This window comes from Cupriavidus sp. 01L415 (assembly GCF_056400065.1).
In genome coordinates this window covers 1-57,671 of record NZ_JBFTSP010000027.1, presented here as the reverse complement: position 1 = coordinate 57,671, position 57,671 = coordinate 1, and the positions used below count along the sequence as shown (strand labels likewise).

Here is a 57,671-nt window from a genome sequence, read left to right as displayed (position 1 = left end):
GGGCCAAGGCGTGTTCCCCAGCAAGCCAGTGACATTCATCGTCCCGCAGGCCGCAGGGGGCGGCGCTGACCTTCTTTGCAGAACCGTGCAAGGAAAAGCGCAGGAGGTGCTGGAGCAGTCACTGATCATCGACAATCGGCCGGGGGCAGCAGGCAATATCGGCACGGTGCTCGGCGCCCGAGCAGCCCCGGATGGCTACACGATCACGTTCGTGAACCTGTCGACGATGGCGTTGAATCCGCACCTCTACACGCGGCCCGGCTATGCCGTGAGCGACTTCGAACCGCTGGTGTGGATGGCGTCCGTGGCGAACATCCTGGTGGTCAATCCCAACGTGCCGGCGAAGTCGTTGCGCGAGTTTGTCGCGCTGGCCAAGTCCAAACCGGGCAAGCTGACCTACAGCACCGCTGGCAATGGGAGCGGCAACCATCTGGGCGGGGAAATGTTGAAATCCATGGCCGGTATCGATCTCGTCCACGTTCCCTATAAAGGCGGCGGCCCGGCGGTGGTGGCGGTCTTGGGCGGCGAGGTGGACGCCTCCATCGCCGATCCGCTAGCGGCATTGCCGCATATCCGCAGTGGCAAGCTGCGCGCGCTGGCTGTTACCAGCGCGAAGCGCAGTCCCGGGTTGCCGGACGTCCCGGCGATGGCCGAGGTGGTGCCAGGCTATGAGGCGACGTCGTGGGCAGGCGCGATGGTGCCGAAAGGCACACCTGTGGCGGTTCGGCAGAAGCTCAGTGAGGCGTTGCTGGCCGGGCTCAAAGAGCCGGCCAACGCAGAGAAGCTGCGCAGCCAACTTTACGAGCCGGTTGCCGGCGACGCCAAAGCCTTTGCCGCGCTAATCCAGCGGGAAAACGACAAATGGTCCAAGCTGATCAAGCAACTGGGGATGCAAATTGATTGATATTGGCGTTACATCCAAAGGCGGTGCGCCAGCGGCAAGGTCGAGATGGGATAATCCGGACTTGCGGGTCACACCACCCGAAAATCCAGATGCTGCCATGGCCCTCTCTCAGCTCCAGTCCCGTGTCGTTCGTGAAATCGTTGCCCTGGCACGCGTTGATGGCTTGCGGGCCGGTGACCATCTTGCCGAGAGCGTGCTGGCCGAGCGGATCGGGGTGTCGCGCTCGCCCGTCAACGTTGCGCTGCGCCACCTGGTGGAGATCGGCGCGGTCGTTCACGATCACAACCGCGGCTATTTCCTGCGTGACGATGCGGCCTCACTGTCGGGGATCGCGGAACAGTTCTCACAGGAACCGGATGATCCGCTCTACCTGAAGATTGCAGAAGAGCGACTGGGCGGCACCCTGCCCGACCTGGTCAACGAAGCGGACCTGATGCGCCAGTACAAGGTCGCCCGCAGTGCCTTGCGAAACGTGCTGTCGCGCATCCAGGAGGAGGGCTGGGTGGAGCGCCGGATCGGTCATGGCTGGTGTTTCCTGCCGATGATCGACTCAGCCCAAGCCTATGAAGAAAGCTATCTCTACCGCAGCGCGCTAGAGCCGACCGGTCTGCTAAGCCCGTGGTTCAAGGCAGATCCGGTGGAACTGGCTGCCCTGCGTCGGCAGCAGCGGGCGATTGCTGATACTGGCTACGAGTCGATGACGCCGATCGAACTGTTCGAGTCGAATAGTCGCTTCCATGAAACCTTGGCCAAATGGTCGGGCAACCGCTTCCTGGCCCAGTCGGTCAGGCGTATGGATTCCCTGCGCCGCCTCGTTGAATACAGCCAGGCGAAAGACCGGAAGCCGCGTCAGGCACAAGCCCAGGAGCACCTCGCCATTCTCGACGCGATTAGTGAGCTGGACATGCTCAAGGCAGCGTCGCTGATGCGGGAGCATCTCGAGGGTGCCCGACGCGCGAAGGTTCACGGCAACACGATCTTCAAGAGCGCCGCCTGAATCGGTGAACCCGTCGCGATGCGGCGGATTTTTTTGCACATAAATGCACTAATAGATCACAAAACGCAATCGTAGGTTTTTTAGTCACGGTGAGGGTGAGAGCGATTTGGCTCGTGGTCTCGCTACACCGGTTTGGCTTCACGCCTGTCGATTGCCGCCACCGGCCGCGACGCCGGGGCTACTCCCCTGGAGAACATCCCCATGATGCTGACGCTGCTTGGCTTCGGCATGATCCTGACCTTCATGGTCCTGATCATGACCAAGCGTCTTTCCCCGTTGATCGCGTTGATCCTCGTCCCGATCCTCTTTGCCATCGCCGCGGGTTTTGCTCCGGCGTTGGGGCCAATGATGCTAGGCGGAATCAAGTCCATCGCCCCGACCGGCGTGTTGCTGATGTTTGCCATCCTGTACTTCGGCATCATGATCGACGCCGGTTTGTTCGATCCGCTGATTCGGGTGTTGCTCAAGGTCATGAAGGGTGACCCATTGCGCGTGGTCATGGGTACGGCAGTCCTGGCCCTGATCGTTTCGCTGGACGGCGACGGGTCCACCACCTACATGATCACCGTATCGGCCTTGCTGCCGCTTTACCTGCGACTCGGCATGCGGCCCCTGGTGATGGTGTGCGTGATCTTCATCGGCAATGGCGTCATGAATATCACGCCATGGGGTGGGCCGACCTCGCGCGTCGCGGCATCCCTGCATCTCGACGCGGGCGCGATCTTTCTTCCGATGCTGCCCATTGTTGTCGCGGGAACGTGCACCGTACTGGGTATTGCCTGGCTGCTCGGCCGCAGTGAGCGGCGGCGGCTTGGGGCGAAGCTCAAACTTCCTGCGGACCGGCGCGAGTCGATTGCGCCAAGCCAGGATCAGGATGGTCATTTGCCGACGATCCAACCGCCGGCGGACACGAAGCGGCCGCGGCTGATCTGGATCAACGCCACGTTGACGATCGCGCTGATGGCGACGTTGGTGGCCGATGTTGTTCCGATTCCCGTGCTGTTCATGGTGGCCGCGGCGTTGGCTCTGATGATCAACTATCCCCAACTGTCCGACCAGCGCATGCGCATCGCCGCGCATGCCGAAAACATTCTCGCCGTGGTGTCTATCATTTTTGCCGCTGGAATCTTTACGGGCATTCTTTCCGGCACAGGAATGATTCAGGCGATGTCACACGCCGTGCTGGCCACGCTGCCACCGTCGTTTGGTCCCTATCTCGCGCCGATCACCGCGTTCCTCAGTTTGCCTTTCACGTTCTTCCTCTCCAATGATGCGTTCTACTATGGCGTGGTCCCCATCATTGCGCAGGTGGCAGGAAATTACGGAATCACTCCGCTCGAGATCGCGCGCGCCTCGCTGGTCGGCCAGCCGGTTCATCTGCTCAGTCCGCTGGTGCCATCCACCTACCTGCTCGTGGGGTTGGCCAGCGTGGATTTCGGCGACCACCAGCGATTTGCCTTCAAGTGGACGTTGCTGGTTTGCGCACTGATGTTTGCGGCCGGCCTGACGTTCGCCGTGTTTCCGTTCGCGAGATAGTGCGCTAGATGCGAATTTTCACGCCGCCGCTTCGTTCACTCTCAAACTAGGATGTTCAACCATGGAAGTCTCCAAAGCGATCCAGCGGGCCTTTGCCCCAACGGGCAGGCTGCGGGCATCGATTAATCTCGGTAATCCTCTCCTTGCTCATCGGGCCGAGAGCGGAGAAGCTGCAGGCGTATCCGTCGATCTCGCACACGCGCTTGCGCAACGCCTGTGCGTCGAGCTTGAGCTCGTCGTCGTCGACGCGGCCGGAAAGTCTGTCGATGTCATTGCCAATGAGGAGGCAGACATAGGCTTTTTTGCAATCGACCCAAAGCGTGGCGCGGCAACTACGTTCACGGAGCCGTACCTCTTGATCGAGGGCTACTACCTCGTGCGTGATGATTCCCCGGTGCACGCCAATGCAGATGTCGATCTTCCCGGCACCCGCGTGGTCGTCGGTAAGGGCAGTGCCTACGATCTTTATCTGACAAGGGAGCTGAAGCATGCCCAAATCATTCGATCACCAACATCGCCGACGGTAGTGAAGACATTCCTGGAAGAGGACCTAGATGTTGCCGCGGGCGTCAGGCAGCAACTTGAGATGGATATCCGTGGCATGGAGGGGCTTCGCCTTCTGGACGAGCGATTCATGGTCATTCGCCAGGCAATGGGTGTGCCGAAATCGCGCGGGGAGACCGCCGGAAATTTCCTTGCTGATTTTGTTGAAGAGATGAAACGCTCCGGCAAGGTCGCAGAGGCGTTGCGAGCGCACGGTGTCAATGGTGCGGAGGTCGCGCCCGCAATCCGCCGATGAAAGCGCATTGCCGGCCGGGCACCCACTGCTGATTCACTGAGCCAGACTGCGGATGCTGTTGAAAAAGCTGCTATCGAACGCCCCCCAGCGCCCTGCGCTGGCAGTCCGCTCAGTGTCTGACTACGGACATTCCGGACAACGAGTCCGAGCGGCCGGGATGGGTCCGTTCTGAGCCATCTGGTTTTGTGCCCTGGCGAAATGGCGTCTTCCGGCTCGCCGGGCGGCGCGCAAGACTCGCCGCGACCGTCATGCTGCAGCGCCCTGATCAGCCATGAGTCAAAGATTGAGGCGCTGGAAATACCCCGTCAGTTCGAGATAGCCCCGTCCCACCGTCTTGCCCCCCCGTAATGCGGTCACCGCGCCCTCCCAATAGACCGCGCCGGTGCTGGCGCGGCTATCGAGTTCCTGATCATCCATCAGCGGGATCAATTCGAGCGTGAATTCGCCTGCGCTCAGCCGCATGACAACCGGATAGCTGGTGCCTGTGCGCGGCGAGCGCCAACGGCGCACCGGCATGAAGTTGACCTCTTCGGGGGCGAGTACCCGCACATGACCGTCGCCGCCGCGCAGCGTGCCGCCTCCCCAGAAATTGCGCCCCGCCTTGTCCCGAATCTGGAAGGCCATCAACGCACCGCCATCATCCAGGTTGAGGCCGAGCCAGTCCCAGCCGACAGCCTCTTCGGCCAGCAAGGCCGAAGACCATTCGTGATCCAGCCAGGCAGTGCCGCGCACGGCTTCCTGCTGGCTGCCCCGCTTCAAAGTCCCGCTCACCTTAAGTCCCGGCTGGCTGTAGTAGTAGCTCGCCTGGGGCGCCAGAGGGCCCTTGCGGCTGTAACCCCGTTCGCCCTGTAGCAGCAACGGCTGGGTTGGCTCCATTGTCAGATCGAGCGTGAAATCCCGCGCGGGAATTCTAGCTCGGTAGCGCCCCGTCATCTCTCGGCGCAGCGACCAGTCGTCGATGTACACATCGGTGTCGGCAGTATCGGCAAGTGCAAGGCCGAAGCCACTGCGCACCGCGCGTTGGTCGTGTTGGAGCTTGCCGGCCACGGGATCACTCAGTGCGACATTGGCGGACAGCAATTGCTGCGGCGCGAAGCGGCTCGGGTTGGTCTGGTCGAACTGCGGGCGCGAGCGGAAGAACGTAACCTGGAAGCCGAGCGGCGCTCCTGCCTGCGTTTTCAGCCAGCCGGTCGCATACCACCATTCGGTACGATAGTCGGGGTGCGCGCCGTGGTCGCCCGGGAAGGCCAGGGTTCGGCCTGCGTCGACTGGCGGATAGGCGGGCGCCGCGCCGGACGCCGCACCCGCCACACCGAAGCCCGACAACAACAGCAGGAATGAGCGCCTCTTCACCAATCCTCCTGCACCGCGCGCACGGCGCTCCGCGACATCGCCCGCCGTCCGCTCGCCAGCGCCGCCAGCGAGGCCGCCACCACCACCGCGCTCGCCACCTGCGCCAGGAATGCCCAAGGCACATGCAAACTCATGGTCCAGTGGAACGACTGCGGGTTGACAACGTGAACCAGGATCAAGGCGATGAGCCATCCCAACGCAAGACCTGCTGCCACGCCAAGCAGAGACAATAACGCGCCCTCCAGCGCCAGCATCGCGCCGATCTGCCAACGCATGACGCCGAGATGCCGCAGCATGCCAAATTCGCGCGCGCGCGCCAAGGCCTGCGCACTGAAGCTGGCGCCGATTCCGAACAGGCCGATCACAATCGCGATGGCCTCCAGCAGGTAGGTCACCGCGAAACTGCGGTCGAAGATTTTCAGAGTGATGGTGCGAATCTCGCCGGGTTCGGCGAAGGTAATGTGTTCACCACCGGCGACGCGCTGTCGCAGCCTCTCCTTGACCTGCGCCGGGCCTGCGCCCGGTTCCAGCCACAGGGCAACGTCAGTGACACGCCGCTCGTCCGTGAGCTGCCGATAATCTTCCTGGTCGATCACCACCGTACCATGCTGGCGTGCGTAATCGCGCCACACGCCGGCTACCAGGAAGGCGACGGGCCGACCATGTAGCGGCAGCGTGATACGTTGTCCCGGGCGGAAGCCATAGAGGTCGACCATCGCTTCGCTGACCCATACCGCCGGTGGATCACCCGGCTGCACCGCGACAGGCGCGGCCGTCAGCGGCAACCGCGCGCCCGGATTGCGCGGATCGATCGGCCTGGCAATGACCGTTATGGGGGGGCGCTGCGGATCAAGCAGGATCTGGCTTGAACGTAGAAACTCGGCACGCGCAACGCCACGGAGGCTGGCGATGGCCGCCTGGTCGTCAAGCGAGAAATACGCGCTATCGCCGCTTGACGAAGCACGCAGATAGAGGTCGGCCGGCAGGACATTCTGTAGCCAATCGTCCACCGAGATGCGGAAGCTTGACACCATCATCGCCATCGAGGCCATCAGGCTAAAGCTGGCGACAATGCCGGCCAGGGCGATCGACGCGCGGCCCGGTGCTCCGGCGAGTTGGGTCAGGGCAAGCTGCGGCACGGCCTGTCGCGACGAAGGCAGCAGGCCGAACACAAGATGCGCCAGCCGTGGCATGAGGAGGATGGCGCCCACCAACAGCAAGGCGATCGCCGCATAACCGAAGACAGGCAGATCCGCCACCGGCCGCAGCGGCGTCAACACAAGCCCGGCTGCCATGGCAGCGAGCCCGGCCCACGGCGAGCGTAGCCGCTTCAGCGGTGCCTCCTCATCTCCCGCCTTGAGCGCCTGCGCCGGCGGCGCTCGGGCGGCCTCCCATGCCGGTGCGAGACTGCCGAGTACCGCCGCCGACAGGCCGAGCGCGAAGAAGATCATCGCTGCCTGCGCGTCAAAGCGGACCTTGGGCCGTACACCTTCAAAATAGCCACCGCCCAGATCGCCGCCCGCGTACGCGAGCATCGCGGCGGCGAGGACTAAGCCAAGTGCCAGGCCGAGCGCCGCGCCGAGCGCGCCTTGAGCCGCGCCTTCCGCCAGCAGCACTCGCAGCAGACCACTGCGCGTCACCCCCAAGGCGCGCAGCAGCGCAAACTGCGAGCGCCGCCGCAGCACTGATACAGCCTGCATCGTGAACACCAGGAAGGCGCCTGTGAACAACGCCACCAGGGCAAGTACATTCAGATTGACCCGGTAGGCGCGCGACAGGTTGGAAGTTCGGCGCACGTTGTCCTGGGGCGAACCCACCACCACACCTGGCGGCAGCAGCGCGGCCAGCGCTGGCGCAAAAATGTCGATGTCCACCCCTGGCCTGAGCTTGACGTCGATCCGCTGCAGCAGGCCAAGCCGGTCAAGCCGCCACTGCGCCGCACCGATATCCATCACGCCTAGGCGCATGCCCTCGCCCGCCGCCGGCAGCGTGCCGGCAATACGCAGCGTAAGCGCGGTGAGCCCGACTTGCACGGTGAGCGGATCCCCCGGCTTGAGGTCGAGCCAGCTCAGCGCCGCCGGCGAAAGGAAGACGGCGTCGGGATCGAGAACGTCGAGCTTGCCCGCGCGCTCTTCTGGAGGCCGCCCGATCAGATTGGGTGCCACCGGCGCTGCCCGGAACACATCGATGCCAAGCAGCTTTAGCACACCGGTGCGCCCTGGCACCCCCGCATCGACCTCCACCACCGGGCTGGCCGCCGCCACCTCCGGCAGGCGCGCAATGCGCGGATAGAGCGATTCGTCGAAGCCCGCGCGCGGCCCGCGGATCTCCAGATCAGCATTCCCCATCAAGGAGCGCACTGTCTGGGAAAACTCCGCCAGCGCAGCGTGGTTGACCAGATGCACGCCGTAGCCCATTGCCACACCGATGGCCACGGCGAGGATGCCTACGATGGCACGTCCGGGATGGGCGCGCAATTCGCCGAGGAGCAGTGCAAGCCCGAGTGAGCGCGGCGTCCGCATGGCTTAGGCGACCACGCTCGTCGGCGGCTGTGCCCCCAGCGACGTCAATCCGCCTGGCGTCAATTGCAGGACGCGATCCGCGGTCGCCGCAGCCAGTGCCGAGTGCGTGACGATAATCGCGGCCGTGCCGTTTGCGTTGACCAGTTCGCGCAGCAGGCTTAGCGCCCGCGCAGCCGTATCGTGATCAAGGTTGCCAGTCGGCTCATCGGCCAGTAGCAGCATCGGCCGGTGTACCAGGGCACGCGCAATCGCCACCCGCTGCAGTTCCCCACCGGAAAGCTCGCGCGGCAGACTGTCCTCGCGCCCCTCAAGCCCAACCGCCGCGAGCATCTCGGCAATGCGCGCCGACGCCTCTTCCCCTTTGATGCCATTCAATAGCAGCGGGAGGGCCACGTTCTGCGCCGCGCTCAAATTCGGCAGCACGTGGAAGGCCTGGAACACGAACCCCAACTTTTGCCGCCTCAGCAAGGTCGCAGCATCATCGTCAAGCTCGCCCAAATCATGTCCGTCGAACTGGATTCGGCCACTGTCGGGTCGATCCAGGGCGGCAATCAGGTGGAGGAGCGTTGACTTGCCCACGCCCGATTCACCCATGACAGCGACATATTCGCCGGCGTTCAGCGCAAGACTGACTCCGCGGAAAACCGCGCGTGGTCGGGCGCCGTTATATGTCTTGGAGACGTCTGTAAGGGTCAGCACAATGTCGTCAACCTCGCGAGGCGCGCATCCACGGCAATCCAGTGACGGGAGAGCGGATGCAAGCCAAAATGATGGTGCCGAAAGAACTTCCTTGCAATGCAACAACTTGGGTGAAGCGAAGCGAAATCACAGAGACATCCAGGCAGCAAACCAAGTCTACGTCCGCCGAGTGGCTACATCGAATATCAGTTTCGATGATTGGCCGGCAACTCGGCGGATCTGGGCAACCGGGCGGACAGCAGCGTCCGGCCGCTTCCCGGGCGACTCGCTGTTGACCGTTCCCGGCCCGACTGACCAAGAAGGGGCCGCAAAGGGCTAACCGGCGCTCTCCCCTCAGGCGACCCAAGTCGGCCATGAAGCGTCGTTGGTCCGCGCGATCACCCGGTCGTTCGAGCGTCGGCCCCGATAAATTAACGGACTCTCGAAGGCAGTCGCATCGTCAGTCCTTGTGGACGGTTGCGCTATCTAGCTTGGAACCTCAGCCGGCGTGCGATGGATATCGCTCTCGACTGCGCTCATAAGACTACCCGGCCACGTCGCCGGCGTCGGTACATTGGCATTTGGCTTGCACGATGTTACGGGTTATCTACACTTTCAGTCAGGCTGGCATTCAGCTTGCAGTGCCGGTCCTTCCGGCCCAGATGCTGAGCCTGGCGGAACGATGATTAATCGCTTGGAGGTACATCATGAAGAGGGTATTTCTACTTGTTGTATCGACGATGCTAATGACGATTTCCGCAACGTACGGCGTTTGCTCACAAAGACACGCCCGGGATCATGGGTGAACACGATATGACCGGGACCGTCAGCCAGCTTAATCACAAGAAGGGAACGTTTGCCCTGCAAACCAAGGGCGGGCCCACCCTTAATCTGCATTTCCCGGCCGATCAAATCAAGGACGTCGAGAACGGCGACACCATCACCGTTCATCTGGGATTCACCAAGGAAGGTGGCACCGAGAAGAAGTAAGCCTTCCTGGCTTTCAGCCGGCACCCTCTTGGGAAACTGGCATGCGCACTTCCGTAGTGCATGCCAAAGTTTTCTCCATATATTAGGCGTCACCTTTGCCGGCCGAAGCCAAATCAGCAGTGCAATAGAACGCCGGCCCGAGGTCATGGCTGGGCCATCTCTATCTGTGTCCTGAATCTGCCATCAGTCGAGATCAACCCGACATGAAGAACACCGCAAGCAATAACCTGTTCTGTGCACTGATGATTGCTGCAGGCATCCTGGGATTGTTCAGTTCGCCCGCTCACGCCCACGGCGTTATCGGCAAGCGCTTTCTGCCAGCCACCGTCACGATTGACGACCCGTTTGTGGCGGACGAAGCGAGCTTCGTGGTCGGTCATCGCAAGCTCCCGCAAGAGGCAGAGGCAGGCAGTACGGGCGGCAGTGACGAAGCGGGGCCACCCACTGGCACGCCAGGTGCCCATACGACGACGTTTTCCACCGAACTCAGCAAGCGCATCACGCCCGACCTCGGCCTCTCGCTGGGCGCCACCTACCAGCGCGTGAGGCCAGACGATACAACCGTCCCCCAGTACGGATTCGACAACCTGTCGTTGGGGGTCAAGTATCAGGTGATCAAGAATGCCGAGCATGAAACGATCGTGTCGCTGGGGTTGGATGCCGACCTAGGCGGAACCGGTAGCCACCGTGTCGGTGCAGAGTCCTTCTCCACCCTTTCGCCCGGCATTTTCTACGGCAAGGGCTTCGGTGACCTGCCCGAGGCAGTGAAGTACCTGCGTCCCTTGGCAATTACCGGTGTTCTCGCGCCCGAGCTGCCCACGCGCCGGTCGGAACCCGATCGGCTGAACTGGGGCTTCACCATCCAGTACAGCCTGCAGTACCTTCAAACTTATGTCAAAGATGTCGGCCTGGGCGCCCCGTTCAATCGCATGATCGCCCTGATCGAAGTGCCGGTGAAAACCTGCCTGAGCGGGGATTGCTCCGGCCAGACCACAGGGACCGTCAACCCTGGCTTGATGTGGTTTGGAAAGTACATGCAGGTCGCCCTGGAAGCTGCCATCCCGGTCAATCGTCGGTCCGGGCGTGACGTCGGGGTGTTCCTTCAATTTCACTTGTTCCTGGACGACATGTTTCCCAGGGGCATCGGGAAACCAATCTTCCACTGACCGGAATGAACCTTCGCCCATTGAGGATCTGCCTGGCGATCGCCGCGCTATGGGAACTGCTGGCGCCCCAAGCGACCTTGGCGCACGCATTTCCTGAACACATGGAGCCGCGTGTCGGTGCCATCATCGACAATTTTCCCGGCCAAGTTCGAATCTGGTTTGACGCGGATCTGGAACCCACCTTCAGCACCCTGCGCGTGCTGGATGCCCAGGGGCGGCAAGTCAATCAAGACTCGGGCCAAGTCAATACCGGGCAGGCCCGCCTGCTCGAGGCACGGCTGCCGCCGCTGGCGCCAGGTGTCTACCATGTCTTCTGGCGGGTGATTGCCCGCGATGGACATGCCACGGAAGGGGACTATTCATTCACGGTGGGGCGATAGGCAACCATGGCCCATGCAATGATGGCTGTAAGCCCGGGCAGCATGCTCGTTACCGCGGCTGATCTGCTGGCACTCGCTACTTGTATCGGCGTTCTCGGCTTCCGCATCTGGGTAGTCCGATTCAAGGACGAATGGCCGCAGCCATCCACCGCCGCCGTGGTGTCACTCTGGTGGTTGGTTGGCATCTGCCTCGCAGTGCTCACGCTTAGCAGCGTCGGCGAACTGATCCGGCGCACCACGGAGATGAGCGGACGTCCGCTGGCGGAGGTCCACGTGGTGCTGCCGCAGGTCCTCTCCCAGACTCATTTTGGGCGAGTCTGGCTGCTTCGTCCTGTGGCGCTACTGGTGCTATGGTCAGGCTGGAGTACCCGAGCTCGCCTCGGCTCGCCTATGATCACGGCGGCGATGCTGGCTGCGGCCTGCATGATTGCCGCAAGCAGAAGTTTGTCCGGCCATGCGGCCGACTGGGGCGATATCACGCTGCCCGAACTCATGGACTGGTCGCACTTGCTCGCCGCATCTCTCTGGGGAGGCAGCCTGATCGGGCTCACGCTTACCGGATTTCATAGCTTGACCGTGGCGGCGGATGAGCGGCGCCAATTCGTTGCTGCCATGGCCCGCCGCTGGTCGGCACTCGCGGGCGTAGCCCTCGCGGTGGTAGCCCTGACCGGCATCTACAATGCGTGGCTGGAGTTGCAGCACTTCGAGGCGCTTTGGCAGACCGCTTATGGCAGGATCCTGTTGCTCAAGTTGTCCTTGGTGCTCATCATTGTTGTGCTAGGCGCAAGCAACCGCTATCTCGGCATCCCTTCGCTGCAAGCCTGGGCAGGCGAGTCGGCCGGCAGCGCGGAGCCTTCAGGGCTATTGGCGACCACACTGTCCCTCCTCACGCTGGAGCCCCGCAGAGCGGGAAAGCATGGTCCTCTCGAGCGATTTGTACGGAGGGCAGAAGTGGAAGGTGTCCTGATGATAGGGGCGCTGCTCTGTGTCGCGATTCTGCTCGGCCAGATGCCCGCCCGCCATCAAAGCCACATGCCGCCCAGCCACCATACGCACGCTAATAACTTGGCTCGCTGAGCCCCAAACAGATTGAGGCCGCTGCAGTCCGTTTGCCGTTCGCTGCTGATGGCCGCGCCCGAATGGGGACTACTCCAAAATCCACTTAAATGACCATTTCCCGAACCCTTACCGGGATGGCTACTCGCCCATCGGGCCAAGCCCGTCGCCCCAGGGCGACCGGAAGTCGAAAGTCGGAAGGCGTTGGTCGGCGCCCTCTCCTCGCCGGACCCTCTCCGGCAAAGCTGACTGCCTCGGGCGAGCTTTTGATAACGGATGAGCCTGTGAAAAAGCCCGCAGGCTTTCGCTCTACGGGCTTCCCAGGGACTTACAAGGCTTCGATCTGACGTAAAGCCTGAACGCTATGGCCGGACAATGACTTGAGGGCTAACCACAACGGCGGGCGCAGGCTGATAGTAGACATCACCATATTGAGGGTATTCAATCCGCCGGTCCTTGCATTTCCGCTCTTCCTTGTATTCGCCGTTCTTCTTCCACTTCCGCTCGACCTTGCAGCGACCGTCCCAGTACTTCTCTTTGTACTCGTCACGCTTGTACTCTCTGCTGTAACCATCTTTGTCGTCGGCACGAGCATTGATGGCAGCCATCCCCAGCAGGAGCGATAGGGCAACAATGGAAATGACGATGCGCGGCTTCATTCTGACGCTCCGGATTGTTTGGTGGCGAGCCTATCGGAATGCTTCCGTGAGAGGTGTATCAAAATCTTTACCGTGGTAACTGGCAACAAGATTCAGGCATTGATCGCCACGGCTCAACGCGCCCCGGATGCTGGCGACTACGACCATTGCACTTTTTGAGTCGGGTGACGCTTTTTCAGCCAGAGCGGCCGCTGGCATCAAAGTGGTCGGATGTCTCAGAGGGGTCGGAAGCGGCCCGTCAATAATAAGCTCCCAGCTTCGGTCCGCTTCCGGAAAAGCTAGCCCGGCATCAGGGCCTACTTCCCAAGCCACTTCTCCCGAACTGCACCCAATTCGCCGCTGGCCTGGGTGAGATGCAACCATTGGTCGACGTAGCGCTTGAACACTTCATCGCCACTGGGCAGCAGGTAGGCCATTTCCGCATACTGCAGCGGTTTGTCAGGATTGACCGCGCATAGTTCGGGATGCGCCCGGCTTTGCACGATAGCCTCGGCAGCTTCTGTCACGAAGACATCGGCGCGACCCGCGATGATTTCGTCGAAGATTCCGAGATTGTCCTTGTGGATGCTCAGCCGAGCATGGGACAGCCGCGTTCTGGCGAACGTTTCGTTGCTGCCGCCGGGATTGGCAATCACGCGTACGCCGCCCTGGTCGATTGCCTCGATGGTCTGAAACCTGCCCACATTTTCGCAGCGCGTGATCGGTGTCTTACCGTTGACCATGTACGGCGTACTGAAATACGCGAGCATCTGCCGCCCCAACGTGACGGAGATACCACCGGCCGCGATATCGCATTTTCCGGCTCCGAAATCGGCCATTAGCGTGGCCCACGTGGTCTTTACCATCTTGAGTTCGACACCCAGCGATCGGGCCAGCGACGTCATGAGATCGACGTCAATCCCCTCGTACACGTCAGGGTTCTTCATGAAGCTGAAAGGTCTGTAGTCGCCAGGAGTGCAGACCCGGAGTTCGCGCGCTTCCAGGATGTTCTTCATGGTTGCCGACGCGGGCGGCCTGGGATAGCTTGCAGGCGGCTGCGGCGACAACGCAAAAGCATGAAATGCCACCAACATACCGGCAACCGCGAGCTTCGCTTTCATAGTGCGTCTCCTCTTGTGACGATCGGACGGCGAACGGGGGCAGCAACGAGGCCGCGCATCGCAGGGTGCCAGTACTGGCACCCGCGCATCAGAACGCAAAGTTCTGGGTCAGGCCCGTCGTGGTCACAGTGACCTGCTGGGTGATGACGGTGCCGGAGCTGCTGGTAGCCTGAATGCTGTACTTGCCTGCCACGGAACCATCCTGCGTCAGAGGGATTCCCCCTGACGGCAGCGGGGCCACGTATGTTCCAACCGCAGGCCCGGCCAGCGGCAGTGCCGGCTGCGCTGCGAACAGGCTATAGGCGCCAGTGTCGGACGCCGCCGCGGAGGCAATCTCGAAAGTGCCGCCACCGGTTTGCTGCAAGGCTCGGACCGTTGCTTCCGAACTGGCCGGCGTGACTGTCCCCGATACCTTGCCAAACGTCGAGGTCGGCAGGCTGAGCGGCGCCGCTGCGGTTGCGACAGCGGTACTGCCGCCCGCCACGACCGGCACGCCGCGTACGATGCCGGTGCCACGCCCGGTCGTCGACGTTGGCACTATCACCACATCCACCTTGTCGGTAGTACTGATTTGCTCGATGGGCGACAGCGTAAAGTTACCGTTGCCGTCTGCAACGGTCGCCTTGACCACGACGCCATTGCGTTCAGCAAAGACCCGAGCGCCCGGTGCCGAGGCGACCACACCCGTCACAGCTCCGCTTGCCACCATCGGCACTGCGGTCACCACCGGCTTGAGGCCAAAGGTGCCGTTGCCACGCGTGACGACCGACTTGCAGGCATCGAAGTCGAGCACCAGGTCGCTCTGCGTATTGGGCGCGACCGTGAAGGGACGGATGATCTTGATGCCGCTCTGCACGGCGCTCGGGGTATCAAGCGCTTGTTCGGTACCGCTGCTGGGCACCACCGAATTGGCTGGCGCGCCGGCTCCATTGGCCACGAGAACCAGGCGGACCTGCTGGTACGTGCCAGCCGGAAGCGCCGTTTGTCCGAGGTTAGTCAGCACGCCATTGGAGAGTGTCAGAAGGTCGATCCGTCGGGCCGGACTGACCGGGATATCGACCCATCCTCCGCCGCTGGGGTCTGCGCCTGCACTGGTGTGGACGCGCACCCTGTCAACGGTGACATAGACATGATCGAAGCCACAAGCCGGTGCATCGGTCATCGACACACTCAACGTGCCGGTATTGCTGCTACTCGACGATCCGTCGTCACCTCCGCCACAGGCGGCAAGAGCAAGCGCACTGCTCAGTGCGAGCAGCCGCAGTGGCGACGCCACGAAAGGTATGGCATTCATGAGATCTCCCCAGGGATATTTTCTGACCCAGCGAGCATATTTTGAGTGATGCGCCGTCATTGTAAGCATTTGTTATCACTCGGCCAGAGTGAGTGCGAATTGCAACGCAAGAAACAGTGGGTAGTAGCGCGTGGAGCAAAACAATGCTATCCGGCTGCAGCTTGGCACTCTTAGCCACTGCCTGTATGGCCTTCGTCGACTCGACATAAGCACTGACTCCACGAGATGCGGGCGGTAGCGTAGAAAAGCCGGCGGGTGCATGCCTGCACAAGGGAATTAGTCTGTGCACGAATCCCCGCTGTATCACGTTAAGCCTCCGGAAGCGGATTTGCTGGGGTCACCCGAGGATCCTTGGCCCGCTTGTACAGACCTACAACAACCGGACAAACGTGAAGAAATACCTCTCCACAGTCGCTGCGATGTCTGCCTTCGTCGCGGCCTGCGCCAGCATTGGTCACGCTGGTGCTACCTCTCCAAAAATTCGTTCAAAACCGTCAGGCACGCCGACTATCAGGAAGGAGCCGTCCTCTCCTTCGACCAGAGTCGCGGCTGCATCCACGTACACCAGAACCGACCCACGCCATGAATTCTTCAATTCTCTCAACTCCCTGCGCATCGCAATGGGTGTAGGCGCATTGCGGCAAGACGCCGCCCTGGACGCTGCGGCCGAAAACCACCTGGAGTACATGAAGCTCAACGCAGTGATGAGCCATACTGAGATCCCTGGGACGCCAGGTTTCACACGCTCCGATCCGTACCAGCAAGTGCTCGCTGTGGGCGGCTCACACAAGCAATGGGTTGGACAGAATGCCTATAGCGGCGAGCTTGCCGGCTGTCTTGCCGCAATGGCGGGCTCGGTCTACCACCTGCAAGGGATTACCAGCAACCAGGAGACCATCGGCCTCGCCATGCGTGACAATTACTGCGTGGCAAACTTTGGCGTGGTGAGCGCAGCCGGAACCGGTGGCTATGGCCTTGCCCAATGGGGCGGCCAACAATTGCCTCCCAACACTGGCGCCTACTACCCAGTAGACAATGCCAGCGTCCACGGCCTGTTCATCCCTGGTGGCGAGATCCCGAATCCAGCGCCCGATCTGGCTAGAGCCGGTCCCCCGATCATGTTCCGCGTCAACGTTGAAAAGCCATCCGACGTGTTGACAGTCTCAAACTTCATCCTGAGAGGACCTGGCGGCCATTCCGTGCCCGCTCGCATCCTGGTGCCTATCGAATCCAAGCCTGGCTCGGTTGCTTCGGCTATTGAGGATGCGAGCTTGTATCGGGGCGTGGCTTTCCTGCTCCCTACACAGCCCATCGCTGCAGGCACATACACAGCAACTTTCGCCGGTGCGCGAAATGGTGTGGCGATCAATAAGTCCTGGAGCTTTACCGCGTACTGATCAGCCACTACCGCATCCATGGATCGGTACAACGTGAGCCGCCACCGCAGGAGCCAAAGGCAAGCGCTCGGGCTCGCTGGCTGTCATCGACTGCGGTGGATAATTTTGCGCGACTCCAGTTGCCCCAAACCTATGGTCACAAGGTCTGGAGTTGACGTCGCGCTGCGTCCGATCCGGATCGAAAAGCCAGCAGCATGGCAGGGGGAGACCTGGCGACCAGGTCACCAGATCGACCGTGGCCTCTGCGTGCGCGACGACCTCAGAACCGCCAGAAAAGGAAGTGTCGTTGCTTTCGCGCATTGGCCGCACGAGGCCGGGTCTCCGGACTAAATCGCGCGTCCGGATCGATCGCTCTCGTGCGCAGGGCCATGTCGTAGAACGCGCCCACCACCGGCAAGGCGCTACGCGCGCCTTCGCCCCAGTAGCTGCCGAGCGTCACCCGTCCATCGTCGAATCCCACCCACGCGCCCGCGACCAGTTGCGGATGCATCAGGATGAACCAGCTATCCGTATTGTCCTGTGTCGTGCCTGTCTTGCCGGCCACGTCCGCGCGAATCCCGAAACGCGTCCGGATGCCCGCGCCGGTGCCACGGCTAACGACGTCGCGCATGACATCGACGAGCGTTTGCGCTGCGGCAGCCGGCAGCGCCTGTACCGGCGACGCGCTCGCAAATTCGGCGAGTACCTTGCCGTCGCGGTTCTCGATGCGTGTGACCATGCGCGGTTCGAGATAGGCGCCGCGGTTCGCGATCGTGCTGTACGCCGAGATCATTTCCTTGAGCGTGACCGGGCTCGTTCCGAGCGCTAGCGACGGCACCGCCTCAAGTGGACTCTCGCGCACGCCCATCGCGCGAGCGAGCCGTGCGACCTTCTCCGGGCGTTCCTTCTGCATGAGCTGAGCGGTGATGCGGTTGCGGGAATACACCAGCGCGTCGCGCAACGTCATCGGTCGGCCAGTAGGCGGTTCCGCATCAGTAGGCCGCCATTCCGCTTGCCCGCTCACCGGAATGGCGACGTTCCGGTCCATGATCGTATCGCCTGGCTGTGCGCCGTCCGCGAATGCTGCGCCGTAAACGAACGGCTTGAACGTCGACCCCGGCTGACGCCGGGCCTGCTGTACATGATCGAACGGTACCTCACCGAAATCGCGACTGCCGACCCACGCCTTGATATCTCCGTTGCGCGGATCGATCGCGACAAAACCCGCCTGGACTTGTGTCTTGGTCCGACAAAGCGCGCGGACGAACGTGGGGTTCATGCCGAGTTTACGGAGCGCGGCCTGGTCCGATTGACCTGCATCGCGTGCGGCGCGATAGTCAGGCGTTTGCCGGATGAATGTCTGGAACAGGTCATTGCCAGGCCAGCAGCCCGTTCGTTCGTTCCACGCGTCGTTCGCGACCCATTGCAACTGGTTCGTCTGCCAGGCCACCGCCTGCGTCGCCATCGCCTGGAGACGGTAATCGATGGTGGTGCGCACGACCAGTCCGTCGGCATAGATGTTGTAGCCATTGCGATCGGCCCATGCGATCAGCCACTTGCGCAATTGAGCGGAAAAATGTGGTGCGGCACCTAGCGGAGCGGTTTGCAATGCGAGATCGACCCTCATCGGTTGTCGCTTCAACCAGCCGTAGGTATCGGGCTTGAGCTTGCCGTACTTGTCCATCTGTCCGAGCACTGTGTTTCGCCGCTGCAACGCGCGCTCGGGATTGAGCACAGGATTGTAGGTGCTGTTGGCCTTCAGCATGCCGACGAGTGTCGCGCATTCGAGAATGTCGAGCTGATTTGCCGATTTACCGAAGTAGGTGCGTGCGGCCATTTCCACGCCGTAGGCGTTGTACAGGAACGGCACCGTGTTCAGGTACGTCTCGAGAATCTGGTCCTTGCTGTATACGGCCTCGATCTTGAGCGCCGTAATCGCTTCCCTGAGCTTGCGCGTGAGCGTTGGCGCGCGGCCGATTTCGTCGGGATACAGGTTGCGTGCGAGCTGCTGTGTGATCGTCGAGCCACCCTGTCGGTCGCCTGAAAACGTATGCAGCGCGGCCGATGCCGTACGCTTCCAGTCGATGCCGTGATGCTCGTAGAAGCGTCGGTCTTCGGTCGCGATCAATGCATCCACCATGTAGGGCGAGATCTGCCTGAGTGACACCCACTCCCGATTGACCGGTTTGAATTGCTCGAGCAGTTTGCCGTCGGCCGACACGATCAATGCTGGCTGATCGACGCGGGCTTTCCGGATGTTGCCAATGCTTGGCGTAAGCGGCACGAGCGCAAGGACGTACAGGAGAAATATTGCCGGCAATGCGACGAGCGTCAGCACGATGCCGCGTCGCGTGGGGCGGCGAAGGCGGCCCAGCGCCCTGTTAAATGCGAGTCTGACTATCGTGCTGCCGGCGGCAGTCAGCGGTTGGATGCGGCCGAGCCACTGTGCACAACGCTCACGAAACAACGAAACATATCGGCGATACACGGTGGGGGCGCTGACAGAAAGAGCCGGATCGTACCAAAACGGATAGACGTTTCCGTTGTCAGATCGGGGCCACGGCGCGCGTCATTAACAGATGATTACATTTGTTTCGTGTGAGCAACGTCCTCCGGTTTTGCGGCGGCAATGTGTGCGGTCAGATTCGATCGCCGGGCGCGAATGGCGGCTTATCAAGGCCGCTCCGACCACTAAGCTTTTAAGTCCGTGGATGACCGAGTTGGGTCGCTCCGAGAGGCTCCCTCCCCCACAAATCAGCAAAGCGCCGAAAAAAGCCTGCGCCGTGTGAAACGGCGCGGGCTTTCTCTTGCGTCTTGCCGGGCGACTCAGAAGATGTGCTTGACGCCCATCATCGCGCCGAACTGGTTGCCGCCCGGCGTGGTTGCGCCGCCGGCCGCGCCGGAGCTGACGGACAGGTTCAGGTTGCCGCGGTTGTCGATGAAGCCCGCCGTGCCGTAGACCGACGTCCGCTTGGAGAACGCGTACGTGGCGCGCGCCGCGTAGAGCCAGGCCTTGTTGTCGCTGTTGTGATAGCGCAGGAAGAACACTTCGCCGTCCACGCTCAGCGCCGGGGTGACCGCGTACGATGCGCCGCCGAAGAACAGGTCGCTGCGCGGCGCGATCGGGGTGGCGTCGTTGTCGCGACGAATCCAGCCGCCGCCGATCTTGCCCTTGCCGAGGTTGGTATAGGCGTTGACCGACAGGCGGTCGTCCTTCATGCCGCTGCTGGTCAGGCCGTTGAACGCCCCGGCGCCACCGCGCTGCGAGTCGTAGGCCACGCCGGCGCCCCAGATCGAGGTGTCGTACTTGACCAGCGCCGACCATTCGCGGCACGCGTTGCGGTCGTTCGGGTTCTCGCCGGCGCAACCGGTGGCCGACGGCCCCGGCGGTGTCGAGGCGCCGTCCCGGCCGAAGCTGTAGGTGCCACCCACGGTCAGGCCGCCGAACGTGCCCTTGTAGCCGATGGCATTGTCCGCGCGGGCATTGGGCAGGTAGCTGTCGAGCGATGACGAGCCGAACGTGTTGGGCCCGAGCATGTCCGCTTCCAGCGTGGACCAGAACAGCATCGTGTACTGCCGGCCCAGCGAGAGCTGGCCCCAGCCCCCGGCCAGGCCCACCCAGGCCTGGCGACCAAACAGCCGGCCGCCCTGATTGGACACGCCGGAATCGGGTGAGAAGCCGGACTCCAGCACGAAGTTCGCCTTCAGGCCGGCGCCGAGTTCCTCGGAGCCGCGCAGGCCCCAGCGGGACGGCACGGTGCCGGCCAGGTTGTCCATCCGCGTCACGCTGTTTTTCTGCGGGCCAACGTTGTTCAGGTACTCGATGCCGGTGTCGATCACACCGTACAGGGTGACCGACGACTGCGCCATTGCCATGGCGGGCCATGCCGCCGCACAGGCCAGGGCTAGCCTTGCTGGTCTCATGGGGTCTCCTCCCGTTTTTGATTGTTTTCTGGTACGTCTTTCGAGTGTCCGCCGCTGTCAAGCGGGCGTCATCGGTCTGCCGCATGGCCAGTGGCCAGCGCCAGCCACGCCAGGGCATCGGCATGGGCATTGCCACGCCAGGCGATGTGGTGATCCGGGCGAATCAGCACACGGTCGGCGCCGTACAGCGCATGGGCCGCCGTGTCATTCACGTGCAACAGGTCCAGAGTGATGCCAAATGTCGCGGCGGCGTCACGCCAACAGGCGCGTTCCGCCGTATCCAGGTCCTGACCGAAGGCCACGAGCGTGAAGTCGCGGCCAAACTGGTCGAACAACACCTTGCCATCCACCACCGCGTGCGGCGCCCGAGACCCCGGCACGGCCAGCGGCACGTAGCGGTTCGGGTCATCCTGGGGCACCGGTCCGGCCTCCGCGGCCACAATCGGGCTGTCCAGGTAACGCACGCCAAGCTGCAGGCCGGGAATGTTGAATTCGTTGGCGGCGTGTCCGGCCAACACCTCGCCCAGCGCGGCGCGGGCCCGCGCCCCGGTCTCGCCCGGAGCGTCGAGTTCCCTGCCGATGCAGATATTGCCGATGCTGTCCGCCATGCGGCGTGCAAACGCGGTGTTGCGCAGCGCAACGGGCCGGCGCTCGCGATCGTAGGAATCCAGCAGGGCCGCCGGGGCGGCGTCGCGGATCACTGCGGCCAGTTTCCAGCCCAGGTTGACCACATCGTCAATCGAGGTGTTATAGCCCATGCCGCCGGTCGGCGTGAACAAATGTGCCGCGTCGCCGGCCAGGAACATCCGCCCGGATGCCATCCGGTCCGCCACCAACGTGTAGCCGGCGATCCAGGGCATGCGGTCGATCAGCGCGAAATCGAAGTCCGCACCGACCGCCGCCCGCGTCACGGTGGCCACGTCGACATCGCTCGCCTGTTGCCCGGCTTCCAGCTGCACCGCGAGCAGGAACGTGGCGTCGCCGTCGATGGCGATCAGCAGTCCGCGCTGTTGCGCATTCACGGCCCAGTATTGCCACGCGGGGTCCTTGCCCAGCACGGCATAGAGCTGTCGGGAGCGGAAATAGATCGACAGCATCTGGCCGCCGAAGAAGTCGCGCTGCTCGCTGCCCTGCCCCGAGTAGCGAATGCCGAGCGACTTGCGCACGAGACTGCGCGGGCCGTCGCAGCCCACCACGTAGCGCGCGTTCAGGCGCCACGGACCGGTGGGATCGCTGGGGCCGCTGGCATCGGCGAGATCGGAACTATCGACGCTATCAACGCTATCGGCGCCATCCGGGGAACCCATGTCCCCGGTGGGCATCACCGACATCGTCACGCCATGCAGGGTCTGCGCGACGGACATCGCCCGATGCCCCAGCCGCAGCCGCACGCTCGGATAGCTGGCCGCCCGGGCCCGCAGCACCGGCTCGATGTACATCTGCTGCGCCCGGTGCGGCAGTTCCGGCGTGGGCCACGCGTCGTGGCCGTAGTCGCCGAAATCCCCGTCGGTGCCGGAATGGTCGGCATGCGCCGAGGCATGTTCTCCGGCCTCGGCGCGCGACGGAATCCGGAACCGCGCCAGTTCGTGGCTGGCCAGGTGCGTGCAGTACACCACGTCCTGCGGGTAGGTGGGCGGCAGGCCAAGTGCGCGGATCGCTTCGGCAAAGCCGCGTCGCCGGTAGTGCTCCATCGTCCGTGACGACGTGGCATTGGCCTTGGGGAATGCCGGGGGATCGGCGTCTTCCTCCAGCAATACGCACGGGATGCCCCGACAACCCAGTTCGATAGCCAGCATGAGGCCGGCCGGGCCGCCGCCGATGATGGCGACGTCCGTTTGCAGCGTCTTCACGGTGAGTCTTCCTTCAGTTGATGGTGGCGCCGGTGCGGCGGACCATGTCTGCGTAGCGCGAGGTGTCCTGGCGCATCCACGCCGTCACCGCTTCGCTCGCGCTGCCCGCCGGCACGAAGCCGAAGGTCGCCATCTTGGCCCGCACGTCGGGGGCATCGAGCGCCTCGCGCACGGCCTTGCCGATGGCGGATACGCGCTCCGGCGGTGTGCCGGCCGGCGCCAGCAACGCCACCCACGTGGAAGCGTCGATGCCGCTGGGTCCGCCCGCCTGTTCGATCGTCGGCACGTCCGGCAGCGCGATGGAACGCTTGCTGTCCGCCACGGCCAGCACGCGCAGCTTGCCGGCCTGGATCAGCGGACCGGCCGTGGCATACGACCCGAGTGCCCACGTCACCTCGCCATTCGCCACGGCCGTGTAGAGCTGGGCGGTGTCCTTGAACGGCGCGTGCAGCATTTGCGTGCCGGTGGCGGCCTCCAGTTGCGCCGCGCCGAGATGGCCGGGACTGCCGACCGCCCACGACCCGTAGGACACCGCGTTCGGGCCGGCCCTGGCGGCCGAGATCAGCGCCGGAATCGACTGGATCGGGCTGTGGCTGGCCACCACCACGAAGAAGGCCGTGCGGTACAGACCGGTCACCGGCACATAGTCCTTGACGGGGTCGTACGGCAGCTTGCGGAACAGGCTCGGGTTGATCGCCAGATGACCGACATCGGCGATACCCAGGTCATATCCCGTGGCCGGCGAGCGGCGCGTGGCCTCCATCGCGATAAAGCCGTTGCCGCCCGGGCGCGGATCGACGATCACGGGCTGCCCCCAGGCCCGGGACAAGCGCTCGCCAATCAGGCGCGACACCGCATCGGGACCGCTGCCTGCGGGAAACGGGCTCAGCAGGCGGACCGGTTTGGCGGGAAAGGTCTCCGCGTGCGCGGCGGTGGCGAGGAGTGGTTGCGCCAGCACGAGGGCGGCGGCCAGGGTGGCGGCGCGGTGTGCGGCGCTCCGGGGGCGAATGGCGGGGTCGGATTGCGGACCGGAATCCGGGCCGGATTGAGGGCGTTTCATCGGTTGTCTCCGTTGATATGGCTTTGTTATGGATCCGGAGTCTAGAGGCCCCTTCCGAACACAGAAAGATGGCAGAATCGCCCCATCGATGCCTGACTGTTATCGCCATGAAACTGCATCACCTGCGGGATTTCGTTGCCATCGCGGAGGCGCGCAGCGTGCGCGGTGCCGCGCGCGTGCTAGGGCTGGCCCAGCCGGCGCTGACGCGCAGCCTGCGCGAACTGGAGGGGGAGTTGGGCACCCCGCTGCTGGAGCGCCATGCGCGCGGCGTGGTGCTGACGCCGATCGGCGAAGCCTTCTACAGCCGCGCCCATGCGGCGATGGCGGAAATCCGCCGTGGCCAGGACGAAGTGGCGCAACTGCTTGGCAAGCCGTCGGGATCGGTCTCGGTTGGGCTGTCCAGTGCGGTGTGGCTGGCGATGGCACCCGAGGTCCATCAGGCGTTCCGCAAGCGCTATCCGGGCGTCAGGCTGCGGATGGTCGAGGGATTTTTCTCGATGCTGGAGGCCCGCCTGCAAGATGGCACGCTCGATTTCTTTATCGGTCCGCGGCCGGCGCGGCCGGTCAGCGACAGCTACAAGGTGGACCTGCTGTTCCAGAACGAGCGCGTGGTGGTCGGCCGCAGGGGCCATCCCCGCGGCGGCGCGCGGCGGCTGGCGGAGCTCGTCGACGAGGAATGGATTCTCACCGGCGTGCGTGAACGCGTCGAGGCGGAATTCGAGGATGCCTTCGTCAGCCAGGGGCTGCCGCCGCCGGTGCCGATGACGCAGGCCGAATCGATGGTGGGCGTGGCCGCCCTGCTCTGCTCCACCGACGCTCTGGCAATGCTGCCACGGCAGTGGGTCAATGCGCCGCTGTTCTCGGGCGTCATCGCGCCGATCGACGTCAAGGAGCGCATCGAGGGGCCGGACATCGTCCAGATTTCGCGGGCCGGCGTGCCCCTGACACCCGCCGCGGCGTACTTCTCCACGCTGTTCGAGCGCGCGGCCGGACAGGTGACGGCGACGCGAAAAGCCGCGCCCCCCGCCATGAAAAAACCCGCCGGCTAGCGTGCGAGTGAGCGCGCCAGCCGCACCGGCCGCATCGACTTACTCCGGCGTGATCCCCGCCTGCTTGATCTGCGCCGACCAGCGGACCATTTCCTTGCGCAGCATCGCATCGGCCTGCGTGGGGCTCATCGTCAGCGGCTCAAACCCTTCCTTGAGCAGTCGCGCCTTCAGCTCCGGCTGCGCCAGCGCCGCGTTCAGCGTCTGGTTCAGCTTGGCCAGCACGTCCTTGGGCGTACCGGCCGGCGCGCTGACGATGAACCACGTCTCGAACGCATAGCGCGGCAGGCCAGCCTCGGCCATCGTCGGAATGTCCGGCATCAGCGGCGAGCGCTTCGGCCCCGTCACGGCCAGCGCGCGAAGCTTGCCGGCCTGCACCTGCGGCAGCGCGGCGGAAAGCACCGGAAAACTCATCTGCACCTGGCCCGCGATCGTATCGACCATGGCCGGGCCGCCACCCTTGTAAGGCACGTGCAGGATATCCGCGCCGGATTCGGACTTGAACAGTTCGGCGGCCATATGGAACGTGCTGCCCGACCCCGCCGAGCCAAAGCTCAGCTTGCCCGGCTGCGCCTTGGCCAGCGCCACCAGCTCCTTCACGTTCTTCGCCGGCAGGCTGTTGGTCACCACCAGGACATGTTGCGAAGTCCCCATCGTGCCAACCGAGACGAAATCCTTCGCGGTGTCGAACGGCAGTTTCGCGAACAACGCCGGGTTGACCGCCAGCGCCACGTTGTTGATCGCCAGCGTGTAACCGTCCGGCTTGGCCTTGGCCACCTGATCCATGCCGATGTTGCCCGACGCCCCGGCGCGGTTGTCCGCGACCACCGGTTGCCCGAGCTGCTTGCCCCACGCATCGGTGATCAGCCGGCCGGCGATATCCACGCTGCCTCCCGGCGCGAACGGCACGATCAGGCGGATGGGGCGATCAGGGTAGCTGTCCGCAGCCTGCGCGGGCGCGACGGCCAGCACGGTGGCCGCGCAGGCGGCTAGCGTCGCCAGCCGGGCGAATGGTCGGTTCATGGTGGTCTCCTGTTGGGCGTGCCGGGATCTGGCCCGGTCGAATGCCTTGTTCTTGAAAGAATGCGGAGAGTGTAGCCATGAATGGTGGCGCCCTGATGTCGCCACCAGATCGACATTGCTGCCTGGCATTCACGAATTGACGCCACGGCAATCGCGGCGAATGGACGCCTCCGGCGCTGACCGATGTGGAACGGCCGGCGAACCTGCCCTGTTCGCGCGGCGTGGTCAGAAGCTCGCGGCGAGGCCGAGCGATACGCCCGAGACGTTGTTGCCGAAGACGTAGCGGACCACCGCGCGCACCCGCGTGACGAAGATCTCATGGGCGCTGGTGTCCAGCTCAAGCCCGGTCCCCAGCGTGGTCAAGTGGTTGAACCCCAGCACGCCGGCCTGATTGCCGTAATAGTGCGAGTGCGAGAGCTCCAGCACATAGCGCACGGGCCGATCCATCGCGAACATCCCGGTCGGGGCCCGCCAGCGCGCATACACGTTTGCGGTCTGGGCTGTGGCGGTGCCCTTCACCGAGGCGCTGGTGCCACCAAACGTCTGCAGGTAGATGTTGGTGTAGCGCAGTTCCAGATCGATCTCGTGGGTTTCGCGGTAGTGCTCCCAGTCGAGCATCACGGCGCCACCGAGCCCGTACGCGTTGAGCGTGCCGCCATTCAGGAAGTCGATCTGACGGTCGGCGGCGCGCTCCACGACAGCCTTGGCCACGGCCAGGTCGCTCGACACGTTGCCGAGCGACGCATTGAGGATCGGCCGGAAGACCAGTTCCTTGTCGGCCGTCAGCGGGAAGTCCCAGCCGATGCCAATCGTCCCGGCCACGGTATTCCAGCGGGTCGGGACCTCGCGCGACTCCGACCCGTCCGTGGCGACGAAGGTCGGGTCATAGCGGCTGTAGGCGATCGATCCTTCCAGGTATAGCGGGAACGTCTTGCTCATCGTGAATCCGCCGCCCAGTTGCGACATGACGATGCCGGGGTTGCTGGTGGCCGCGTTGTTGATCGACAGCGAGCTGGACGCGAGGTCCGGCACCACGGAATATCCCATCAGGGCGAGCACGCCGTTGGCCTGCTTCTGCACGCCGGGGCCGATGAGTTGAAATCCGGCCTGCGCGCCGGCCTGGTGACAGGCGGACAGCGCAACGAGTGCGGCGCAGAGGCGAAGGCCGTGTCGTATGCGTTTGCGGATGCGAAGTGGGCGAGTCCCGTGACGGAGAGCGGCCTTCATCTTGTTCCATGTCTGGCGATACGGCGGGCATGGTGTGACGTCGCGACAGCAGGTACGCAACTGCCCGCGCGCTATCGTCGCAAGGAATCCAGCGGCGGGGAATTTACTTCTTTACACGCCTGTAGTTACTGTTTTCATCACCGGATCCGCCTGCTCCGTCAGGCTCGCCAGGTAGCGGTGGATCTGCGCCACCACCGCGGCGCCCTCGCCCACTGCGGCGGCGACGCGCTTGGTGGACCCCGACCGCACGTCGCCAATCGCGAACACGCCCGGCACGCTGGTTTCCAGCGTGTAGTCGGCCCGTTCCGTGCAGGACTGCCGCGCATCGTAGCCGGTCAGCACGAAGCCCTTCGAATCCGTCTGCACATTGCAGGCACGCAGCCAGTCCGTATTGGGCGCGGCGCCGATGAACAGGAACACGTGGCGCATTGGCGTCTCGACGCACTCCGGCCCCAGTGCCTGCTCCCTGACCTTGACCTTCGAGAGCCAGCCTTCGCCCTCCATCGCCGTAATCTGCGCATGGGTGTGCAGGTGGACGTTGGGCAGGCTCTTCAGGCGATCGATCAGGTAGCGCGACATCGTGGCCTCGAGCCCTTCGCCGCGCACGAGGATATGCACCTCGGCCGCGTGGGAGGCCAGGAATACCGCCGCCTGCCCCGCCGAGTTGCCGCCGCCCACCAGCATCGCGTGTTCGTCCTTGCAGAGCTTGGCTTCCACCGGCGAGGCCCAGTAGTAGACGCCCCGGCCTTCATAGCGCTCCAGCGATTCGATATCCGCACGGCGATACTGCGCACCGGTGGCGATCACCACGCTGCGCGTGGGAATCTGGCGGCCATCGGCCAGTTCGATCCGGATCGGGTTGTCGCCGCAATGCAGCGCGCGCGCCTCGAGCGGTATCGCCAGATGCGCACCGAATTTCAGCGCCTGCACGAACGCGCGGCCCGCCAGCGCCTGACCGGAGATGCCGGTAGGAAAGCCCAGATAGTTTTCGATACGCGCGCTGGCGCCCGCCTGCCCGCCGGGGGAGCGGCAGTCGATCACGGCCACCGACAACCCTTCGGAGGCCGCATACACGGCCGTCGCCAGTCCCGCCGGCCCTGCGCCGACGACGATCACGTCGTAGATGTGATTGGGATGGAACTCGGGCACCAGCCCCAGGCAGGACGCGAGCTGCCCCTCGTCCGGCGCGCGCAGCACGCTGCCATCGGGGCAGATCACCATCGGAAAATCGCTCGCCGGGGCCTTGCTGACGTCGAGCAGCGCGGTGGCGTCATGGTCGACATCGATGTCGATGACCTTGTGCGGATAGCCATTGCGGCGCAGGAACGCCTGCAGCGCCAGCAGCAACGGCTGCGTGCCCTTGCCCACCAGCACCGGGCCGCTGCCCCGCTCGATCAGGCCCACGCGGCGCAGGATCAGGGCCCGCATGATCCGTTCGCCCAGGTCGGCTTCCGCCACCAGCAGCGCCCGCAGGCGATCGGGCGGCACCACCAGGATGGTGACGTCTTCCAGCGCCACGGCGTCCACCAGCGCGGGCTTGCCGCTCAGCTGGCCGACCTCGGCCAGGAACTGGCCCGGCCCCTCGTCGGCGATGGGAACACTGTTGCCCAGTCCGTCGCGGTGAATGATCTGCGTGCGGCCCGTCAGGATCACGTGCATGCCGCGGCCGGTGTCGCCGATGGAGAACAGCTTCTCGCCGGCCTTCCAGGCCTTGACCTCGCCGAAGCGCCGAATGCGTGCGATCTCCGCGGCGGTCAGCGTGGGAAACATCTGGTGGCGGCGGCTCTCCAGAACCGAGAACGGCGCTTCCAGCCCCGCCACCGGCTCGTGACCGGCTTGCTCGTTCGTCATGTCCGGACCGGCATCGCCCTCCGATGTCGCCTGCGTCATCTCCATGCTTCCCCCTGCTGTAGTAATGAGGTTGCCGGCCGTGCCGGCGATGTGCATCGAACGAGACTGCCTTCGCGGCCGCTACCGCCGGCCGCGCATCGGGTCGATAGTAGCCGCCCTTGGCCGGAAACACACATGAAGATTTATGAAGATCCGGCGTCGTGCACGGCCCCGGGGCTCGCCGGCCCGCTTCCACGGTCCGGCGCGTCACGGCGTCGGCGCCCGTGGCTGGCGTCACCCCCTGGTGCCACCCAGAGGCTTGCCGGCTTGCTGGATCGCGCTGCGCATCCGTTCCTCTTCCTCGCGCAGCTCGGGCGTGAAGGCTTCGCCAAAGTCATCGGCTTCAAAGACGCGGCGGAGTTCCAGTCCACCTCGCCGTTGCCGTCGGTCACCGGCCAGCGGCGCACCCACTCGAGGGCCTCCTCATAGGACCCGACCTCGATCATCGTGAAGCCGGCGACCAGTTCCCTGGCCTCGGCAAACGGGCCATCGATCACGGTGGGCTTGCCCTTCGAGAATTTCACCCTGGCGCCCCGCGACGACGGGTGCAGGCCCTCGCCGGCCAGCATGACGCCGGCCTTCACCAGTTCGGCGTTGTAGGCCGTCATGTCCGCAATCAACTGCTCGGAGGGCATTTCGCCGGCTTCGGTCTGGGCGTCGGCCTTGCGCAGAATCATGAATCGCATCTTGGTATCTCCTTCGATATGGGGCTGAGTTGGCTGAGGCGGGGTTGGGGGCGAGCGCAACGATGGTGGTTCCGGGGCGCTCTACTGTACGACGAACGTCACGCCGCCAAAACGACATTGGGATCAGCCTTACCCATGAAGAAAACGACTGGATCTAATCGTTTTAAATCATGGTGAGAATAGTCGACGCTGGCTACACTTTGTTTCGCGCCCGACAGACGCGCTTCCGCGCTGGCTTGCAAGGCCGGCGGCGGAAATTCAGAACGCCCCCAGAAAGTACGGAAGCAAGGAGACGAGATGTACCGCGATCGCATTCGCATGGCCGCCCTCCAGGACAAGATCATGACGGCCGACGAAGCCGCCACGCTGATTCAGGACGGCATGACGGTGGGCATGAGTGGCTTCACCCGCGCAGGCGACTGCAAGGCCGTACCCTTCGCGCTGGCCCGTCGCGCAGCCAGCGATCCGCTGCAGATCACGCTGATTACCGGCGCGTCGCTGGGCAACGACATCGACAAGATCCTGGCCGAGTCCAACGTGCTGGCGCGACGCCTGCCGTTCCAGGCGGATGCCACGCTGCGCCGCAAGATCAACAATGGCGAGGTCATGTTCATCGACCAGCATCTGGGCGAAACCGTCGAGCAACTGCGCAGCGGACAACTGGCGCCGGTGGACATCGCGGTGATCGAGGCCGCGGCCATTACCGAGACCGGCGGCATCGTGCCGACCACCTCGGTCGGCAACTCGGCCAGCTTCGCCATGATGGCCAGGAAGGTGATCGTCGAGATCAACCTGAACATGCCCGCCGCGCTGGAAGGGCTGCACGACATTGCGTTCCCGGTGCAGCGCCCGTATCGCCAGCCGATTCCGCTGATCGCCGTCGAACAGCGCATCGGTCTGCCCTATATCCCCGTCGACCCGTCGCGTATCGCCGCCATCGTCATCACCGAGCGCGACGACAGCCCCTCCAACGCCCTGCCCCCGGATGCCGAAACCCGCCAGATCGCCGGCCACCTGAACGCGCTGCTGGCGCACGAGGTACGCGCGGGCCGGCTGTCGTCCTCGCTGCAACCGCTGCAGGCCGGCATCGGCACGATTGCCAATGCCGTGCTGCACGGGCTGGCGGATTCCCCGTTCCACGACCTGACGATGTACTCCGAGGTCCTGCAGGACAGCACGATCTCGCTGATCGATGCCGGCAAGCTGCGCTTCGCATCGGCGTCCTCGATGACGCTCTCGGGCCCCGTCTACCGCCGCGTGCTCGACGAGATCGACCGCTACAAGTCGCGGCTGGTCCTGCGCCCGCAGGAAATCAGCAACCATCCCGAGGTACTGCGCCGGCTGGGCCTGATCACCATCAACACGGCGCTGGAGTGCGACATCTACGGTAACGTCAACTCGACGCACGTCGGCGGCACGCACATGATGAACGGCATCGGCGGCTCCGGCGACTTTGCGCGCAATGCCTACCTGTCGGTGTTCGTGACCAAGTCCGTGGCCAAGGACGGCAGGATTTCCAGCATCGTGCCGATGGTGTCGCACGTCGACAATAGCGAGCACGACGTCGACATCCTGGTGACCGAACACGGCCTGGCCGACCTGCGCGGCCTGGCGCCGCGCGAGCGCGCGCTGCAGGTGATCCGCAACTGCGCGGACCCGGCCTACCGCGACGGGCTGCTCGACTATTTCAGACGCGCATCGTCGCGCGGTGGCCAAACCCCGCACCTGCTGGAAGAAGCGTTTGCCTGGCACGTGAACTACCGCGACCACGGCAGCATGCTGCCGGCAACCCAGGCCGATCCGGTATCGCCCGCGGTCGAAGCGCAGGCTGCGGCATTGGCCGCCTGAGGGCTCGCGGGAGGCGCGCGGGACGTATCAACAAAAGTTGACGCCCGGGCGGTCAGTGATAAGAATGGCTGATCGCCGCCGGCCGACGCATTTCTGCCTCGGCAGGCTGGCCCCATGGCCCCATGGCCCTGTCCGTCTCCCGCCCCCCATGATCCCATCCGTCACCGCACTCCACAGCCGTCTCAAGATGCAGCATCTTCGGTTGCTGCTGGCCATCGAGGAGCGTGGTTCGCTCCGTCAGGCTGCGGAGGCACTGACGCTGACACAACCGGCGGTCAGCAAGATGCTGCAAGACATGGAGGAACTGTTGGGGGTGACGCTGTTCGACCGCCACGCGCGCGGCCTGCGTCCGACGCGTTTTGGTGGCGCGGCCACGCGCTACGCCAAGCTGGTGTTTGCCGACATGGCCGGCCTGCGCGACGAACTGGTGGCGCTGGAATCGGGCAAGACCGGCCGGGTGCGCGTGGGCGCGGTGATGGCGCCCACGCCGGGCTTGCTCGCCGGCGTCATCCGGGACCTCAATCGCGACCATCCCCGGCTGGAAATCGCCATTCAGGTCGATACGAGCGACCTGCTGGTGCCGCTGCTCGAGCGCGACCAGCTGGACATCGTGCTGGGCCGCGTGCCGGAGGGCTGGGACAGCAGCGGACTGGCGTTCGAACAACTGGACGAGGAAGGGCTGGCCATCGTGGTCGGCCCGCAGCATCCGCTGTGCAAGCGCCGGCGCCCCTCCTTTGCCGAGCTGACCCACTATCCGTGGATCATGCAGCCACGGCCCAGCCCGATGCGCGCGCTGATCGACCGCTCGTTCGAGGATGCCGGCGTTGCGCCGCCCCCGTCGACCATCGAAACCGCCGCGGTGCTGATGACCACCTCCTTGCTGGCCGACAGCGAACTGATCGCCGTACTGCCGGCCTCGGTCGCGGCGTTCTACGAGGGTCTCGGCGCGCTGACCGTGCTGCCTTTGCCGCTGCCGCGCAAGCTGGGCCCCTACGGCATCGTCACGCGACGCGGCCGGCCCGTCACGGCGTCGATGAGTGTGTTGCTCGACGCCTTGCGGGCAGCGGCCGCGCGATAGTCGCGCCAGGCGGCTGCGCAGCTTGCCACGCTGCCGGACCGGCGCCCCGGCTCCACGCCGCCTCGCTCAGCGGCCCCAGCGCAGGACCAGCGGGTCCAGGCGCCGCGCGATCCGGAGCAGGCCGTCGCGCGTCGCCGGGTGCATCGGCTGCAGCGGATGCCGTACCGCGTCCGAGACGATCACGCCGCCCTCTTTCATCAGCACCTTGCTGGTGGCCAGCCACCCCTGGCGATTCTCGTAGTTGATCAACGGCAGCCAGCGCTGATAGTGATCGGCGGCCAGATCCACGTCGCCGGCCTGATAGGCATCCACGATCTGCCGGATGCCGTCCGGAAAGCCGGCGCCGGTCATGGCGCCGGTGGCGCCTGCATCGAGGTCGGCCATCAGCGTGATGGCCTCTTCCCCGTCCCACGGTCCGACGATAGCGTCGCCGCCCAGTGCGATGAGATCGCGCAGCTTGGCGGCCGCCTGCGGCACCTCGATCTTGAAATAGGAGACATTGGCGATCTCCCGGGCCATGCGCGCCAGGAACGGCGCCGACAGCGTCGTCCCGCTGACCGGGGCATCCTGGATCATGATGGGGATGTCGATGGCGTCGGACACCGTCGCGAAGAACGCGTGGATGGCCGGCTCCGGCACGCGGATGGTGGCGCCGTGGTACGGCGGCATGACCATCACCATCGCGGCGCCGGCATCCTGCGCGGCGCGGCTGCGCTCCGCACACACGCGGGAACTGAAATGCGTGGTGGTGACGATGACCGGCACGCGGCCCGCCACATGTTCGAGCGCCGTCTTCATCAGCAAGCTGCGCTCGTCGTCGGTCAGGACGAACTGCTCCGAGAAATTCGCCAGGATGCAGAGGCCGTTCGAGCCGGCATCGATCATGAAATCAATGCAACGGCGCTGGCCATCGAGATCCAGTTCGCCGTCTGCATCGAAGATGGTGGGCGCCACCGGGAATACGCCGCGATATACCGGACGGCCTGCTGACGTGCTCATGTCTCCCTCTCCTTTTCTGGTTTCCGGCAGTGCCGGCTGGCGCCAATATACGGCGCGGGTCCGCGCCCTGTATATTGAATCCTTTCCATTACGTGATCGCTTTTGCGACTCACCGCCATGCCCGCCACGAAGACGACGCTCGACGTCCTGCTGTCCCGCCTGCGCATGAAGCAGCTGCAGTTGCTGATCGCGCTGGACGACCGCAAGAGCCTGCATCAGGCCGCCGCCGACATGGCCATGACCCAGTCGGCCGCCAGCAAGGCCCTGCAGGAACTGGAAACCATGCTGGGCGCGCCGCTGTTCGAGCGGTCCCGCAGCGGCATGCGGCCCAACCCGTTCGGCCATTGCGTGATCCGGTATGCGCGCCTGATGGTCACCAACCTTGACGCGTTGTGCCAGGACATGGCGGAAATCCGCTCCGGCCAGGGCGGCCACCTTGCCGTGGGCGCGATCATGGGGGCGGTGCCCGAGGTGCTGGTGCCGGCGCTGGAGGCCCTCGGGACCACGCAGCCCCGGCTGTCCGTCCACGTCGTAGAGGACACCAGCCGGCGGCTGCTCGACCTGCTCGACGATGGCCGGCTCGACCTCGTGCTCGGCCGTGCGTTGGTCAGCGCGCAGCCCGATCGCTACCACTACCAGCCGATCGAGGAGGAACCGGTTTCGGTGGTGGTCGGCTATGCGCATGCGGCACCGCGCGCCAGGTCGCTGAGCCTGGCCGACCTGGCCGGCTATCGGTGGATCGTGTATCCCGGCCAGATGCCGATGCACGAATTGCTTCAGCGCGAGCTTGACCTGGCCGGTCTGACCCTGCCGGCCAATGTGATCTCCACCTCATCCACCTTTGTCACCGTGGCGATGCTCGCGCGCAGCGACCGGCTCGTGTCGCTGCTGCCCACCAGCGTGGCGGCGCTGTTCGCGCGCCAGAAGATGCTGCGCATCCTGCCGCTGACGCTGCAATCGCGGCAGCAGACCTTCGGCATCGTCACCCGGCGTGGCGGCACGCTGTCCGCCGCCGCCCGCGCACTGATCGGGCTGCTGAAAGTCCGGGAGGATCGCTGAGGTATTCCTTCAGGTGATCGCCCATTCAAAATTGCTCACTAGTTGGGTATCACTCCAGCCCGTATAGTCCGGTCGAACAGCACAGACTGATCACAGACAATCACAAGGATGGAGACAACCATGAGAAAGTGGATCACCGGCGCGAGTGCCGGCCTGATCGGCCTTGCCGCCGTCGCCGTGCCCGTCGCCCATGCCCAGGATCCCCGTCCCGTGCGACTGATGGTCGGCGCGGCCCCTGGAGGCGGCACCGACGTGATGGCGCGCATCGTCTCCGACAAGCTGGCCGCCGTCCTCAAGCAACCCGTGGTGGTCGACAACCGGCCGGGTGCCTCCAATACCATCGCCGCCGACATGACGGCCAAGGCCGCGCCGGACGGCAATACGTTGCTGATGGGTGTGGTCACCTCGCAGGCCATCGCCCCCCATCTGCTCAAGCTGCAGTTCGATCCGTTGAAGGACCTGGCCCCCGTGGCACTGGTGTCCTCCGTGCCCAATGTGCTGGTGGTGAACAACCAGGTCCCGGCCCGCGACGTCAAGGCGCTGGTCGCGCAAATCCAGGCCAACCCGGACAAGTTCCGCTACAGCTCTTCGGGCGTCGGCAGCACCCAGCATCTTGCGGGCGCCGCGTTCGCGCGCCAGGTCCACGGCAAGCTGCTGCATGTCCCGTACAAAAGCAGCAGCAGCGCGCTGGTCGACCTGATGGGTGGCCAGGTCGACATGAGCTTTGAAACCATGCCCTCGGTCATCAGCCACATCAAGGCCGGCAAGCTGCGCGCGCTGGCCGTGACCGCCGACCAGCGCTCCGCCCTGCTGCCCGACGTGCCCACGCTGGCCGAAGCCGGCGTGCCGGGCGTGCAGATGAATGCCTGGTATGGCGTCTACGCGCCGGCCGGCACGCCGCCAGCCACGCTGCAGAAGTTGGGCGCCGCGTTGACCGGGGTACTCAAGGACCCCGACACGGTGCGCCGCCTGAACGACGTCGGCGCGCTGCCGGGCACGCTCAATGCCGCGCAGTTCGATGCGTTCGCGCGCAGCGAATATGCCCGCTACGGAAAGCTGATCGCCGAACTCGGCGTCAAGCTCGACTAGGAAGTTGTTTAAAAGGATCCTGGCGTCGTTGCCGAGTTTGCTACACCCGCTTGCCGTACCACTTGTACTGTCTGCGGCCGCGCGTCTAGCCAGGACCGCTTCACTTCATTTTTATGCAACCTCTGATTTCGCTCATCCGACACTGACATGACTGCACGCCCCCGTATTGCTATGGTGCTTGGCGACCCCGCTGGCATCGGCCCCGAGCTGGTTGCGCGGCTGCTGGCGGACCCCGCCGCCACGCAGGCCGATATCCTGCTGATCGCCGACCGCGACGAATGGCGCCACGGCGCCGAGATTGCCGGCGTGAATCTCGCCCTGCGCGAAACCGATCGCCTCGACTTCGCCAGCGATGGCGCGCCACGCCTCTATCACTGGGCGCTCGACGACAAGCCGGCGTACCCGCGCGGCGCCGCCAGCGCCGAGGGCGGCCGCTACAGCCTCGGCACGCTGGCGCTGGCGCTTGAGCTCGCGCAGGCGGGCAAGGCCGACGCCATCCTCTTCAGCCCGCTCAACAAGAGTTCGCTGCACGCGGCGGGCATGGGCCACAACGACGAACTGCACTGGTTTGCCGAGCAACTTGGCCATCGTGGTGCGTTCTGCGAGTTCAATGTGCTGGACGGCCTGTGGACCTCGCGCGTGACCTCGCACGTCGCGCTCAAGGACGTGCCGGCCATGATCAGCCGCGAAAGCGTGGGCGCCGCCATCGACCTGATCGACCAGGCCCTGCGTGCCGCCGGCATGCGCGCTCCGCGCATCGCCGTATGCGGCCTGAATCCGCACAACGGGGACAATGGCGCGTTCGGCCGCGAAGAGATCGACATCATCGCGCCGGCCGTAGAAGACGCCCGGGTGCGCGGCGTGGCCGCGCAGGGGCCATTTCCGGCCGACACCATTTTTCTGAAGGTGCAAGGCGGCCCGGCCACGCGCCAGTTCGACGCCATCGTGACCATGTATCACGATCAGGGCCAGATCGGCATCAAGCTGATGGGATTCTCGCGCGGCGTGACCGTGCAGGGCGGCCTGCCGGTGCCGATCACCACGCCGGCGCATGGCACCGCTTTCGACATCTCGCAGCAGGGCCGCGCAGATCCGGGCGCCATCCTGCAGGCATTCCACCTGGCCTGCCAGATGGGTGCGCAACGACACAACTCACATTTCGCCGCGAAAGGAGCCACACCGTGAAGATCACCAACGTCCGCGCCCGCGTTTTCGAATGGAAGGGCAAGACCGTCCCGCCGCAGGCGCACTTCTGCACCAACGCCACCGACATCCTGTTCGACCGCGGCGACGCCATGGGCTCGTTCCGCTTTCATGGCTGGCTGGTGGTGGAAATCGAAACCGACACCGGGCTGGTCGGCATCGGCAACTGCGCGCTCGCGCCTCGTGTGGCCAAGCAGATCGTCGATCAGTACCTGGCGCCGATCGTGATCGGGCAAGACCCGTTCGATAACGAATACCTGTGGCAGAAGATGTACCGCCGCACGCATGCCTGGGGCCGCAAGGGCATCGGCATGGCGGCGATCTCGGCGGTGGACATCGCGCTCTGGGACCTGATGGGCAAGGCGACGGGCAAGCCGGTGTTCAAGCTGCTGGGCGGGCGCACCAAGGAGAAGATCTGGTGCTACGCCTCCAAGCTCTACAACAATGACGACCGCGACGTCTTCCTGGCCGAGGCGCAACGCTATCTCGACCAGGGCTTCACCGCGATGAAGATGCGCTTCGGCTACGGCCCCCGGGACGGCGCCGTCGGCATGCAGAAGAATATCGAGCAGGTGCGCCTGCTGCGCGAGCTGGTGGGTGACGGTGTCGACATCATGCTGGAGTGCTACATGGGCTGGACGCTGGAATACGCGCGCCGGATGCTGCCGCGCCTGGCCGAGTTCCAGCCGCGCTGGCTGGAAGAGCCGGTCATCGCCGACGATATCGAGGGCTATGCGGAGCTCAAGAAGATGAGCCCCTTCCCGATCTCCGGCGGGGAGCACGAGTTCACCTCGTACGGCTTCAAGGACCTGCTGGAGCGGCGCGCCGTGGACGTGATCCAGTACGACACCAACCGCGTCGGCGGCATCACCGCCGCGCAGAAGATCAACGCGATGGCGGAAGCGTGGTCCGTGCCCGTGATTCCGCACGCGGGGCAGATGCACAACTACCACTTGACGATGGCGTCCACCGCGTCGCCGATGGCCGAGTACTTCCCCGTGCACGACGTGGAAGTCGGCAACGAACTGTTCTACTACATTTTCAAGGGCGACCCGGCGCCTGACAACGGCTACCTGCAGCTTGACGACGACCTCCCGGGCCTCGGGCTGACGCTCAACGAAGACCATTTCGGCGACTTCGACATCATCGACTGAACGCCGTCTTGCGGCCGGCGCAGCCCTGCTGCGCCGGCCGATCCAGCCTCGTCACATTCGGTAACGCCAGGCGCCGGCCGAACCTTCTACAATGATGACCACCCGCCATGGGCACCCCGTCGGATCCGGTTATCCGCGCCCCCGGGATCACATTTAGGAAGCGTCCACGTGCAAAACAAGAAGCTCACCCTGGCTCCCCTGATTGCGCTCATCGCCCTCACGCTCAGCCCGCTGGCGAGGGCCGACGTCGGCGAGGCCGCTCACGATGTCAAGGAAGCCACCGTGCATGCCGCCAAGAAGACCGGCGAGTTCGCCAAGGATGTCGGCCACGGCATCGGCCATGCAGCCAAGACGGTCGGCCACGGTATCGGCCAAGCGGCCAAGACCGTTGGCCACGGCGTGGCCGATACGACACGCGAGGGCTACCACGCCGTCAAGCACGCGGTCCACAAGGATTCCGAGCAAAAAGATCCCCAGTAATCCCGCGCCGAGGCCGCCTGCCTTGAAGGTCTGGCTGCTCCGCAGTCCGGCGATGTGATGCGCAGGTAAGGCGATGCGCCGGGGCGATGCCCAAGCGCGATCCAGATCAGACCGGAAGGCCCTTCGCACGCAGCACGGCGTCAAACCGCTCCGGATCGGCCGTGCCGGTGCGATTGGTCTCGCGGATCTTCGCCTCGCGCTCGAGGTGCGCACGGGTGCGGCGCAGCACATCCTCGGCCTCCGCCGCCGGCACCGCGATCACGCCATCGGCATCGCCGACGATCAGGTCCCCCGGCATCACGGCCATGCCGGCGCACGCAACCGGCACGTTGATCTCGCCGGGGCCGTCCTTGCTGGGGCCGCGATGCGTGTGACCGCGCGCGAAGATCGGCATGCCGTCCTCGGCCCATTCGAGCAAGTCACGAATCGCGCCATCGATCACCAGTCCGCCCAGTTTTTTCGCCACGCACGTCGTGCGCATCAGGCCGCCGACGAGCGCCTGCGTCACGTCGGCGCCGCCGTCGATCACGAGCACATCGCCGGGCTCGACCATCATCAGCGCCTTGTGGATCATCAGGTTATCCCCGGGGCGTACGCGCACGGTCACAGCCGGCCCGCACAGCACCGTATCGAGCCGCGCGTGGTACTGGCGCAGACCAACGGTGCCGACGTTGCGGCTCATGGCGTCACCGATCGCCGCCACCGGCATCTCGCGGAATGCGGCTACGATGCTGGCGGCCGGGCCTGCCTGGCGCGGCACGATGCGATAGCCGGCAGGCCATTGCAGGGCCTGGTTTGTCGGATCTGGCGTGTGGTTGCTCTGGCTCATATCGATTCCCCCTTCTCTTGTCAGTACAAGGCCTCGCACGCCGCGCGCAGGCGCGCGAGCCCGGCCTCGAGCTTTTGCATCGACGTCGCGAACGAAATCCGGAAGAACGGCGAGACGCCGTAGGCACCGCCTTGCAGCACCGCCAGGTTCTGCGCCTCCAGCAGGTAGAGCACAAAATCCTCGTCGTTCTCGATCCGCTTGCCTGATGGCGTGGTGCGACCGATCACGTCCGCACACGACGGAAACACGTAGAACGCGCCCTCGGGCACATGGCAGGAAATGCCCGGAATACGATTGAGCTCGGTCACCACGGCGTCGCGGCGCGACTGGAAGATCCGCGTGCGCTCGGCGATGAAGTCCTGCGGACCGGTCAGAGCTTCCAACGCGGCCGCCTGGCTGATCGACGACGGATTGGAGGTGCTCTGCGACTGCAGCTTCACCATCGCCTTCACCAGCGACGCGGGTGCACCACCGTAGCCGATGCGCCAGCCCGTCATGGCATAGGCCTTCGATACGCCATTGATGGTCAGCGTGCGGTCCTTGAGCGCGGGCTCGACCTGAGCGATGGTCGCGAATTCGCGGCCGTCATAGAGGATGTGCTCGTAGATGTCGTCCGTCATCACCCAGACGTGCGGGTGGCGCAACAGCACATCCGCCAGCGCCTTCAGTTCGGCGTGCGAGTACGCGGCACCGCTTGGATTGTTCGGCGCATTGAGCACGAGCCAGCGCGTGCGGGGCGTGATGGCGCGCTCCAGGTCTTCGGGCATGAGCTTGAACCCGTTCGCCGGCAGGCAATCGACAAACACCGGCGTGCCCTCGGCCAGCAACACGATATCCGGATACGACACCCAGTACGGGGTCGGCACGATGACTTCATCACCGGCTTCCACGGTGCACATGAAGGCATTGAAGATGATCTGCTTGCCGCCGGTGCCGACGATCAGCTCGCCGGGCGCGTACGCAAGCTGGTTATCACGGAGGAACTTGTCTGCGATGGCGGCGCGCAACTCGGGGGTCCCGCCCACATCCGTGTACTTGGTCTGCGACTTCGACATCGCGCGCGTGGCGGCTTCGCAGATATGAGATAGCGTATCGAAATCCGGCTCGCCGGACGTGAGGCCGATGATGTCGCGGCCGGCGGCGCGAAGCTCACGGGCGCGTTGGCCGGCCATCGAGCTCGGGGACGGTTTGATGCGGTTCAGACGTGCGGCAATGAGGCTCATGATCGTGAAAGCGTGGGATCGTGAAAACGTGGCTGTGGAACTAGCGAGGGGAATGCGGTGTGGCGGGGTTCTGGATGAAGCGCCGGTGCTCGCGCAGATAGGGAACGAGCCCGCCGGCGTCGCGGATCATCAGCACGATGTCCGGCACGGGCTCGCAGGGAATCACGCGGCCGCTGCTGCCATCCGCCTCGCCCACGCGCAGCGTCGCGCTCGAACCCGACAGATGGAGCGCGACGGACTCGCCCTCGCGGATGCCGTCGGTGTCTGCGGTGATGAGCAACAGCCCGTTATTGACCGCGTTGCGCCAGTACGTACGGGAGAAGCTCTTGGCCACGACGACGCGGATGCCCGCTGCGAGCACGACCGTGACGGCCACCTCCATCGCGGAACCGCAACCGAAATTGTGGCCCGCGACGAAGACGTCGCCGTCCTGCACGCTTGCCGCGAAATCCGGCGCCAGGTCTTCGAGCAGGTAGCGGCGCAGGACGTTGGGGTCCAGGCTGTCCTTCTTGCGGCTGGACGCGATGATGTAGTCGGTATTGATGTCGTCCCCGAGCAGACGGGCACGGCCCGGCGTGACGGAGAGTCTGGCGGTGGTGGAAGTCGATGCCATGATCAGCCGATGGCCTCGCGCGGATCGCTGAGCTGGCCGGTGACGGCCGCCGTCGCGCACGCCCGTGGCGAAGCAAGAAAAATCTGCGCCTGGCGATTGCCCATGCGCCCCTTGAAATTGCGGTTGGCCGTGGAGATCACGCGCTCGCCATCGGCCGGAATGCTGCCGCAGGTACCGCAGCACGCGCCGCAGCCCGGTGCCTGCAGTTCCGCGCCCAGCGCGCTGAATTCGGCCAGCATGCCGGCCGCTTCCATTTCCGCGCGCACCGACTCGGAGGCCGGTGTCACGATCAGGCGCACGCCCGGCGCCACGCCGCCGCCCGCGCGCAGCACGGCGAGCGCTTCGCGGTAATCCTTGGTGCGGCCGCCCGTACAGGTGCCGAGGTAGACCATGTCGATCTTCGTCTCGCCCGCCGCGTCGAGGTCGATCACGTTGTCGACGCGATGTGGCATCGCCACCTGCGGCACGACGTCGGCCAGGTCGAAGGTCAACGTCTGCGCATAGGTTGCGCCGGCATCGGCCGCCACCGGCTCGAACGACGCGTCGCTGCGAGCCGCAAGCCATGCGCCGGTGCAAGCGTCATAGGGGAACAACCCGGCCTTGGCACCCATTTCCACCGACATATTGGCCAGCACGATCCGATCGTCCATATCGAGCGAAGCCACGCCCGGCCCATCGAATTCGAGCGCCAGGTAGTTGGCGCCCCCGGCGCCGAGCCTGCGCGCCATCGACAACGCCAGGTCCTTGGCCGATGCATACGGCGGCAACTCGCCGGTCAGGTGGATGCGGATCGAACCGGGCACCTTGAACCAGAGCTGGCCGCACTGGAGAATGCCCGCGAGATCGGACGAGCCGATGCCCGACCCGAACGCATTGAGCGCACCGTAGGACACTGCATGCGAGTCCGCGCCAACCGCCAGCTGGCCGGGCAGCACACGGCCGCGCTCCAGCATCAGTTGATGGCCGATGCCTTCACCAACCTCGAATACGCAGATGCCATGCGCGCGGGCATAGGTCCGCGCCCGCTCCTGCAGCGCCAGCGCGCGGGCGCCGGACGTCGCGCCGTAGTGGTCGAGCGCAAACACCAGCCGCTCGGGCTTGACCGGCGCCGGCAGCGTGCCGTCGGGCTGCATCTCGCGGAAATAATCGAGCGCCATCGGGATCGAACCATCGGTGCCCATCGTGGCATCGGGCTCGCAAATCGCGAGGTCGCCGGCAAACACCGCCTGCCCGGCCGCGCGGGAGAGCAGCTTCTCGGCGAGAGTCTGCGGGCGCGCGGCGGTGGCGGTCTCGGAGACGATCGTCATGGGGACCTTGTGCTCAGTTCAGCTTGTTCAGTGCTGCTCGTTCAGTGCAGCTCGTTCAGTTCAGCTTGATATCGGCCGACTTGATGACCTTGCCCCACTTGTCGTGCTCGGCCTGAATCAGGCGGGCAAAGTCTTCCGGCGAGCCGCCGACCGGCTCCACGCCGAGCTGCGTGAGCTTGGCGCGGACGTCGTCGGACTTCAGGATCTGGTCGATCGCGCGATTGAGTTTCTGCACAATCGGGCGCGGCGTGGCGGCCGGCGCGACCACGCCGCTCCACGACAGCGACTCGTAGCCCTTGATGCCCGCTTCGTCGAGCGTCGGCACATTCGGCAAGCCCGGAATCCGCTTGCGGCTGGTCACTGCGAGCGCGCGCAGCTTGCCCTGCTGGACAAAGCCGATCGACGACGGCGCGTTGTCGAACAACATGGTCACGTTGCCGCCGAGCAGGTCGGTCAGCGCGGCCGAACTGCCCTTGTAAGGCACGTGAAGCAGATTCACGCCGGCCATCGACTTGAACAATTCGCCCGAAAGGTGGGTGGAGCTGCCGGGGCCCGACGACGCGAAGCTCAGTGCGCCCGGCTTGGTCCTGGCGAGCTGGACCAGCGCCGACACGTCGGCGGCAGGCAGGCTCGGCGACACCACCAGGATGTTCGCGTTCTGCGTGGCGTAGCTGACCGGCGCGAAGTCCTTGGCGGCGTTGTAGTTGAGCTTGTTGTAGAGGTGGTCGTTGATCGACAGGATGCCCGTGGCCCCCATCAGCAGCGTGTAGCCGTCAGCCGGCGACTTGGCGACGAGCTCGGCGCCGATATTGCCGCTGGCGCCGGCACGGTTGTCGACGACGAACGGTTGCTTGAACTGCTCCTGCAGCTTCTCGGCCAGAATCCGCGCCACCACGTCGGTGGAGCCGCCTGCGGCGAACGGCACCACGATCCGCACAGCCTTGTCGGGATAGCTGTCTTCCGGGGCGGCAACCGCCAGTGTCGGCAACCAGGCCGATTGCAGGCAAACAAGAACTGCGGCAAGACCAGTCAACGTCTTCATGGGGGCATCCTGGGCAAGAGGGTGAGTGTTATTTGGCTTGGCCACGCCAGCAATCTCGTGGCTGCCAACGCAGTCTAAGGACACCCATTTCCCTGGACAAACGAATTCTTTCCTCGGATTATTACGAATTCCTGATAAATTAACCCGGGGCACTCATGCGCCATCACGTGACGCTCAAGCAACTGCGCTGCTTCCTGGCCGTGGCCGAGGCTGGAACGTTTACAGCCGCGGCCCTGCGGCTGTGCATGACGCAGTCCGCGCTGACGGCCACGATCCAGCAGATGGAGGAGGCGATCGGCCTCAGGATGTTCGACCGGACGACGCGACGCGTGGTCATGACCGATCACGCCGAACGCTTCGTCGCCGACGCGGAACGGGTGGTGAATGGCTTCGACAGCGCGGTGTCCGACCTGGTGGCGCTCGCCAGGGGCGATCGCGGACATATCCGGATCGGCGCCGCGTCGTCGGTGATCCGGCAATTCCTGGTGCCCGCGCTGCCGCGTTTTCGCGAGGCCTATCCAGGCATCACGATCTCGCTGCGCAATCCGGCGGCGCAGCAGACCGAGCGGCTGGTGCTGGAAGGCGAGGTCGATTTCGCCATCGACAGCAAGTATCGCGGCCATGAGGAGCTTGACTACACGCCGCTGGTGACGGACTGCTACGGCGTGGTGTTCCATCGCGACTCGCCGCTGGCGGAAATCGACCGGCCGCTGACGTGGGACGATCTCACCTGGGGCCAGTACATCGGCTTCAGCGCGGATACCGGCATCGGCCAGTTCCTGCGCACCCATGCCGCGCATTGGCCCGTGCTTGCCGGCGATCACGACGAGGTGGAGAGCACCACCTACCTGTTTGCGATGCTGGCACGTGGCAAGTATTACTCGGTGCTGCCCGCCCTCGCCTACCAGCGCAACGAATTTCCCGACCTGATCTTTCGCGAACTGCACGCGCCTGCGCTCTCGCGCGAGCTTTGCGTGATCACGCGGCCGCTACGCTCGCTGTCGCCGAGCGCGCAACGGCTGCTCACGCTGCTGCGCGAAACGCTCGCCGGGCAGACGATGCCGCTCGGCGTGTCGCTGATGGCCTCCTGATCCGCCTGCCGGCTTTGCAGCGCGCGCCCGGTGCGATGTCGCTCAGCGCGAATGCACCTTGAACGACTGTCCCTGCATGCCCGCGCGGTCGACGGCGGCGATACGGTTTCGGCCGTTGTCCTTGGCGTGGTAGAGCTGCGCGTCGATCAGGTTGATGAAGGCGGTCGGGTCCATGTGCTCGGTCGGCACGATCGTGCCGACGCCGAAGCTTGCCGTCACGCATTGGTTGTAGGGCGAACGCACGTGCGTGATCGCCTCCTCCGCAATCAGCGCGCGGCATCGCTCCGCGATGTTCACGGCGGCATCCGCGTCGGTGTTGGCCAGCACCAGCACGAATTCCTCGCCACCGTAGCGGCCGAGAAAACTCTCCGGGCCGGCCGCCTCGCCCAGCAGGCGGGCAAACCGCTTCAAGCATTCGTCGCCTTGCACGTGGCCGTAGTAGTCGTTGTATGACTTGAAGAAGTCGATATCGACCATGATCAGCGAGAGCGGTTTGCGCGCGTCTTTCGCCGCGGCCCATTCGCGTGCCATCACGCGGTCGAACATGCGGCGATTGCCCGTGCCCGTCAGGCTGTCCTTGAACGACAGTTGCTCGAGTTCCTTCTGCAGTTGCGCGAGTTGCTCCTCGGTGCGCTTGCGTTCGCTGATGTCGAACATGAAGCCGATCAGCGAATCGACCTCGCCCTTGTCGTTGCGGACCACATGCACGACGTCGCGCAGCCACACATAGCCGCCATCGCGCGTCAGGGCGCGATAGTCGGCTTCGTGGTCGGTACCGGCCTGCGATTGTGCGACGCAGAAATCGACCACGGCGGCACGATCGTCCGGGTGCATGCGTTCCGCCCAGTCGTTGACGTTCTTCCAGGTCGACGGTGCCCAGCCCAGCAACGCCTCGATCTGCGGTCCGATGTAGGCGAATTCCATCGTCGCCCAGTCGATCTTCCAGGGAATCGCCTTGGTCGATTCCAGCAGCGTCCGGTAGACGGCGCTGTCATCGTCGCCGAACACGCGATTCGGCGGCGCGAGGGACTCTTCGTGGCGCAGGAAGGCGGCCTGGAGGGTGTGCTGCGGTTGCTGCGGGTTATCGTGGCTGGTCATGTTGGCCGTAGCAGGTGGTTGCGGAGTGTCGGTGGCGGTTGCCGGAGGGGTGCTTCCGATATTGACGGCTACCGACGGACATCGGCGGCGGCGCCGCGCCGATTATAGGGTCGGGGATAGGGCCGGTGCGGCACTCAGTCGCTCCGGGTTACCCACCCGCTGCACTCGGTTGCAAGCCGGCGACACTGACGTCTGAATTTCTTGGCCGTTAATTGCATCTTATATCCCGCAGGTGCACGCGTCAGGGATCTGTTTCTGGTGCGCATCCAGAAAATGTCGCGACGGCAATGCACGGCCGGCCGCTTCCGTCGCGTGCCCTCTTCGGGTTTTCCTGCAGCCACGACCCGCGCGGCCACCTCCCCCTTTTTGGCAAGCCCGAAGTGGCCTATGCTGTCGCCACGACGAACACCTGACGAGCCCGCGGGCGATGGTGCACCGCAACCAAATCATGGAAAAGACTGCATTCGTATTCGCCGGTGGCGGCAGCCTGGGCGCCATTGAAGTCGGCATGTTGCGGGAGCTGGTGGGTTGGGGCCTGACGCCCGATCTGGTCATCGGCGCATCGGCCGGCGCGATCAACGGCGCTTACTTCGCCTGCCATCCCCATGCGGAGGGCACCGCGAAGCTGGAGGGCCTGTGGCGTGGCATTCGCCGCACCGAGGTCCTGCCCTGGTCGTGGCGCAGCATGCTCGGCATGCTGGGCGGCAAGCGCGGACACCTTGTCGAATCCCTTGGCCTGCAGCGGCTGCTGAGCCGGCATTTCGGCGAATCACGGCTGGAAGAGGCGCCCGTGCCCCTCTACGTCGTGGCCACGGACATGCACACGGGAGCCGAAGTGGTGCTGTCGTCCGGCAATATCGTCAACGCCGTGCTGGCCAGTGCGGCGATTCCCGGCGTGTTTCCGCCCGTGCAATTCGAGGGCCGGTCGCTGATCGATGGCGGCGTGGCCAACAACACCCCGGTCTCCACGGCCATTCGCCTCGGCGCCACCCGCATCATTGTGCTGCCGGCCGGCTTCGCCTGTGCGGAACGCCGCCCGCCGCGCGGCGCCGTGGAACACGCTCTGAACGCGCTCTCCCTGCTGGTGGCGCGGCAGCTGGTGCATGACCTGGAGCGCTGGTCCGAGCATGCGCACATCGCCGTCGTGCCCCCGCTCTGCCCGCTGGACGTCTCGCCCTACGACTACACGCGCTGCGGGGAACTGATCGACCGCGCCGCCGCGGCGACCGTGGCGTGGCTGCGCGCGGACGGACTGTCCAGCCGGCGTGTGCCGGGCGCGCTGGAACCACATTCGCACGACGAGTCGTCACCCAGCTGCAGCGCCGATATTTCCCCACCGGCCGCCGGTGCCGGCCACACGCATCACGACCACGGCCACAGCCACACCACCACACATGGGTGAGATCGTGTTGCCGCGCGATCGCGACTGGGTGCGGCGCGACCCGTCGCCCCGCCGGCTGGAGCGCATCGAGGCCTTCTTCGGCGGCCACGGCTACGACATGCATCGCCACGACACCTATGCGATCGGCCGGACACTGGCCGGCGTGCAGAGCTTTCACTACCGGCGCGGCGTGACGAACAGCACGCCGGGCGGCACCCTGGTGCTCCATCCGGACGAGCCGCACGATGGCCAGGCCGGCACGGATGCCGGCTTCCGGTATCGCATGATCTACGTGGAGCCATCGCTGGTGCAGCGCGTGCTCGGTGGGCGGCCCCTGCCGTTCATCGCCGGCGGCCGTTCCGACGATCCCCGCCTATATGCCGCCTCCGAAGTGCTGCTACGCGCGATGGACTGCCCTATCGACCCGCTGGAAGAAGACGACGCGGTCTTTGAACTCTCCCATGCGCTGGCCGCCGTCAGTGGCGCGCCGCACGGCAGGAAGGCGGTCGACTATCGCGCGGCGGAAATCGCGCGCGAGTGGATGCTGGACAACCTGGATCGCGTGGTCACGCTGGAAGAACTGGAAGCGGCCAGCGGGCGCGACCGCTGGCGTCTGTCACGCGATTTCCGCGTGCTGTACGGCACCAGCCCGTATCGCTACCTGACCATGCGCAGGCTGGACACGGTGCGCCGACTGGCGGCTGCCGGGCAGACGCTGGCGGATGCCGCGGCCTGGGCCGGATTTGCGGACCAGAGCCACATGACCCGGCATTTCACGCACACCTTCGGCATCACGCCCGCGCGCTGGCTGCGCACACTTGGCCGCACACCCTCCCCGGCCTGAGCTTGCACGATCGTACAAGACGGCGGTAGCCCCAGCGGCGCAGACTGCCCGTCATGTCAACGACAGCCATGGAGCGCCCCAAATGAGCCAGCCTGCCCCGTACCGCGCCATCAACTTCGCCGAGAAGCTCGAACTGTTCTCCGACCAGTGGCAACCTCGCGTCATCGCGGAAATGAACGACTACCAGTTCAAGATCGTCAGGATCGAGGGCGATTTCATCTGGCATAGCCATGCCGATACCGACGAGACCTTCATGGTCCTGGACGGTCAGCTGCGGATCGATTTCCGCGACGGTCATGTGCTGGTCAACGCGGGCGAGATGTACGTCGTCCCCAAAGGCGTCGAACACAAGCCGTTTGCGCGGCAAGAGGTGCACATGCTGCTGATCGAACCGCGCGGCGTGGTGAATACCGGTGAAGAAGGTGGCGAACGCACCGCGCAGAATGACCTCTGGATCTGACTAACCGAAAGGCGCCCGGCGAAGGTATTCAGCATGTTGGGCCGGGCCCAACCATCCGCACTGGCCTGTTGGCCAAAACCCCCCGTTTCCGCCCGCAAAAGTGACCCCGCAACCCCGCTACGGCCCCAATTGATGGTGGCACGGTCTCTGCAAAAAGAAGCATCGAGCGCGACCCCGATGCTCATCTTTTTACCCGGAGCGATTGCTCCTTCGGAGAACCGTCATGAAGATCCCACCACAGTTGCGTCCCACGGCCGCGGTCTCGCCGCGCCCGCACACCCCGCCCACCCTGCTTTACCGTGTACGCCGTGGCGTCCTGCTGCTTCGCGTGCTGGCGCTGTGCGTCAACGCCGTTGCGCATGCTCAGCCAGGATTGCCCCCGGCACCCGTTGTCACACCGGAACAAAAATTTGCGCCCGGGTATCTCGAAGCCGTCTCCACAGGCTACGAGAACGGCCAGGCGCTCAATGCGTCCGAAGGCGTTGCACCCGTCCGGCCACCGCGTAGCGTGCGTACGGATCTCGCCCCGTCCGCCCCTGCAGTGCCTGCCGGCCCCTCCACGGTGTCGGTGCCCTTGCCGGCCGGCATGCAGCGCGTGAATGCGCGTTGATCCGGCGCGGCGCGTGCGGGAGCGGTGCAGTCTTTACACGCTCCCGCGCAAGGCTTGCACGGCAAACCAGCGCCACGCGGGCCATCATTCGCCGCCGTGCCAGTCGGCATAAGGGTGGCCGGCCGAGGTACGAATCTTGCCCCTTTTCCTGAAGCAGCCAGCGCATTGCGCAGCGTGACGCATGCCGCGCATGCCGCGTATGGCAAACCCGCAACTTTCAGGAGATCAGCATGGGCGACCATTACACCGAGCGATATCGTAGGGGGCGGACCTGGCGGGCCTATGAAAACGTCCGCGAGGACGATGACCTGGGCGATCCGTGGGACGAAGCGCGCCGGAACCGGAGCGACACCCGTAGCCACACCGGCTACCCGTATGGTGGCGACCGCGGCGCATGGCATGGCAGCAACCTCCGCTATGGCCTCAATGGCGGCGACCCCACGGAACCTGACGATACCTACCTACGGCAGCAGGAATACCGCCGCCGCTATGCGAGCGAAGCGGGGGACTACGGAGACTATGGCGATGTCGGCGATGGCAGCCACCGCCAAGCGCGGCGCTACGGCCGCGACGACATCGGTGCGAGAGGCTACGAAAGTCGCTATGGAAGTGGCTATGAGCGCAGCTATGAAGAGGAACCCGGCTTCGGGCAGCGCCGCTGGTCATCGCAGGACCGCGACCATGAGCGTGACGACGATGATCGCAACCGGCAGCACGGCATGCTCTACAACCTTGGCCATCGCATCGGCGAGGCCGTGAGCGATTGGTTTGGATCGGACACCGCGGAAAAACGCACCGGTCCGCGCGGTTTCACGCGGACCGACGAACGCATCCGCGACCAGATCTGCGAGCACCTGACATTTGCCACCGGTATCGATGTCAGTGACGTCAGTGTCGACGTAGACAAGGGCAAGGTCACGCTCGCGGGTTCCGTGCGGCTGCGCAGCCAGAAGTACGACATCGAGGATATCGCCGACAACACCTTCGGCGTGACCGAGGTGGAAAACAACATCCGCGTGCAGCGCGGCGACGTCGCCTCGTCCCACTGAAGCCCATCGCCGGCCATCCTCAGGCAGCCCGCTGCCTTCAGGCCGCTCTCAGGCCGCCAGCCGGAAAACGCTGACGGTCTGCTCCATCCGAAGCGCCTGCTCCTGCAGCGCTTCGGCGGCGGCGGCGGCCTGCTCCACCAGCGCGGCGTTCTGCTGCGTGACCTGATCCATCTGCGTCACCGCCTGATTGACCTGCGCGATGCCTCCGCTTTGCTCCAGCGAGGCGCGGCTGATCTCGTCCATCATGGTCGTGACGCGCTGTACCGCGCCGACGATGTTGTCCATGGTGGCGGCCGCCTCGCCCGCCAGCGATGTCCCCGCGGCCACCCGGTTGGTCGATTGGGAGATCAACGTGCGAATCTCCTTGGCGGAGTTGCCTGCGCGCTGTGCCAGCGTGCGGACTTCGGCGGCCACCACCGCAAAGCCGCGCCCGAATTCGCCGGCCCGCGCGGCCTCCACGGCGGCGTTCAACGCGAGGATATTGGTCTGGAACGCGATGCTGTCGATGACCGCGATGATGTCGACGATGCGGCGCGAATCGGCCTCGATCTCGCTCATCGTCTCACGCACGCGGAGCACGGATGCGCCGCCGGCCACGGCGATGGCCGAGGCCTCAGACGCCAGCGCGCTGGCCTGGTTCGCATTGCCGGCGTTCTGCTGGACGATGGAGGTCAGCTCCTCCATGCTGGCAGCGGTCTGTTCCAGCGAAGACGCCTGTTCCTCCGTGCGCTGCGACAGGTCAGCGTTGCCCTGGGCAATCTGCCCGGCCGCCACCAGCACGTTCTGCGCACCGTCCTTCGTCTCGCCGATAATGCCGCGCAAGGTGCCGACCATCGATACCAGGTGCCGCTTGACGTCGCTCAGTTCGTCGCGGCCACGCGCTTCGATGTGCACGCCGAGGTCTCCCGCGTTGATCCGCGCGACCATGTCAGCCACATCGCGCACGTCGATGCGCATCCCGCGGCTGAAACCGGCGAACAGATACAGCGCGGCGCCCACCGTTACGAGGGCGATGGCGGCCAGCAGCATGAGTTGCCGCCGCTCCGCCGCGATGCGCTTTGCGAGCATCGACCCGGCCAGCGCGGCGAATTCCTGATTGACCCCCGACACGGATTCGATGGCCGCGGTGCCTTCGGCAAAGTACGCCTTGGCATCGATCGTGATGCCGCTCGACCCGAGCATGCTGACCTTGAGCGTACGATGGAAGTTTTCCATCGCCGCGAGTTGCTTCGCCGCTGCCGCCATGTTGTCGCGATAGGCGGGCGCCCGACGCTCGACGCGGGCCATGTCGCGTCGCACGGCCTCCAGGCCGTCCTGGATCTGTTCGGCCAGTGCAGCCAGGTCAGCCTGCTGCGCGGCATCGGCATAGCCGCCTCGCGCGATGATGCCGGCACCCCGGCCACGCGCCAGCGCGCCGACTTCCGCCAGCTTCGGCATCGGCCCCACCATCAGGTTGATCAGGTAGTAGGAAGCGGCATCGGGATCGAGCGCCAGCGACGAGCGATCGGCCACATCGCCAATGAACAGCCGCGTCTCTTTGACGAGCGTGGTGTGGCGATCGAACAGCGGTGCCGCTGGCGTGTCCAGGCCGAGTTTGCGGATCTGGTTCCAGGCCTCCTCCAGCTTCGCGACGTCGGCCGCCACGGCAAACGTATCGATCTGCCCCGCTTCCTTCGACAACGCGGCCAGGTGCCCGGCGGCCTTGCCATCGGCCGCTTCATACGTCGGCTTGAATGCCGCGTTGCCCAGCAGCACGCCATTGGCGGCGCCGCGGCGCACCTGGGTCTCGCGCATGAAATCCAGCGCCCGCCCGACAATCGTCAGGCCGCGCTGTTCGTCCTGCGTCGCGCGGATCGACTGCACGGATTGGCTCAGCACCACGACCAGCGCGCCACACAGCGGAATCAGGAACAGGATCGTCAGGAGGACAAGCTTGCGGGTGATGGTCAGACGTGCCATCAGACGCATGGCGGGAGAGAGAAAAGCGGCCACGATGCTCCTTGTATTCGAGGGCTGTAGCACGCTGTATCGGCGTCAAATCGAAGGATTAAAGGCAGTTTTATGGCTACTTTTGATCGTGCGCAATCGCAGTGCCATCGGCGCACGCGCACGGTGCGCGATGCACTGCAAACGAGCGTCGCCACCTCAGTTTTTACGGTGCGGCGCTCGTATCTGATGCATGAGGATCAGGCCGTCGCGCCGCCGTCGACACCGATCGTCTGGCCCGAGATATAGCGACCCGCCGGCGAGGCCAGCAGCACGGCCACGCCCGCGACATCGACCGCTTCGGCAATGCGGCCCATCGGGATGGTGGCGGACAGCGCCTTCTCGCGTTCCGGGTCGCCCCACAGCGCGTCGCGCGAAAAGTCCGTGCGTACCGGGCCCGGATTGATGCTGTTGACGTTGATGTTGTGCGGGCCCAGCGTCTGCGCGAGGTTGCGCATGGCAAGGTCGGTCGCGCCCTTGGAGATGCTGTACAGCGCCAGCCTGGCCGACCCGCGGCGCGCGGCGATGCTCGACATGAAGATGATGGAGCCGTCCCGGCGCGCGATCATCTGCGGAGCCAGCGCGTTGACCAGCACCAGGTTGCCGCGCACATTGCCGGCCATGACGTCATCGAACAACTCCGGGCCCTGCTCCAGCATGGAACCCACGACGGCGCTGCCGGCCGCGTTCAGCACCAGCGTATCCACCCGCCCGAACTTCGCGAGCACCTTGTCCGCGAAGGCCCGCACGCTGTCGAGACTGACGATGTCGCAGGCAATGCCGGTTGCATCGATGCCTTCCTTCTGCAGATCGGCGGCTACCTTCTCGGACACCGCGCCATCGCGGCCGGATACGACGACCCTAGCACCGGACTGGCCCAGGGCACGCGCCATTTCCAGGCCCATGCCTTTGGTGGAGCCGGTTACTACCGCGACGCGGCCGGACAGATCGAACAGTTTGAACATGAAAGCTTCTCCTTGATGGACAGAAAAGAATGCAAGCGCCTTGCGTTTGCATGATGATCAACATCTATTGAATAAAGTATGTGCGTCATCTAAACTGTGGTCAAGCAAGATTTTCAGAGCGGGATTTCATATGGCGCGGGCATCACGGGAATTGGCAGAACAACACAAGGTGGCGATCGAGCAGGCCTCGGCACGCCTGTTCCGCGAGCACGGCCTGCACGGCGTGACCGTGGCACAGGTGATGGCGGACGCCGGCCTGACACATGGCGGCTTCTACGGCCACTTTGCGTCGAAAGACAATCTGGTGGCGGTGGCCTGCCAGCGTGCCTTCGAAGATGGCGCGCAACGCTGGGAGCACCGCATCGCCAGCGCCAACGGAGATCGGCGCACGGCGCGCAACAATCTGGTCGGCTCATATCTGTCCCCGGAGCATCGCGATTGCGCGGGCGAGGGCTGCGCCGCATCGGCGCTGGTCGGGGACGTGGCCCGCGAGCCGGCCAGCAAGCCGGTGCGGCCGGTGTACGTCGACGGAGTGAAGCAGCTGATCGACATCTGGATGTCCACGGCGCCGGATGGCGCGACCGATGCCGCCGCGCGGCAGACGGCGCTGGTGCAGCTGGCGGCGATGGTCGGCGCCATGTCGCTGGCCCGGGCCACCGGCGGCGATGCGTTGTCACAGGAGTTTCTCGATGCCACCCGTGCCTGGCTGCTGGATGACAGCGAGCGCGCGCACGAAGGCAGCCACGAAACCGTTGCCGCCACCGCCTGACGGCAGAGCGAACGGTCATTCTCCGCCCTTTTCCGCTTCAAACAAGCCCTCAAACACGTCTCACACAAACCCCATCCATCCTTCAGGGAGCCCCATGTTCGCGCAAGCCTTATCCAGCCGGCTGGACCGGCGTGGCGTCCACTACGCGTGGATCGTCGCCGCTGTCACGTTCTGCGTCATGCTGACCACCTCCGCCGCGCTCGGCTTGCCGGGCGCCTTTCTGAAACCGCTCACCAGCGAGATGGGTTGGAATATCGACCAGATCTCGTCGATCCTGGCGTTTCGGTTTGCGCTGTTCGGTCTGATGGCGCCGTTTTCCGCGATCCTGATGGAGCGCTTTGGCGTGCGCAATGTGGTTTGCGCGGCGCTGGCGCTGATCGCGGGCGGCATGGCACTGGCCACGGTGGCCACGCAGCTCTGGCAATTGTTCCTGGCATGGGGCTTGATGCTCGGCGTGGGCTCCGGCCTGACGGCGCTGGTTCTGGCCGCCGTGGTGGCCAACCGCTGGTTCAGCGCACGCCGCGGCCTGGTGGTGGGCATCCTGACTGCCAGTTCGGCCACGGGCCAGCTGGCTTTCCTGCCCGTGGCCGCCTGGCTGATCGAGCATATGGGCTGGCGCGTGGCGGTGCTGCCAGTGCTGGCGGCGTGCGCCGCATTGGCCATGCTGGTGTTTGCGCTCATGCGTAATCGGCCGTCGGACATCGGGCTGGCCGCGTTTGGCGAGACCGCTTCCGCCACGCCCGCGGCACCGTCCGCCCCGCCCGCACCGCTGACGCTGCGCGGGCCGTTCATTGTGCTGCGCGACGCCGCGCGGACCCAGACCTTCTGGATTCTCGCCGGCACGTTCTTCATCTGCGGCCTGTCGACCAACGGGCTGATCCAGACCCACTTCATCGCCCTGTGCGCGGACTTCGGCATGGCGCCGTTGCCGGCGGCCTCCGCGCTGGCGATGATGGGCGCCTTCGATTTCGTCGGCACCATCCTTTCTGGCTGGTTGTCTGACCGCTACGATAGTCGCAAGCTGCTGTTCTGGTACTACAGCCTGCGCGGCTTGTCGCTGTTCTGGCTGCCGCATTCGGAATTCACGCTCTACGGCTTGTCCATCTTCGCGATGTTCTACGGCCTGGACTGGATCGCCACGGTGCCGCCGACGATCAAGCTGGCTGGCAGCGCCTTCGGCCGGGAACGCGCGGCAATGGTGTTTGGCTGGGTGTTCGCCGCCCACCAGATCGGCGCGGCCACGGCCGCATTTGGCGCGGGACTCTCGCGGACGTTGCTGTTGACGTATTCGCCGGCGCTTTACGTTGCCGGTGGCGCGTGCCTGGTGGCGGCGCTGCTGGCGCTGATGGCGCGGCGGTCGGCGCCGCAACCGGGCGGCGCATCGCCCCAGGCCGCAAAGGCCTGACGACCATCGCCACGCATCTCGACGGCGGACCTGCGGGTCCGTCTTTTTCTTGTCAGCCGGGTGGAGCCCATTGGCGGCACTCGGCCACGAACGCATCGATCAATGCCGCCGCCGACGCCCGCTTCAGCGCGGATTGCCGCACCAGCACCCCGATCTCGCGGAACAGCGGCTGGCCCGGCATGGCGACCTCCTGAATATTGGGTGTCTGCCGCAGTGGCACGAGGTCCGCCGGGATGATCGCGCAGCCCAGCCCCTCGCCAACCATCTGCAGGATCACGGCGGGTTCATCCAGCTCCATGCCTTCGCGCACCCAGAGCCGCTGCTGCTTGAGGTAGCGGTCGACCAGTTGCCCGCCCGTGGAATGCCGGTTGTAGCGGATGAATGGCACGGCAGCGAGCAAGCTCTTCATGTCCGTCGGCGAACCCGCCGGTGCGACGGCCACGAACCGCTCCTTGATCAGCGGCACCCATTTCAGCTCGGGCGGGATGCCCAGTCGCGGCTTGACGAGCACGGCGATATCGAGCTCGCGCGCATCGACCTGCGTCAGCAACTGCGTCGACATGCCGGGCACGATATTCACATGCGTATCGGGATACGCGGCACGAAAGCGCTGCATCGCCTTGGGCAGCAGCGTCGACTGCACCGTCGACACCGCCCCGAGGTCCAGCGGCGCGGCGTCCGGGCGGGATTGCGCACTGCCCTTCATGGACTCGTAGAGCGCAACGAATCGCGTGGCATCTGGCAACAACTGCCGGCCCTCCTCGCTGAGCGTCACGGACTTGCCGGAGCGATCGAACAATGTGCAGCCGAGGTCTTCCTCCAGGCGCCGGATCTGCGTGCTGACGGCTGACTGGGTCAGGCCCAGCCGCGCCCCGGCCGCGGAGAAGGACGCCGTTTCGGCGGCAACGAGGAAGGTGCGGAAGTAGCGGATCACGGTCGGGGATCTAGTGGTGCCAGGGCGCGCCTGATATCAAAAATTTCGATGCTCAGACCATAAATGATTCGTTTCATATTACGAGTTATGCTGATTACAATCAACGACACTTCTCGATCCTTCGCCCCACAGGACCCCGCCCATGAGCGCCATGCCCTTGTTCCATCTTGCCTTCCCCGTCCACGATCTGGCCGCTGCGCGCCAGTTCTATGGCGATCTGCTCGGCTGCCCCGAAGGCCGCAGTTCCGATGCCTGGGTCGATTTCGATTTCTATGGTCATCAGGTCGTGGCGCACCTGTCGCCGGACGAGTGCGGCCATCGCGGCACGAGCGCGGTCGACGGTGACGATGTCCCCGTACGCCACTTCGGCGCGATCCTGTCGATGGCGCAATGGGACGCGCTGGCCGGCAAGCTGCGCGCGGCCGGCACCAAGTTCGTCATCGAGCCGCACGTGCGCTTCAAGGGCCAGGTCGGCGAGCAGGCCACGATGTTCTTCCTGGACCCGTCGGGCAATGCGCTGGAGTTCAAGGCATTCGGCGACCTGAGCCAGGTATTTGCCAAGTGACGATTGGGTCAGCCCGACCGTTCAAGCCGCATTCCCCACCCACCATCCTCCGAGACTGAGCGAGACATGACCGAATTCGTGATCCAGCCCGCCCCGCAAGCCAGTGTTGCCGTGGCTGGCAGCCAGGCCCGCTTTCCCATCCGCCGCGTATTCTGCGTCGGCCGCAATTACGCCGCGCATGCCCGTGAAATGGGCAAGGACCCGGATCGCGAGCCGCCGTTCTTCTTCACCAAGCCCGCCGATGCGGTGGTGGCTGCGGAAGGCTCCGTGCCCTACCCGCCGCTGACGGAGAACCTTCACCACGAAGTCGAACTGGTCGTGGCCATTGGCAAGGGCGGCGCTAACGTCAGCCCGGCCCAGGCGCTGGATCTGGTGTGGGGCTATGCCGTCGGCGTGGACATGACGCGCCGCGACCTGCAGGACGTTGCCAAGAAGATGAGCCGCCCGTGGGACTGGTCGAAGGCATTCGATGCTTCCGGCCCCTCCGGCCCGCTGCACCCGGTGTCGGCCGTGGGTCATCCCGCCAAGGGCGCCATTTGGCTCAAGGTCAACGGCGAAGTCCGCCAGCAAGGCGATCTGGACGAGTTGATCTGGCCCGTTGCGGACGTGATTGCCTATATCTCGGAAAGTGTGACGCTGGCGCCTGGTGACGTGATCTTTACGGGCACGCCAGCTGGTGTCGGTGCGCTGCAGCCGGGCGATGCGGTCACGGCCGGCGTCGAGGGTCTTGGCGAGATCGCTTTCACGGTCGGCAAGCGCTGATCCGCGGCGTCGAACTTCCCGCTTCATCGTCGCCATCGTCTTGGGCGCCGGCCTGTCTTGAGCAGGTCGGCGCCTTTTTCCATGGCAAATCAGGGTGTTGCATCCGTTGGGCGTCACATCTGGAAGGAAGGCTCCACACGGTTATAGAAATTTCTCTAAATTCTCCTTGCTTATCTATCTAGTAGTAGATAATATTCGAGCCATGGACAGCGCTGCATCGCCCCGGCAACAGCAACACCCCCCGGCAAGCAGCTCCGCTCCACGCAACACCAGCAGTTTGTCAGTACCGGGAGGCGGTCTTTTTTTTAGCCC

The 57,671-nt window shown here is 64.9% G+C and carries 50 protein-coding genes and 1 pseudogene (1 of these 51 running past the window's edge); 27 read left to right on the top strand and 24 right to left on the bottom strand.

What is annotated here, in order from left to right:
• The 4 genes from AC1DOX_RS25595 to AC1DOX_RS25580 form a co-directional block, all read left to right on the top strand.
• Positions 1-904 carry the 3' portion of a Bug family tripartite tricarboxylate transporter substrate binding protein gene (locus AC1DOX_RS25595; protein WP_441622266.1) on the top strand. Its footprint begins 107 nt before the window's first position, so 904 of the gene's 1,011 nt are visible here — the last part of the coding sequence; the start codon falls outside the window, past its left edge; it ends in the stop codon at positions 902-904.
• Between the two features lie 97 nt (positions 905-1,001).
• A complete protein-coding gene (locus AC1DOX_RS25590) occupies positions 1,002-1,901 on the top strand; it encodes a GntR family transcriptional regulator (protein WP_441622264.1) in 900 nt (299 codons plus the stop codon).
• A 201-nt stretch (positions 1,902-2,102) separates the two neighbouring features.
• Positions 2,103-3,437: a CitMHS family transporter gene (locus AC1DOX_RS25585; protein WP_441622262.1), complete on the top strand. Its 1,335-nt coding sequence runs from the start codon at positions 2,103-2,105 to the stop codon at positions 3,435-3,437.
• Positions 3,438-3,498: 61 nt separating this feature from the next.
• On the top strand, positions 3,499-4,236 hold the full coding sequence (locus AC1DOX_RS25580; RefSeq protein ID WP_441622260.1) for an ABC transporter substrate-binding protein: 738 nt from the start codon (positions 3,499-3,501) through the stop codon (positions 4,234-4,236).
• A gap of 276 nt (positions 4,237-4,512) precedes the next feature.
• On the opposite strand, the gene AC1DOX_RS25575 is transcribed toward AC1DOX_RS25580, so the two are convergent.
• From AC1DOX_RS25575 to AC1DOX_RS25565, 3 genes are read right to left on the bottom strand one after another with little or no spacing between them, the layout of a single operon-like run.
• Positions 4,513-5,589, bottom strand: coding sequence for a lipocalin-like domain-containing protein (locus AC1DOX_RS25575; RefSeq protein WP_441622258.1), 1,077 nt, complete (start codon positions 5,587-5,589; stop codon positions 4,513-4,515).
• Positions 5,586-8,111 carry an FtsX-like permease family protein gene (locus tag AC1DOX_RS25570; RefSeq protein ID WP_441622256.1) on the bottom strand — a complete coding sequence of 842 codons (2,526 nt, stop codon included), beginning with the start codon at positions 8,109-8,111 and terminating at the stop codon, positions 5,586-5,588. Before AC1DOX_RS25570 ends, AC1DOX_RS25575 begins: the two co-directional genes overlap by 4 nt.
• 3 nt (positions 8,112-8,114) lie before the next feature.
• A complete protein-coding gene (locus tag AC1DOX_RS25565) occupies positions 8,115-8,810 on the bottom strand; it encodes an ABC transporter ATP-binding protein (RefSeq protein WP_441622254.1) in 696 nt (231 codons plus the stop codon).
• 777 nt (positions 8,811-9,587) lie between these two features.
• Between AC1DOX_RS25565 and AC1DOX_RS25560 the strand changes: the two genes are divergently transcribed.
• The 4 genes from AC1DOX_RS25560 (at position 9,588) to AC1DOX_RS25545 (ending at position 12,402) form a co-directional block, all read left to right on the top strand.
• On the top strand, positions 9,588-9,779 hold the full coding sequence (locus AC1DOX_RS25560; RefSeq protein WP_441622252.1) for a hypothetical protein: 192 nt from the start codon (positions 9,588-9,590) through the stop codon (positions 9,777-9,779).
• 203 nt (positions 9,780-9,982) lie between these two features.
• Positions 9,983-10,945 (top strand): hypothetical protein, encoded by a 963-nt coding sequence (locus AC1DOX_RS25555; RefSeq protein WP_441622250.1) that lies wholly within the window; start codon positions 9,983-9,985, stop codon positions 10,943-10,945.
• A gap of 5 nt (positions 10,946-10,950) precedes the next feature.
• Positions 10,951-11,325, top strand: a complete 375-nt coding sequence (locus AC1DOX_RS25550; RefSeq protein WP_441622248.1) for a copper resistance CopC family protein — start codon at positions 10,951-10,953, stop codon at positions 11,323-11,325.
• Positions 11,326-11,331: 6 nt separating this feature from the next.
• On the top strand, positions 11,332-12,402 hold the full coding sequence (locus AC1DOX_RS25545; RefSeq protein ID WP_441622246.1) for a copper resistance D family protein: 1,071 nt from the start codon (positions 11,332-11,334) through the stop codon (positions 12,400-12,402).
• Positions 12,403-12,743: 341 nt separating this feature from the next.
• Here AC1DOX_RS25545 and AC1DOX_RS25540 read toward each other — a convergent pair whose 3' ends face one another.
• The 3 genes from AC1DOX_RS25540 to AC1DOX_RS25530 form a co-directional block, all read right to left on the bottom strand.
• Entirely contained in the window at positions 12,744-13,040 is a 297-nt protein-coding gene (locus AC1DOX_RS25540; RefSeq protein ID WP_441622244.1) for a hypothetical protein, read from the bottom strand.
• Between the two features lie 296 nt (positions 13,041-13,336).
• Positions 13,337-14,140: a transporter substrate-binding domain-containing protein gene (locus AC1DOX_RS25535; protein ID WP_441622242.1), complete on the bottom strand. Its 804-nt coding sequence runs from the start codon at positions 14,138-14,140 to the stop codon at positions 13,337-13,339.
• Between the two features lie 88 nt (positions 14,141-14,228).
• Positions 14,229-15,434 carry a DUF4382 domain-containing protein gene (locus tag AC1DOX_RS25530; RefSeq protein WP_441622290.1) on the bottom strand — a complete coding sequence of 402 codons (1,206 nt, stop codon included), beginning with the start codon at positions 15,432-15,434 and terminating at the stop codon, positions 14,229-14,231.
• Positions 15,435-15,823: 389 nt separating this feature from the next.
• On the opposite strand from AC1DOX_RS25530, the gene AC1DOX_RS25525 reads away from it, so the two are divergent.
• Entirely contained in the window at positions 15,824-16,831 is a 1,008-nt protein-coding gene (locus tag AC1DOX_RS25525) for a CAP domain-containing protein (RefSeq protein WP_441622240.1), read from the top strand.
• A 259-nt stretch (positions 16,832-17,090) separates the two neighbouring features.
• Here AC1DOX_RS25525 and AC1DOX_RS25520 read toward each other — a convergent pair whose 3' ends face one another.
• The 4 genes from AC1DOX_RS25520 to AC1DOX_RS25505 all read right to left on the bottom strand — a co-directional run bounded on the left by AC1DOX_RS25520 (position 17,091) and on the right by AC1DOX_RS25505 (position 23,644).
• On the bottom strand, positions 17,091-19,298 hold the full coding sequence (locus AC1DOX_RS25520; protein ID WP_441622238.1) for a penicillin-binding protein 1A: 2,208 nt from the start codon (positions 19,296-19,298) through the stop codon (positions 17,091-17,093).
• Positions 19,299-19,636: 338 nt separating this feature from the next.
• Positions 19,637-20,734, bottom strand: coding sequence for a porin (locus AC1DOX_RS25515; RefSeq protein ID WP_441622236.1), 1,098 nt, complete (start codon positions 20,732-20,734; stop codon positions 19,637-19,639).
• 68 nt (positions 20,735-20,802) lie between these two features.
• Positions 20,803-22,584 (bottom strand): FAD-dependent monooxygenase, encoded by a 1,782-nt coding sequence (locus AC1DOX_RS25510; protein WP_441622234.1) that lies wholly within the window; start codon positions 22,582-22,584, stop codon positions 20,803-20,805.
• Positions 22,585-22,597: 13 nt separating this feature from the next.
• The gene (locus tag AC1DOX_RS25505) at positions 22,598-23,644 is read right to left on the bottom strand and encodes a Bug family tripartite tricarboxylate transporter substrate binding protein (protein WP_477101567.1); all 1,047 of its coding nucleotides are present in this window, start codon (positions 23,642-23,644) and stop codon (positions 22,598-22,600) included.
• Between the two features lie 107 nt (positions 23,645-23,751).
• On the opposite strand from AC1DOX_RS25505, the gene AC1DOX_RS25500 reads away from it, so the two are divergent.
• On the top strand, positions 23,752-24,693 hold the full coding sequence (locus tag AC1DOX_RS25500; RefSeq protein ID WP_441622230.1) for a LysR substrate-binding domain-containing protein: 942 nt from the start codon (positions 23,752-23,754) through the stop codon (positions 24,691-24,693).
• 39 nt (positions 24,694-24,732) lie between these two features.
• Here the strand turns inward: AC1DOX_RS25500 and AC1DOX_RS25495 are convergent, their stop codons facing one another.
• The 4 genes and pseudogenes from AC1DOX_RS25495 to AC1DOX_RS25480 form a co-directional block, all read right to left on the bottom strand.
• Positions 24,733-25,713, bottom strand: a complete 981-nt coding sequence (locus AC1DOX_RS25495) for a tripartite tricarboxylate transporter substrate binding protein (RefSeq protein ID WP_441622228.1) — start codon at positions 25,711-25,713, stop codon at positions 24,733-24,735.
• Positions 25,714-25,938: 225 nt separating this feature from the next.
• Positions 25,939-26,940: a hypothetical protein gene (locus AC1DOX_RS25490; RefSeq protein ID WP_441622226.1), complete on the bottom strand. Its 1,002-nt coding sequence runs from the start codon at positions 26,938-26,940 to the stop codon at positions 25,939-25,941.
• Positions 26,941-27,051: 111 nt separating this feature from the next.
• Entirely contained in the window at positions 27,052-28,836 is a 1,785-nt protein-coding gene (locus AC1DOX_RS25485) for an FAD-dependent oxidoreductase (protein WP_441622224.1), read from the bottom strand.
• Between the two features lie 228 nt (positions 28,837-29,064).
• A pseudogene (locus AC1DOX_RS25480) lies at positions 29,065-29,516 on the bottom strand (YciI family protein).
• Positions 29,517-29,813: 297 nt separating this feature from the next.
• On the opposite strand from AC1DOX_RS25480, the gene AC1DOX_RS25475 reads away from it, so the two are divergent.
• Together AC1DOX_RS25475 and AC1DOX_RS25470 are read left to right on the top strand one after the other, a co-directional pair.
• On the top strand, positions 29,814-31,364 hold the full coding sequence (locus AC1DOX_RS25475) for an acetyl-CoA hydrolase/transferase family protein (RefSeq protein ID WP_441622222.1): 1,551 nt from the start codon (positions 29,814-29,816) through the stop codon (positions 31,362-31,364).
• A gap of 148 nt (positions 31,365-31,512) precedes the next feature.
• A complete protein-coding gene (locus AC1DOX_RS25470; protein ID WP_441622220.1) occupies positions 31,513-32,442 on the top strand; it encodes a LysR family transcriptional regulator in 930 nt (309 codons plus the stop codon).
• Positions 32,443-32,508: 66 nt separating this feature from the next.
• On the opposite strand, the gene AC1DOX_RS25465 is transcribed toward AC1DOX_RS25470, so the two are convergent.
• On the bottom strand, positions 32,509-33,441 hold the full coding sequence (locus AC1DOX_RS25465; protein WP_441622218.1) for a dihydrodipicolinate synthase family protein: 933 nt from the start codon (positions 33,439-33,441) through the stop codon (positions 32,509-32,511).
• Between the two features lie 117 nt (positions 33,442-33,558).
• On the opposite strand from AC1DOX_RS25465, the gene AC1DOX_RS25460 reads away from it, so the two are divergent.
• The 5 genes from AC1DOX_RS25460 (at position 33,559) to AC1DOX_RS25440 (ending at position 38,426) form a co-directional block, all read left to right on the top strand.
• The gene (locus tag AC1DOX_RS25460) at positions 33,559-34,500 is read left to right on the top strand and encodes a LysR family transcriptional regulator (protein ID WP_441622216.1); all 942 of its coding nucleotides are present in this window, start codon (positions 33,559-33,561) and stop codon (positions 34,498-34,500) included.
• A 120-nt stretch (positions 34,501-34,620) separates the two neighbouring features.
• Entirely contained in the window at positions 34,621-35,589 is a 969-nt protein-coding gene (locus tag AC1DOX_RS25455; protein ID WP_441622214.1) for a Bug family tripartite tricarboxylate transporter substrate binding protein, read from the top strand.
• 147 nt (positions 35,590-35,736) lie between these two features.
• Positions 35,737-36,774: a 4-hydroxythreonine-4-phosphate dehydrogenase PdxA gene (locus AC1DOX_RS25450; RefSeq protein ID WP_441622212.1), complete on the top strand. Its 1,038-nt coding sequence runs from the start codon at positions 35,737-35,739 to the stop codon at positions 36,772-36,774.
• Complete coding sequence (locus AC1DOX_RS25445) at positions 36,771-37,946, top strand: L-rhamnonate dehydratase (protein WP_441622210.1); 1,176 nt, start codon at positions 36,771-36,773, stop codon at positions 37,944-37,946. The genes AC1DOX_RS25450 and AC1DOX_RS25445 overlap by 4 nt, the downstream gene beginning before the upstream one ends.
• A 168-nt stretch (positions 37,947-38,114) precedes the next feature.
• The gene (locus AC1DOX_RS25440; protein ID WP_441622208.1) at positions 38,115-38,426 is read left to right on the top strand and encodes a hypothetical protein; all 312 of its coding nucleotides are present in this window, start codon (positions 38,115-38,117) and stop codon (positions 38,424-38,426) included.
• 106 nt (positions 38,427-38,532) lie between these two features.
• Here AC1DOX_RS25440 and AC1DOX_RS25435 read toward each other — a convergent pair whose 3' ends face one another.
• Genes AC1DOX_RS25435 through AC1DOX_RS25415 form a run of 5 tightly spaced genes read right to left on the bottom strand, consistent with a single transcriptional unit; the run spans position 38,533 to position 43,440 of the window.
• Complete coding sequence (locus AC1DOX_RS25435; protein WP_441622206.1) at positions 38,533-39,255, bottom strand: RraA family protein; 723 nt, start codon at positions 39,253-39,255, stop codon at positions 38,533-38,535.
• Between the two features lie 20 nt (positions 39,256-39,275).
• Positions 39,276-40,478, bottom strand: coding sequence for an aminotransferase class I/II-fold pyridoxal phosphate-dependent enzyme (locus AC1DOX_RS25430; RefSeq protein ID WP_441622204.1), 1,203 nt, complete (start codon positions 40,476-40,478; stop codon positions 39,276-39,278).
• A 40-nt stretch (positions 40,479-40,518) separates the two neighbouring features.
• Positions 40,519-41,091: a LeuD/DmdB family oxidoreductase small subunit gene (locus AC1DOX_RS25425; RefSeq protein WP_441622202.1), complete on the bottom strand. Its 573-nt coding sequence runs from the start codon at positions 41,089-41,091 to the stop codon at positions 40,519-40,521.
• 2 nt (positions 41,092-41,093) lie between these two features.
• Positions 41,094-42,398, bottom strand: coding sequence for a 3-isopropylmalate dehydratase large subunit (locus AC1DOX_RS25420; RefSeq protein ID WP_441622200.1), 1,305 nt, complete (start codon positions 42,396-42,398; stop codon positions 41,094-41,096).
• 55 nt (positions 42,399-42,453) lie between these two features.
• The gene (locus tag AC1DOX_RS25415) at positions 42,454-43,440 is read right to left on the bottom strand and encodes a Bug family tripartite tricarboxylate transporter substrate binding protein (protein WP_255371246.1); all 987 of its coding nucleotides are present in this window, start codon (positions 43,438-43,440) and stop codon (positions 42,454-42,456) included.
• Positions 43,441-43,595: 155 nt separating this feature from the next.
• On the opposite strand from AC1DOX_RS25415, the gene AC1DOX_RS25410 reads away from it, so the two are divergent.
• Positions 43,596-44,531, top strand: coding sequence for a LysR family transcriptional regulator (locus tag AC1DOX_RS25410; protein WP_092137751.1), 936 nt, complete (start codon positions 43,596-43,598; stop codon positions 44,529-44,531).
• Between the two features lie 42 nt (positions 44,532-44,573).
• Here AC1DOX_RS25410 and AC1DOX_RS25405 read toward each other — a convergent pair whose 3' ends face one another.
• Positions 44,574-45,629: a GGDEF domain-containing protein gene (locus AC1DOX_RS25405; protein WP_441622197.1), complete on the bottom strand. Its 1,056-nt coding sequence runs from the start codon at positions 45,627-45,629 to the stop codon at positions 44,574-44,576.
• Positions 45,630-46,077: 448 nt separating this feature from the next.
• Here AC1DOX_RS25405 and AC1DOX_RS25400 point away from each other — a divergent pair, with 448 nt between their 5' ends.
• The 5 genes from AC1DOX_RS25400 (at position 46,078) to AC1DOX_RS25380 (ending at position 49,973) form a co-directional block, all read left to right on the top strand.
• On the top strand, positions 46,078-47,031 hold the full coding sequence (locus AC1DOX_RS25400; protein ID WP_441622195.1) for a patatin-like phospholipase family protein: 954 nt from the start codon (positions 46,078-46,080) through the stop codon (positions 47,029-47,031).
• Complete coding sequence (locus AC1DOX_RS25395) at positions 47,024-47,854, top strand: AraC family transcriptional regulator (RefSeq protein ID WP_441622193.1); 831 nt, start codon at positions 47,024-47,026, stop codon at positions 47,852-47,854. Before AC1DOX_RS25400 ends, AC1DOX_RS25395 begins: the two co-directional genes overlap by 8 nt.
• An 82-nt stretch (positions 47,855-47,936) precedes the next feature.
• Entirely contained in the window at positions 47,937-48,314 is a 378-nt protein-coding gene (locus AC1DOX_RS25390) for a cupin domain-containing protein (RefSeq protein WP_092137748.1), read from the top strand.
• 223 nt (positions 48,315-48,537) lie between these two features.
• A complete protein-coding gene (locus AC1DOX_RS25385) occupies positions 48,538-48,924 on the top strand; it encodes a hypothetical protein (RefSeq protein WP_441622191.1) in 387 nt (128 codons plus the stop codon).
• A 230-nt stretch (positions 48,925-49,154) separates the two neighbouring features.
• Positions 49,155-49,973: a BON domain-containing protein gene (locus AC1DOX_RS25380; protein ID WP_441622189.1), complete on the top strand. Its 819-nt coding sequence runs from the start codon at positions 49,155-49,157 to the stop codon at positions 49,971-49,973.
• Between the two features lie 48 nt (positions 49,974-50,021).
• Here AC1DOX_RS25380 and AC1DOX_RS25375 read toward each other — a convergent pair whose 3' ends face one another.
• Both AC1DOX_RS25375 and AC1DOX_RS25370 read right to left on the bottom strand, forming a co-directional pair.
• Entirely contained in the window at positions 50,022-51,965 is a 1,944-nt protein-coding gene (locus AC1DOX_RS25375; protein ID WP_441622187.1) for a methyl-accepting chemotaxis protein, read from the bottom strand.
• Positions 51,966-52,159: 194 nt separating this feature from the next.
• Entirely contained in the window at positions 52,160-52,924 is a 765-nt protein-coding gene (locus AC1DOX_RS25370) for an SDR family NAD(P)-dependent oxidoreductase (RefSeq protein ID WP_441622184.1), read from the bottom strand.
• 130 nt (positions 52,925-53,054) lie between these two features.
• Between AC1DOX_RS25370 and AC1DOX_RS25365 the strand changes: the two genes are divergently transcribed.
• Together AC1DOX_RS25365 and AC1DOX_RS25360 are read left to right on the top strand one after the other, a co-directional pair.
• On the top strand, positions 53,055-53,693 hold the full coding sequence (locus tag AC1DOX_RS25365; RefSeq protein ID WP_441622182.1) for a TetR/AcrR family transcriptional regulator: 639 nt from the start codon (positions 53,055-53,057) through the stop codon (positions 53,691-53,693).
• Positions 53,694-53,787: 94 nt separating this feature from the next.
• Positions 53,788-55,098, top strand: coding sequence for an MFS transporter (locus AC1DOX_RS25360; RefSeq protein WP_441622180.1), 1,311 nt, complete (start codon positions 53,788-53,790; stop codon positions 55,096-55,098).
• A gap of 52 nt (positions 55,099-55,150) precedes the next feature.
• Here AC1DOX_RS25360 and AC1DOX_RS25355 read toward each other — a convergent pair whose 3' ends face one another.
• Positions 55,151-56,032, bottom strand: coding sequence for a LysR family transcriptional regulator (locus AC1DOX_RS25355; RefSeq protein ID WP_441622178.1), 882 nt, complete (start codon positions 56,030-56,032; stop codon positions 55,151-55,153).
• Between the two features lie 142 nt (positions 56,033-56,174).
• On the opposite strand from AC1DOX_RS25355, the gene AC1DOX_RS25350 reads away from it, so the two are divergent.
• Both AC1DOX_RS25350 and AC1DOX_RS25345 read left to right on the top strand, forming a co-directional pair.
• Positions 56,175-56,597, top strand: a complete 423-nt coding sequence (locus AC1DOX_RS25350; RefSeq protein WP_441622176.1) for a VOC family protein — start codon at positions 56,175-56,177, stop codon at positions 56,595-56,597.
• A gap of 66 nt (positions 56,598-56,663) precedes the next feature.
• Complete coding sequence (locus tag AC1DOX_RS25345; RefSeq protein WP_441622174.1) at positions 56,664-57,359, top strand: fumarylacetoacetate hydrolase family protein; 696 nt, start codon at positions 56,664-56,666, stop codon at positions 57,357-57,359.
• The last annotated feature ends 312 nt before the right edge of the window (positions 57,360-57,671 follow it).

Coding starts and splice junctions, on each gene's coding strand:
- AC1DOX_RS25590 (WP_441622264.1), top strand. CDS start 1,002: ATGGCCCTCTCTCAGCTCCAGTCCCGTGTCGTTCGTGAAATCGTTGCC.
- AC1DOX_RS25585 (WP_441622262.1), top strand. CDS start 2,103: ATGATGCTGACGCTGCTTGGCTTCGGCATGATCCTGACCTTCATGGTC.
- AC1DOX_RS25580 (WP_441622260.1), top strand. CDS start 3,499: ATGGAAGTCTCCAAAGCGATCCAGCGGGCCTTTGCCCCAACGGGCAGG.
- AC1DOX_RS25570 (WP_441622256.1), bottom strand. CDS start 8,111: ATGCGGACGCCGCGCTCACTCGGGCTTGCACTGCTCCTCGGCGAATTG.
- AC1DOX_RS25560 (WP_441622252.1), top strand. CDS start 9,588: ATGGGTGAACACGATATGACCGGGACCGTCAGCCAGCTTAATCACAAG.
- AC1DOX_RS25555 (WP_441622250.1), top strand. CDS start 9,983: ATGAAGAACACCGCAAGCAATAACCTGTTCTGTGCACTGATGATTGCT.
- AC1DOX_RS25550 (WP_441622248.1), top strand. CDS start 10,951: ATGAACCTTCGCCCATTGAGGATCTGCCTGGCGATCGCCGCGCTATGG.
- AC1DOX_RS25545 (WP_441622246.1), top strand. CDS start 11,332: ATGGCCCATGCAATGATGGCTGTAAGCCCGGGCAGCATGCTCGTTACC.
- AC1DOX_RS25540 (WP_441622244.1), bottom strand. CDS start 13,040: ATGAAGCCGCGCATCGTCATTTCCATTGTTGCCCTATCGCTCCTGCTG.
- AC1DOX_RS25535 (WP_441622242.1), bottom strand. CDS start 14,140: ATGAAAGCGAAGCTCGCGGTTGCCGGTATGTTGGTGGCATTTCATGCT.
- AC1DOX_RS25530 (WP_441622290.1), bottom strand. CDS start 15,434: ATGAATGCCATACCTTTCGTGGCGTCGCCACTGCGGCTGCTCGCACTG.
- AC1DOX_RS25515 (WP_441622236.1), bottom strand. CDS start 20,734: ATGAGACCAGCAAGGCTAGCCCTGGCCTGTGCGGCGGCATGGCCCGCC.
- AC1DOX_RS25505 (WP_477101567.1), bottom strand. CDS start 23,644: ATGAAACGCCCTCAATCCGGCCCGGATTCCGGTCCGCAATCCGACCCC.
- AC1DOX_RS25500 (WP_441622230.1), top strand. CDS start 23,752: ATGAAACTGCATCACCTGCGGGATTTCGTTGCCATCGCGGAGGCGCGC.
- AC1DOX_RS25495 (WP_441622228.1), bottom strand. CDS start 25,713: ATGAACCGACCATTCGCCCGGCTGGCGACGCTAGCCGCCTGCGCGGCC.
- AC1DOX_RS25490 (WP_441622226.1), bottom strand. CDS start 26,940: ATGAAGGCCGCTCTCCGTCACGGGACTCGCCCACTTCGCATCCGCAAA.
- AC1DOX_RS25485 (WP_441622224.1), bottom strand. CDS start 28,836: ATGGAGATGACGCAGGCGACATCGGAGGGCGATGCCGGTCCGGACATG.
- AC1DOX_RS25475 (WP_441622222.1), top strand. CDS start 29,814: ATGTACCGCGATCGCATTCGCATGGCCGCCCTCCAGGACAAGATCATG.
- AC1DOX_RS25470 (WP_441622220.1), top strand. CDS start 31,513: ATGATCCCATCCGTCACCGCACTCCACAGCCGTCTCAAGATGCAGCAT.
- AC1DOX_RS25465 (WP_441622218.1), bottom strand. CDS start 33,441: ATGAGCACGTCAGCAGGCCGTCCGGTATATCGCGGCGTATTCCCGGTG.
- AC1DOX_RS25460 (WP_441622216.1), top strand. CDS start 33,559: ATGCCCGCCACGAAGACGACGCTCGACGTCCTGCTGTCCCGCCTGCGC.
- AC1DOX_RS25455 (WP_441622214.1), top strand. CDS start 34,621: ATGAGAAAGTGGATCACCGGCGCGAGTGCCGGCCTGATCGGCCTTGCC.
- AC1DOX_RS25450 (WP_441622212.1), top strand. CDS start 35,737: ATGACTGCACGCCCCCGTATTGCTATGGTGCTTGGCGACCCCGCTGGC.
- AC1DOX_RS25435 (WP_441622206.1), bottom strand. CDS start 39,255: ATGAGCCAGAGCAACCACACGCCAGATCCGACAAACCAGGCCCTGCAA.
- AC1DOX_RS25430 (WP_441622204.1), bottom strand. CDS start 40,478: ATGAGCCTCATTGCCGCACGTCTGAACCGCATCAAACCGTCCCCGAGC.
- AC1DOX_RS25425 (WP_441622202.1), bottom strand. CDS start 41,091: ATGGCATCGACTTCCACCACCGCCAGACTCTCCGTCACGCCGGGCCGT.
- AC1DOX_RS25420 (WP_441622200.1), bottom strand. CDS start 42,398: ATGACGATCGTCTCCGAGACCGCCACCGCCGCGCGCCCGCAGACTCTC.
- AC1DOX_RS25415 (WP_255371246.1), bottom strand. CDS start 43,440: ATGAAGACGTTGACTGGTCTTGCCGCAGTTCTTGTTTGCCTGCAATCG.
- AC1DOX_RS25410 (WP_092137751.1), top strand. CDS start 43,596: ATGCGCCATCACGTGACGCTCAAGCAACTGCGCTGCTTCCTGGCCGTG.
- AC1DOX_RS25405 (WP_441622197.1), bottom strand. CDS start 45,629: ATGACCAGCCACGATAACCCGCAGCAACCGCAGCACACCCTCCAGGCC.
- AC1DOX_RS25400 (WP_441622195.1), top strand. CDS start 46,078: ATGGAAAAGACTGCATTCGTATTCGCCGGTGGCGGCAGCCTGGGCGCC.
- AC1DOX_RS25395 (WP_441622193.1), top strand. CDS start 47,024: ATGGGTGAGATCGTGTTGCCGCGCGATCGCGACTGGGTGCGGCGCGAC.
- AC1DOX_RS25390 (WP_092137748.1), top strand. CDS start 47,937: ATGAGCCAGCCTGCCCCGTACCGCGCCATCAACTTCGCCGAGAAGCTC.
- AC1DOX_RS25385 (WP_441622191.1), top strand. CDS start 48,538: ATGAAGATCCCACCACAGTTGCGTCCCACGGCCGCGGTCTCGCCGCGC.
- AC1DOX_RS25380 (WP_441622189.1), top strand. CDS start 49,155: ATGGGCGACCATTACACCGAGCGATATCGTAGGGGGCGGACCTGGCGG.
- AC1DOX_RS25370 (WP_441622184.1), bottom strand. CDS start 52,924: ATGTTCAAACTGTTCGATCTGTCCGGCCGCGTCGCGGTAGTAACCGGC.
- AC1DOX_RS25365 (WP_441622182.1), top strand. CDS start 53,055: ATGGCGCGGGCATCACGGGAATTGGCAGAACAACACAAGGTGGCGATC.
- AC1DOX_RS25360 (WP_441622180.1), top strand. CDS start 53,788: ATGTTCGCGCAAGCCTTATCCAGCCGGCTGGACCGGCGTGGCGTCCAC.
- AC1DOX_RS25350 (WP_441622176.1), top strand. CDS start 56,175: ATGAGCGCCATGCCCTTGTTCCATCTTGCCTTCCCCGTCCACGATCTG.
- AC1DOX_RS25345 (WP_441622174.1), top strand. CDS start 56,664: ATGACCGAATTCGTGATCCAGCCCGCCCCGCAAGCCAGTGTTGCCGTG.